This window comes from Burkholderia sp. Bp8998, assembly GCF_003854235.1.
In the GTDB taxonomy this organism is placed as follows: Bacteria; Pseudomonadota; Gammaproteobacteria; order Burkholderiales; family Burkholderiaceae; genus Burkholderia.
In genome coordinates, this window is sequence record NZ_QTQF01000011.1 from 1 (window position 1) to 57,386 (window position 57,386).

Annotated in this window: 51 protein-coding genes and 1 other RNA gene (1 of these 52 running past the window's edge); 13 read left to right on the forward strand and 39 right to left on the reverse strand. The window is 66.9% G+C overall.

Translation table 11 applies throughout. The features are described 5' to 3' along the window. Window positions 1-176: 176 nt before the first annotated feature. Window positions 177-2,051, reverse strand: coding sequence for a class I poly(R)-hydroxyalkanoic acid synthase (phaC, locus tag DIE06_RS13390; RefSeq protein WP_124661833.1), 1,875 nt, complete (start codon window positions 2,049-2,051; stop codon window positions 177-179). Window positions 2,052-2,072: 21 nt separating this feature from the next. On the opposite strand from phaC, the gene DIE06_RS38680 reads away from it, so the two are divergent. Further along, a complete protein-coding gene (locus tag DIE06_RS38680) occupies window positions 2,073-2,300 on the forward strand; it encodes a hypothetical protein (protein ID WP_124661834.1) in 228 nt (75 codons plus the stop codon). 118 nt (window positions 2,301-2,418) lie between these two features. Here the strand turns inward: DIE06_RS38680 and pgeF are convergent, their stop codons facing one another. Further along, the gene (pgeF, locus tag DIE06_RS13400) at window positions 2,419-3,258 is read right to left on the reverse strand and encodes a peptidoglycan editing factor PgeF (RefSeq protein WP_124661835.1); all 840 of its coding nucleotides are present in this window, start codon (window positions 3,256-3,258) and stop codon (window positions 2,419-2,421) included. 6 nt (window positions 3,259-3,264) lie between these two features. After that, on the reverse strand, window positions 3,265-4,473 hold the full coding sequence (locus DIE06_RS13405) for an RluA family pseudouridine synthase (protein WP_124661836.1): 1,209 nt from the start codon (window positions 4,471-4,473) through the stop codon (window positions 3,265-3,267). A 41-nt stretch (window positions 4,474-4,514) separates the two neighbouring features. Here DIE06_RS13405 and DIE06_RS13410 point away from each other — a divergent pair, with 41 nt between their 5' ends. Then, window positions 4,515-5,339 carry an outer membrane protein assembly factor BamD gene (locus tag DIE06_RS13410; protein ID WP_124498569.1) on the forward strand — a complete coding sequence of 275 codons (825 nt, stop codon included), beginning with the start codon at window positions 4,515-4,517 and terminating at the stop codon, window positions 5,337-5,339. A gap of 81 nt (window positions 5,340-5,420) precedes the next feature. On the opposite strand, the gene DIE06_RS13415 is transcribed toward DIE06_RS13410, so the two are convergent. From DIE06_RS13415 to DIE06_RS13425, 3 genes are all read right to left on the reverse strand, one after another. Continuing rightward, window positions 5,421-7,664, reverse strand: coding sequence for an ATP-dependent DNA helicase (locus DIE06_RS13415; RefSeq protein ID WP_124661837.1), 2,244 nt, complete (start codon window positions 7,662-7,664; stop codon window positions 5,421-5,423). 55 nt (window positions 7,665-7,719) lie between these two features. Further along, window positions 7,720-7,935 (reverse strand): YdcH family protein, encoded by a 216-nt coding sequence (locus tag DIE06_RS13420; protein ID WP_006755091.1) that lies wholly within the window; start codon window positions 7,933-7,935, stop codon window positions 7,720-7,722. Window positions 7,936-8,012: 77 nt separating this feature from the next. Further along, a complete protein-coding gene (locus tag DIE06_RS13425) occupies window positions 8,013-8,753 on the reverse strand; it encodes a hypothetical protein (protein ID WP_124661838.1) in 741 nt (246 codons plus the stop codon). Window positions 8,754-8,913: 160 nt separating this feature from the next. Here DIE06_RS13425 and DIE06_RS13430 point away from each other — a divergent pair, with 160 nt between their 5' ends. Then, complete coding sequence (locus DIE06_RS13430) at window positions 8,914-11,238, forward strand: Tex family protein (protein WP_124661839.1); 2,325 nt, start codon at window positions 8,914-8,916, stop codon at window positions 11,236-11,238. Window positions 11,239-11,354: 116 nt separating this feature from the next. Here the strand turns inward: DIE06_RS13430 and DIE06_RS13435 are convergent, their stop codons facing one another. From DIE06_RS13435 to ndk, 17 genes are all read right to left on the reverse strand, one after another. Beyond that, the gene (locus DIE06_RS13435) at window positions 11,355-13,268 is read right to left on the reverse strand and encodes a potassium transporter Kup (protein ID WP_124661840.1); all 1,914 of its coding nucleotides are present in this window, start codon (window positions 13,266-13,268) and stop codon (window positions 11,355-11,357) included. A 273-nt stretch (window positions 13,269-13,541) separates the two neighbouring features. Beyond that, window positions 13,542-14,138 (reverse strand): phosphoribosyltransferase, encoded by a 597-nt coding sequence (locus tag DIE06_RS13445; protein ID WP_124661841.1) that lies wholly within the window; start codon window positions 14,136-14,138, stop codon window positions 13,542-13,544. Window positions 14,139-14,146: 8 nt separating this feature from the next. After that, window positions 14,147-15,493 (reverse strand): adenylosuccinate synthase, encoded by a 1,347-nt coding sequence (locus DIE06_RS13450; protein WP_044848883.1) that lies wholly within the window; start codon window positions 15,491-15,493, stop codon window positions 14,147-14,149. Window positions 15,494-15,606: 113 nt separating this feature from the next. Then, window positions 15,607-16,755, reverse strand: coding sequence for an ATP phosphoribosyltransferase regulatory subunit (locus DIE06_RS13455; protein ID WP_124661842.1), 1,149 nt, complete (start codon window positions 16,753-16,755; stop codon window positions 15,607-15,609). A 113-nt stretch (window positions 16,756-16,868) separates the two neighbouring features. Further along, the gene (locus DIE06_RS13460) at window positions 16,869-17,060 is read right to left on the reverse strand and encodes a DUF2065 domain-containing protein (RefSeq protein ID WP_009687995.1); all 192 of its coding nucleotides are present in this window, start codon (window positions 17,058-17,060) and stop codon (window positions 16,869-16,871) included. 38 nt (window positions 17,061-17,098) lie between these two features. Further along, window positions 17,099-17,998, reverse strand: coding sequence for a protease modulator HflC (gene hflC / locus DIE06_RS13465; RefSeq protein ID WP_124661843.1), 900 nt, complete (start codon window positions 17,996-17,998; stop codon window positions 17,099-17,101). A gap of 15 nt (window positions 17,999-18,013) precedes the next feature. Then, window positions 18,014-19,363, reverse strand: coding sequence for an FtsH protease activity modulator HflK (gene hflK, locus DIE06_RS13470; RefSeq protein WP_124661844.1), 1,350 nt, complete (start codon window positions 19,361-19,363; stop codon window positions 18,014-18,016). Between the two features lie 47 nt (window positions 19,364-19,410). Further along, window positions 19,411-20,586: a GTPase HflX gene (gene hflX, locus DIE06_RS13475; protein WP_185733403.1), complete on the reverse strand. Its 1,176-nt coding sequence runs from the start codon at window positions 20,584-20,586 to the stop codon at window positions 19,411-19,413. A gap of 72 nt (window positions 20,587-20,658) precedes the next feature. Further along, a complete protein-coding gene (hfq, locus tag DIE06_RS13480; protein WP_006399927.1) occupies window positions 20,659-20,898 on the reverse strand; it encodes an RNA chaperone Hfq in 240 nt (79 codons plus the stop codon). 154 nt (window positions 20,899-21,052) lie between these two features. Then, entirely contained in the window at window positions 21,053-22,390 is a 1,338-nt protein-coding gene (der, locus tag DIE06_RS13485; protein ID WP_124661846.1) for a ribosome biogenesis GTPase Der, read from the reverse strand. A gap of 247 nt (window positions 22,391-22,637) precedes the next feature. Beyond that, window positions 22,638-23,783 carry an outer membrane protein assembly factor BamB gene (bamB, locus tag DIE06_RS13495; RefSeq protein ID WP_124614458.1) on the reverse strand — a complete coding sequence of 382 codons (1,146 nt, stop codon included), beginning with the start codon at window positions 23,781-23,783 and terminating at the stop codon, window positions 22,638-22,640. Window positions 23,784-23,823: 40 nt separating this feature from the next. Next, window positions 23,824-24,453 (reverse strand): tetratricopeptide repeat protein, encoded by a 630-nt coding sequence (locus DIE06_RS13500; RefSeq protein WP_124661847.1) that lies wholly within the window; start codon window positions 24,451-24,453, stop codon window positions 23,824-23,826. 55 nt (window positions 24,454-24,508) lie between these two features. After that, on the reverse strand, window positions 24,509-25,849 hold the full coding sequence (gene hisS / locus DIE06_RS13505; RefSeq protein ID WP_124661848.1) for a histidine--tRNA ligase: 1,341 nt from the start codon (window positions 25,847-25,849) through the stop codon (window positions 24,509-24,511). Window positions 25,850-25,870: 21 nt separating this feature from the next. Next, window positions 25,871-27,175 (reverse strand): flavodoxin-dependent (E)-4-hydroxy-3-methylbut-2-enyl-diphosphate synthase, encoded by a 1,305-nt coding sequence (ispG, locus tag DIE06_RS13510; protein ID WP_124661849.1) that lies wholly within the window; start codon window positions 27,173-27,175, stop codon window positions 25,871-25,873. Between the two features lie 106 nt (window positions 27,176-27,281). After that, window positions 27,282-28,307: a helix-turn-helix domain-containing protein gene (locus DIE06_RS13515; protein ID WP_124661850.1), complete on the reverse strand. Its 1,026-nt coding sequence runs from the start codon at window positions 28,305-28,307 to the stop codon at window positions 27,282-27,284. Window positions 28,308-28,497: 190 nt separating this feature from the next. Next, the gene (rlmN, locus tag DIE06_RS13520; RefSeq protein ID WP_044848980.1) at window positions 28,498-29,637 is read right to left on the reverse strand and encodes a 23S rRNA (adenine(2503)-C(2))-methyltransferase RlmN; all 1,140 of its coding nucleotides are present in this window, start codon (window positions 29,635-29,637) and stop codon (window positions 28,498-28,500) included. A 55-nt stretch (window positions 29,638-29,692) separates the two neighbouring features. After that, entirely contained in the window at window positions 29,693-30,118 is a 426-nt protein-coding gene (gene ndk / locus DIE06_RS13525) for a nucleoside-diphosphate kinase (protein ID WP_011352265.1), read from the reverse strand. 250 nt (window positions 30,119-30,368) lie between these two features. Here ndk and DIE06_RS13530 point away from each other — a divergent pair, with 250 nt between their 5' ends. After that, a complete protein-coding gene (locus DIE06_RS13530) occupies window positions 30,369-31,067 on the forward strand; it encodes a Bax inhibitor-1/YccA family protein (RefSeq protein WP_006761414.1) in 699 nt (232 codons plus the stop codon). A 63-nt stretch (window positions 31,068-31,130) separates the two neighbouring features. Here DIE06_RS13530 and rlmD read toward each other — a convergent pair whose 3' ends face one another. Then, on the reverse strand, window positions 31,131-32,528 hold the full coding sequence (gene rlmD, locus DIE06_RS13535) for a 23S rRNA (uracil(1939)-C(5))-methyltransferase RlmD (RefSeq protein WP_124661851.1): 1,398 nt from the start codon (window positions 32,526-32,528) through the stop codon (window positions 31,131-31,133). A gap of 240 nt (window positions 32,529-32,768) precedes the next feature. Here rlmD and DIE06_RS13540 point away from each other — a divergent pair, with 240 nt between their 5' ends. Continuing rightward, window positions 32,769-33,629, forward strand: a complete 861-nt coding sequence (locus DIE06_RS13540) for an endonuclease/exonuclease/phosphatase family protein (protein WP_124661852.1) — start codon at window positions 32,769-32,771, stop codon at window positions 33,627-33,629. Between the two features lie 27 nt (window positions 33,630-33,656). On the opposite strand, the gene DIE06_RS13545 is transcribed toward DIE06_RS13540, so the two are convergent. The 10 genes from DIE06_RS13545 to ffs form a co-directional block, all read right to left on the reverse strand. Beyond that, window positions 33,657-34,433 carry a 3'-5' exonuclease gene (locus DIE06_RS13545; protein ID WP_059449876.1) on the reverse strand — a complete coding sequence of 259 codons (777 nt, stop codon included), beginning with the start codon at window positions 34,431-34,433 and terminating at the stop codon, window positions 33,657-33,659. A gap of 3 nt (window positions 34,434-34,436) precedes the next feature. Beyond that, window positions 34,437-35,522 carry an RNA polymerase sigma factor RpoS gene (rpoS, locus tag DIE06_RS13550; RefSeq protein WP_124661853.1) on the reverse strand — a complete coding sequence of 362 codons (1,086 nt, stop codon included), beginning with the start codon at window positions 35,520-35,522 and terminating at the stop codon, window positions 34,437-34,439. 11 nt (window positions 35,523-35,533) lie between these two features. Next, on the reverse strand, window positions 35,534-36,415 hold the full coding sequence (locus tag DIE06_RS13555; RefSeq protein ID WP_124661854.1) for a peptidoglycan DD-metalloendopeptidase family protein: 882 nt from the start codon (window positions 36,413-36,415) through the stop codon (window positions 35,534-35,536). Window positions 36,416-36,420: 5 nt separating this feature from the next. Continuing rightward, window positions 36,421-37,350, reverse strand: coding sequence for a protein-L-isoaspartate(D-aspartate) O-methyltransferase (locus DIE06_RS13560; protein WP_124661855.1), 930 nt, complete (start codon window positions 37,348-37,350; stop codon window positions 36,421-36,423). Further along, window positions 37,347-38,108, reverse strand: a complete 762-nt coding sequence (surE, locus tag DIE06_RS13565) for a 5'/3'-nucleotidase SurE (protein WP_124661856.1) — start codon at window positions 38,106-38,108, stop codon at window positions 37,347-37,349. The genes DIE06_RS13560 and surE overlap by 4 nt, the downstream gene beginning before the upstream one ends. Before the next feature lie 222 nt (window positions 38,109-38,330). After that, a complete protein-coding gene (locus DIE06_RS13570; RefSeq protein WP_124661857.1) occupies window positions 38,331-39,536 on the reverse strand; it encodes a CaiB/BaiF CoA-transferase family protein in 1,206 nt (401 codons plus the stop codon). A gap of 48 nt (window positions 39,537-39,584) precedes the next feature. After that, entirely contained in the window at window positions 39,585-40,181 is a 597-nt protein-coding gene (gene recR / locus DIE06_RS13575) for a recombination mediator RecR (RefSeq protein ID WP_014896897.1), read from the reverse strand. A 63-nt stretch (window positions 40,182-40,244) separates the two neighbouring features. Next, the gene (locus tag DIE06_RS13580; RefSeq protein WP_006755698.1) at window positions 40,245-40,571 is read right to left on the reverse strand and encodes a YbaB/EbfC family nucleoid-associated protein; all 327 of its coding nucleotides are present in this window, start codon (window positions 40,569-40,571) and stop codon (window positions 40,245-40,247) included. A 94-nt stretch (window positions 40,572-40,665) separates the two neighbouring features. Further along, window positions 40,666-43,029, reverse strand: coding sequence for a DNA polymerase III subunit gamma/tau (locus DIE06_RS13585; protein WP_124661858.1), 2,364 nt, complete (start codon window positions 43,027-43,029; stop codon window positions 40,666-40,668). Between the two features lie 126 nt (window positions 43,030-43,155). Then, window positions 43,156-43,254: signal recognition particle sRNA small type (ffs, locus tag DIE06_RS13590), an RNA gene on the reverse strand. A gap of 403 nt (window positions 43,255-43,657) precedes the next feature. Here ffs and trxA point away from each other — a divergent pair. The 8 genes from trxA to DIE06_RS13635 all read left to right on the forward strand — a co-directional run bounded on the left by trxA (window position 43,658) and on the right by DIE06_RS13635 (window position 52,281). After that, entirely contained in the window at window positions 43,658-43,984 is a 327-nt protein-coding gene (gene trxA / locus DIE06_RS13595; protein ID WP_006402348.1) for a thioredoxin TrxA, read from the forward strand. 194 nt (window positions 43,985-44,178) lie between these two features. Next, the gene (gene rho / locus DIE06_RS13600) at window positions 44,179-45,441 is read left to right on the forward strand and encodes a transcription termination factor Rho (RefSeq protein WP_006478662.1); all 1,263 of its coding nucleotides are present in this window, start codon (window positions 44,179-44,181) and stop codon (window positions 45,439-45,441) included. Between the two features lie 132 nt (window positions 45,442-45,573). Continuing rightward, complete coding sequence (locus tag DIE06_RS13605; RefSeq protein WP_124661859.1) at window positions 45,574-46,074, forward strand: MerR family transcriptional regulator; 501 nt, start codon at window positions 45,574-45,576, stop codon at window positions 46,072-46,074. Beyond that, window positions 46,071-47,627: an MFS transporter gene (locus tag DIE06_RS13610; protein WP_124661860.1), complete on the forward strand. Its 1,557-nt coding sequence runs from the start codon at window positions 46,071-46,073 to the stop codon at window positions 47,625-47,627. The genes DIE06_RS13605 and DIE06_RS13610 overlap by 4 nt, the downstream gene beginning before the upstream one ends. Before the next feature lie 38 nt (window positions 47,628-47,665). Then, window positions 47,666-48,496 carry a zinc-dependent peptidase gene (locus DIE06_RS13615; protein ID WP_124661861.1) on the forward strand — a complete coding sequence of 277 codons (831 nt, stop codon included), beginning with the start codon at window positions 47,666-47,668 and terminating at the stop codon, window positions 48,494-48,496. Window positions 48,497-48,656: 160 nt separating this feature from the next. Beyond that, window positions 48,657-48,920, forward strand: coding sequence for a type B 50S ribosomal protein L31 (locus DIE06_RS13620; RefSeq protein WP_040144297.1), 264 nt, complete (start codon window positions 48,657-48,659; stop codon window positions 48,918-48,920). Between the two features lie 227 nt (window positions 48,921-49,147). Next, window positions 49,148-50,905, forward strand: a complete 1,758-nt coding sequence (locus DIE06_RS13630; RefSeq protein ID WP_124661862.1) for a glycosyltransferase family 39 protein — start codon at window positions 49,148-49,150, stop codon at window positions 50,903-50,905. A 2-nt stretch (window positions 50,906-50,907) separates the two neighbouring features. Then, complete coding sequence (locus DIE06_RS13635) at window positions 50,908-52,281, forward strand: MATE family efflux transporter (RefSeq protein ID WP_124661863.1); 1,374 nt, start codon at window positions 50,908-50,910, stop codon at window positions 52,279-52,281. On the opposite strand, the gene lipA is transcribed toward DIE06_RS13635, so the two are convergent. The 5 genes from lipA to DIE06_RS13660 form a co-directional block, all read right to left on the reverse strand. Beyond that, entirely contained in the window at window positions 52,278-53,243 is a 966-nt protein-coding gene (lipA, locus tag DIE06_RS13640) for a lipoyl synthase (protein WP_124661864.1), read from the reverse strand. The two genes, DIE06_RS13635 and lipA, sit on opposite strands and share 4 nt — an antisense overlap. 2 nt (window positions 53,244-53,245) lie before the next feature. Further along, on the reverse strand, window positions 53,246-54,361 hold the full coding sequence (locus tag DIE06_RS13645; RefSeq protein ID WP_124661865.1) for an acetoin dehydrogenase dihydrolipoyllysine-residue acetyltransferase subunit: 1,116 nt from the start codon (window positions 54,359-54,361) through the stop codon (window positions 53,246-53,248). 4 nt (window positions 54,362-54,365) lie between these two features. After that, window positions 54,366-55,370 (reverse strand): alpha-ketoacid dehydrogenase subunit beta, encoded by a 1,005-nt coding sequence (locus DIE06_RS13650; RefSeq protein WP_124661866.1) that lies wholly within the window; start codon window positions 55,368-55,370, stop codon window positions 54,366-54,368. Between the two features lie 61 nt (window positions 55,371-55,431). Beyond that, entirely contained in the window at window positions 55,432-56,415 is a 984-nt protein-coding gene (locus tag DIE06_RS13655) for a thiamine pyrophosphate-dependent dehydrogenase E1 component subunit alpha (protein WP_124661867.1), read from the reverse strand. A 99-nt stretch (window positions 56,416-56,514) separates the two neighbouring features. After that, window positions 56,515-57,386: the 3' portion of an ATP-NAD kinase family protein gene (locus tag DIE06_RS13660; protein ID WP_124661868.1), read on the reverse strand. 187 nt of this gene lie beyond the right edge of the window; only the last 872 of its 1,059 coding nucleotides appear in the window; the start codon falls outside the window, past its right edge; the stop codon is at window positions 56,515-56,517.

The window sequence follows — 57,386 nt, forward strand, 5'->3', positions numbered from 1 at the left end:
GCCGCGACCTTCGCGAGCGAGCCGCCGAATTTGCCGACCGCGGTCCGCGCGGCCGATACGATCACTACGTCCGTCATTTCCGTTTCCTCCGGGCCCGCACGACACGGCGCATCGCCACCGGCCCTGTTAAAAAAACTGCGGTGCATCGGACAGCGTGCGCCGCTGTCCGGTTTTCGTCAATCGCGCTGCAACACGTAGCGGCCCGGCGCCGGCTCGATCACCGGGAACTGCGCGGACCCGGCCTTGGCGGGCGGCGCCACCTTGCGGCCGCCGTACTGGTCGAGCCACTCGACCCAGGTCGTCCACCAGCTGCCCGGCTGCTCGGTCGCGCCGGCAAGCCAGTCGTCCGCGGATTCGGGCAGCTCGTTGTCGTTGATCCAGTAGCTGCGCTTCTTCTTCGCCGGCGGATTGATCACACCCGCGATGTGGCCCGACGCGCCGAGCACGAACTTCAGCGGGCCCGTCAGGATCGCCGTCGATGCGTAGGCCGTCTGCCACGGCACGATGTGATCCTCGCGCGACCCGTAGATGAAGGTCGGCACGTCGATGCGCGACAGGTCGACGGGCTCGCCGCACACCGTCAACGCGCCCGGCACGCGGAGCTTGTTCTCGAGATAGGTATTGCGCAGGTACCACGCGTACATCGGACCCGGCAGGCTCGTCGAGTCGCTGTTCCAGTACAGCAGGTCGAACGCGGCGGGCGTGCGGCCCTTCAGGTAGTTGTCGACGACGTAGTTCCACACGAGGTCGTTCGGCCGCAGGAACGAGAACGTGTTCGCGAACTCGACGCCGCGCATCAGCCCCGGCGCGGCGCCATTCTTGCCGCCGATGGTCTGCTCGCGCATCTGCACGTGCGCCTCGTCGACGAACACGTCGAGGATGCCGGTGTCGGTGAAGTCGAGCATCGCGGTCAGCAGCGTCATCGACGCGGCCGGATGTTCGCCGCGCGCGGCGAGCACCGACAGCGCGGTCGCGAGCATCGTGCCGCCGACGCAGAAGCCGAGCGTGTTGATCTGCTCGCGGCCGCTGACCTGCTGCACGGCGTCGATCGCCGCGAGCAGCCCTTCGTTCATGTAGTCGTCCCACGTCTTGTGCGCGACCGACGCATCGGCGTTGCGCCACGACACGAGGAACACCTGATGGCCGCTCGACAGCGCATGCGCGACGAGCGAATTCTCGGGCTGCAGGTCGAGGATGTAGAACTTGTTGATGCACGGCGGCACGATCAGCAGCGGCCGCTCGAACACCTTGTCGGTCTTCGGCGTGTACTGGATCAGCTGGATCAGGTCGTTCTCGTAGACGACCGCGCCTTCGGTACACCCGAGGTTCTTGCCGACCACGAATTGCGATTCGTCGGTCTGCGAAATCTTGCCGCGCTGCATGTCGCCGAGCAGGTTCATCATCCCCTGCCGCAGGCTTTCGCCCTGCGTCTCGAGGATCGATTTCTGCGCATCGGGATTGAGCGCGAGGAAGTTGCTCGGCGCGGCGGCGGCCGTCCATTGCTGGACGGAGAAACGGATGCGTTCGCGCGTCTTCGGATCGGTCTCGAGCGCGTCGGCCAGCTCCTGCAGGTAGCGCGCGTTCAGCAGATACCACGCAGCCGCGAACGCATGCGCGGGCGACGCCTTCCAGGCATCGGCGCTGAAGCGGCGGTCCTTCAGTTCAGGCGACTCGAGCTTCGTGGCGGCGGCCTGCTGCATCAGCGTCAGGCAGTCGCGGGCATAGTCGGCCTGCAGCTTCTGGAGCCGTTCGGGCGGGATCGCGGCAACCGGCAGCTTGAGCCCCGCGAACGGCGATGCCAGGCCGCCGAGGGCGCCCAGATCCGGCATCGACGGCATCTGGAACGGCACCGATGTCGGGAACTGGAATGCGGTGAACGGATTCGCGGTGGTCGCCGCCGTCGCGGCGCGTGCCGGATCGGCGAAACCGCGCCAGGCGTTCAGCCATGCCTCGAACATCTGCTGCATCGGCTGGGCAGCCTGGCCGAATCCAGTACTGCCCGCGGAAGTGCCCGCCTGAGCGGACGTCGACGAGTTTTTCGATGCTGTCATTACCTGCCTTACCGGTGATTCGTGAGCGTCTATCGTGAAATCCTGCTCGCGCGCGGCGTGCCGGTTGCGAGCCGGGCCGTCATGCTCTGGAGAGGCGTCTCCAGATTCTGCCGCAGTGCGGTATTTTTATCATTATCGTTTTCCCCATGTGAAGCATTGCGTCAAACCACTGAACATTTCTGCCCGGAGATAATCCGCGCGCAACAAGCGGGACAAGGCTTCCGGCGAAACATAAAACATTTTGATTGACTTGACTTCGGGATTATTCATTCGGTTGCCCATGCAACGTCGCATTGCCGCGCCAATATCGAGATAACCCGATTTTGCAGCGCAACAAGCCGCGCGCGCAAGCGCGCGCGGTCAGCCGTCAATCGGCCAGCCAGATCGCCGCCGCCATGCGGCCGGTCACGCGGTCGCGCCGGTACGAATAGAAGCGTGCGTGTTCGGTGACCGTGCACGCGGTCCCGCCGCTCACGTGCGCAACACCTGCACGCGCGAGGCGCAGGCGCGCGAGCGCATGGAGGTCGGCGAGGTACTTGCCGGGCGCGCCGTCGATTGCGACGAACGCTTGCCGCGTCTCATCATGCTCCGACTGCGGAGCCGTGTCGAGAAACGCCTCGCGCACGTCGGCGCCCACTTCAAATGCCTGCGGGCCAATCGCGGGCCCGAGGTACGCATGGAGCGCATCCGTCGCACCGCCGGCGAGTGCTGCAACGCGGGCCGCGGTCTGCTCGACGATGCCGGCCGCAAGCCCGCGCCAGCCTGCATGCGCCGCGCCCACCGCCCGGCCCTGCGCATCGCACAGCAGCACCGGCAGGCAATCCGCGACCATCACGACACAGACCGCCCCCGCGCGGTCGGTCACGCTCGCGTCGGCCTGCACGGCCGCCGCGGCACCCGGTGCGGCCTCGATCACTTCGTCCGCACGCACGACCTGCGCGCCGTGAACCTGTTCGAGCCATGCCGCACGCGACTGGCCCGCCAACGCGAGCAAGCGCGCGCGATTCGCCGCGACATGGGCCGGATCGTCACCGGTGTGCAGGCCGAGATTCATCCCGCCCGGCAACGCGGCACCGTCCTGCCAGCGCCCGTACGGGCCTTCGCTCACGCCGCCGTCACGCGTCGTGATCAGCGCGCGCACGCGCGGCGCCACCCGCCAGTCGGGCTGCACGCAGTCCTGCCACGTCAACGGCGCCAGGTTCGTCATCGGCACTCACTCCTCCTCATCGTCGTAATCCTCGTCGTGGTCCTGATAGTCGCCGGCGAAATCGTCATCGTCGTAGACACCGTCTTCATCGTCGAATTCCTCTTCGCCCTGCCCGAAGCCCAGCGCCGCGACGAGTGCGTTCATGTCGTCCGGCAACGGGCAGCGCCACTGCATCGTCTTGCCCGTGACCGGATGCACGAGGCCGAGCCGCCATGCGTGCAGCGCCTGCCGCGCGAACCCGTCCGGCAGCGGCGCGACCGAGCGCTTGCCACGCGCGCGCCCGTACACCGGATCGCCGAGCAGCGGATGCCCGACATGCGAGCAGTGCACGCGGATCTGATGCGTGCGGCCGGTTTCGAGGTCGCACTGGATCGCGGACACCGGCTGACGTTGCCACATGCATGTGTCAACCGTGCGGAAATGCGTGCGCGCGGGCTTGCCCGACGCGCCGGTGACGACGGCCATGCGCGTGCGCTCGCGCGGATCGCGGCCGATCGGCGCGTCGATCGTGCCGTCTTCGGGCATCATGCCCCACACGAGCGCGAAATAGCGGCGCTTCACCGTGCGCGCCTGCAGCTGGCGCACGAGGTCGGTCTGCGCGGCGAGTGTGCGCGCAACCACCATCAGGCCGGACGTCTCCTTGTCGAGCCGGTGCACGATACCCGCGCGCGGCAGGCCGGCTGCCGCGTCGCCATAGCGGTGCAGCAGGCCGTTGAGGATCGTGCCGCTCCAGTTGCCGGCAGCCGGGTGGACGACGAGGCCCGCCGGCTTGTTGATGACGACGAGCGCGTCGTCCTCATAGATGACGTCGAGCGGCACCGGCTCCGGCGTGAACGCCAGCTGCTCCGGCAGCAGGTCGGGCACGAGCTCGATCCTCGCGCCGAGCGGCACCGGCTGGCGGATCTTCGCCGGCGCGCCGTCGACCAGCACGCGTTGCGCCTCGATCCAGCTCTGCAGGCGGCTGCGGGAGAATTCGGGGAACAGTTGGGCAAGTGCCTTGTCGAGGCGTTCACCCGCGAGCGACAGCGGCACTTCGACGACGCGCGGCGTCTCGTCGGCCGCCACGGACGGCACGACAGGCGGCTGCATCGCGTCTGCAGCCAGATCATCATCGGGGGAATCCCCCGACGCAGCGTCGGCGGGCCGATCGCTTGGGCTATAATCTTCGCGATTTGACTTGCCCCGCGGGGCATTCTGCGAACTTGAACGGGTCATTTAGACTGGGTCACCGAGACTTGAAGCTAGGACATGCGAGCATGATGAATTCGACCAAACGTACGGCCAAAACCGTCGCCGCCCGAGCTGCGGTGGTAGCGGCCGCGGCCCTCATCGCCGGCTGCCACGGCTTGCCGCAGAAGCAGGACGAGACGGCTACCTGGTCGAACAACAAATTATACTCAGAGGCCCAGGACGCACTGTCCGGCGGCGACTGGGGCAAGTGCGCGAAATATTTCGAATCGCTGCAAGGCCGCGATCCGTTCGGCCATTTCGCGCAACAGGCGCAGATCAACGTCGCGTACTGCAACTGGAAGGACAACGAAGCGGCAGCCGCCGACCAGGCCGTCGACCGCTTCATCCAGCTGCATCCGGATCACCCGGATATCCCGTACGCGTACTACCTGAAGGGGATGATCCACTTCAACGACGATCTCGGCCTGTTTGGCCGCTTCTCCGGCCAGGACATGAGCGAGCGCGATCCGCAGGCACTGCGCGAATCGTACGACGCGTTCAAGGTCGTCGTCGACCGCTTTCCGAAGAGCAAGTACGCGCCCGACGCCGCCGCCCGGATGCGCTATATCGTCAACGCGCTCGCCTCGCACGAAGTGCACGCGGCCGACTACTACTATCGGCGCGGCGCCTATGTCGCGGCGATCAACCGTGCTCAGCTCGCGATCAAGGATTACAAGGGTGCGCCGGCGATCGAGGACGCGCTGCACATCATGATCCTGTCGTACGGCAAGCTGAACCAGCCGCAACTCGCGGAAGACACGAAGCGCGTGCTGGCCGGAACCTTCCCGGACAGCCCGTACATCACCGGCCACTCGCGCCCCGGCACGAAGAAGTCGTGGTGGCAGTTCTGAGCGACGCCCGCCACACAACAAAAAACCCGGCCATCGAGCCGGGTTTTTTGTTGGTGCCGCCCGTAGCAGGCGGCGGTTCGGTCACGCGCGTTTTTCCGCGCGATGTTCGTCGAAGAAGTCCTGCACGACCGCAATCTCGCGGGTGCGCTTGAACGGCGGCAGGCTCTGCCAGATCCGGCGACCGTAAGGCTTGTCGACGAGCCGCGTGTCGCAGATCATCAGCACGCCGCGATCGGTCTCCGCGCGAATCAGGCGACCCGCGCCCTGCTTCAGCGTGATCACGGCCTGCGGCAGCTGGTGAACCGCGAACGGGCTCAAGCCCTTTTTGGTCAGCGCGTCGAGCCGCGCGGCCAGCACCGGATCGTCGGGCGGCGCGAACGGCAGCTTGTCGATCACGACGAGCGACAGCGCGTCGCCGCGCACGTCCACGCCTTCCCAGAAGCTCTGGCTGCCGACGAGGATCGCATTGCCGTACGAACGGAAGCGATCGAGCAGCTCGGTACGGCTGGCATCGCCCTGCACCAGCAGCGGCATGTTCCAGCCGCGCGCCTCGATCACGTCGCGCAGCTTCGACGCGATCCGGTCAACCGCGCGCAGTGTCGTGCACAGCATGAAGACACCGCCACCCGACGCCTCGATCGCCGGCAACGCGGCGTCGAACACCGCATCGGTAAACGCCGGCGACGACGGCTGCGGCAAGTTGCGCGGCACGTACAGCAGGCCCTGCGTCTGATAGTCGAACGGGCTCGCGAGTGTCATCGAGCGCCGCGAGCTGAGACCCATCTGGGCCGCATAGTGCGTGAAGTCGCCGCGCACCGACAGCGTCGCCGACGTGAAGACCCATGCGCGCGGCACGCCGGCGCGCTGCTTCGCGAAAATCGGCGCGACCGACAGCGGCGTTTCGTGCAGCTGGACGGTATGCGCGAATACCTCGACCCAGCGCACCTTCTCGTTCGGGTCGTCGGCAGCCGCCTCGTCGCCGGCCGCGGCGGCATCGGCCTTCGCGGCCGCTTCCGCCGCACCGGGCTCGACCCAGCCCGCGAGCAGGTCCTGCAGCTCGCGCGCGCGCCGCAGGCACGCGCCGAGCGATTCCGCCCGCTCGGCCTGGCTCGCGAGCGCCGAGGCAAGCGCGTCGAGCGCCACTTCAAGCGCGTCGAGCGCGCCGAACATCGGGTGATCGTCACCCAGTTGCGCGAGCGACATGCGCACGATCTGGTCGTTCGCGAACGCGAGGCGCAGGTCGCGCGCCGCGCGCTCGAGATCACCGCCGAGCTTCACCCACTCGACCGCATCGCGCGCATGGCTCAGGCCTTCGGCAACCGTGTCGCGCGCGAGTTCGAGAATCTGCGTGGTCGACAGCGTCTCGCCGAAGAACAGCGTGGCCGTCTCCGGCAGCTGGTGCGCTTCGTCGAAGATCACCGTGTTCGCGTTCGGCAGCAGTTCGGCCATCCCGGTGTCGCGCAGCATGATGTCCGCGAAGAACAGGTGATGGTTGACGACGACGACGTCGGCCTGCTGTGCCTCCCGCCGCGCCTGCATCACGAAGCACTCCTTGTAATGCGGGCACTCCTGGCCGAGGCAGTTGTCGCGCGTCGACGTGACCATCGACCACACGGGCGCCGTCTCCGGCACGCTCGCGAGCTCGGCCTTGTCGCCGCTCTTCGTGATCTTCGCGAACCGGACGATTTCCTGCAGGTACGCGGTGTCCTGCCGCGACGGCAGGCGGCCGTTGTCGGCCGTGCGCTGCAGGTAGTAATGGCACAGGTAGTTCGAGCGGCCCTTGAGCATCGCGACCGTCACCGGCACCGCGAGCGCGTTGCGCACCGTCGGGATGTCGCGCTGGAACAGCTGGTCCTGCAGATGCTTCGTGCCGGTCGACACGATCACCTTGCCGCCCCACAGCATCGCGGGCACCAGGTACGCATAGGTCTTGCCGGTACCCGTGCCGGCCTCGACGATCAGCGTGTTGTCGGCGGCGTCGCCAGCGGTGTCGGCGGCTGTGCCGTCCGCGGCGGACTCGGGCGCCTGGTCGCCTTCGCCGAGGCGGCGCGCCGGCCGCTTGCGGGTCTCGAAGATTTCCGGCTCGGGCATCCGGCGCGCGGACGCCTCCATCGCGGACGCGACCGCGCGCGCCATCTCGATCTGCGACTGGCGCGGGTGATAGCCGTCGAGCGCGCGCGCGAGCAGTCCGCCCTCGCCGAAGATCGTATCGAGTTCGTCGACGCGCTTGCGGCTCAGCTCGAAGGTGCCTTCGGGCGCACGAACGCGCCCGGCGGACGACGTGTCACGCCGGGCATCGGGGTTGGCTTCAAGCGGTGAATTCAAGGCAAGCGTTCCTGTGTCCAGCGCCCGGGCGGCGCCGGCGCTTGCCAGGCCGCGCTCAGGCGCGCTTATCCGGTTCCAGCTGCGATTGCAGCAAAATGATTTTGTCCTTGGCCGCCAGCTTTTCCTTCTTCAGCCGGTGCAGCGTGATGTCGTCGATGTCGGAGTGTCCTTCCTTCAGCTCGATCTCCCGAGCAAGCTGCTGGTGCTGCTCCTGCAATGCTGCCAAACGGTTGTGCAATTCCTGCTGCTGTTCCGTGGGACGGTTTTGCATATGCGCCTCCTCATCGAAGCAGCGCGCCGGCTGGCGTGCCGGCACGCACGAGACTGACTCCGGATCAATCCAACACGTTACTGCCCCTGCTGTTGCTGCTGCTTGGCCTTGCCGGCCGCTTCCTGCTGACGCCGCTCGACATCGGCCTTGTGCTGGGCCGCTTCCTTCTGCTTCTGCTCGTAGCGCGCGGCGTTGTCCGCCCGCTCCTGCGCCTTCTGCGCGCCCTGCTGGCGCGCCTGGTCGAGCTTGCGCTGGAAGTCCGCCTGCTTCTGGTCGTATGCCTGCTTGTTCGCGGCGCGCTGCGGCCCTTCCGCGCCGCGCTGCGTCTGCTTCAGTGCATTCTGCTCCTGCTTGTCGCGGAACGCAGCCGCGTTCGCCGCATCGTTCGCCGCGCGCTGCGGCGCTTCCGCCGCATCCTGCGCCTGCTTCAATGCCTGCTGCTGGTCGCGCTGCTGCGCCCGCACCGCGCGCTGCTCGTCGTCGAGCGCGAGCTGCTCCTGACGGATGCTCGCCCGCTCCTCGCGCATCTGGTCGCGCGCGACACCGAGACAGTGATTGACGAAGAACTTGCTGTAACAATCGTGCTCCGCCACGGCATAACGATAATCGTTTTCCGCGGAACGTTGATTGAGCACTTTTTGACGGGCGTCAAAATCCTGCGTGGCGGAGGGCGCGGCGGCGGCGTCCGGCGCGGTTGCGCCCGATGCCTGTGCGTACGCGACGGTAGACCCCGCGGACAAAGCCGCGGCAAGCGCTGCGCCGAGCGCGACGAGAGAAATGCGGGAAGTTGGCAACGTCGTAGGAAAGCTGCGGGACATGTGTCAAATTCTATCACCCCCGGCTGGACGCTCCGCCATTTATGGCAAAATGCCCCGCTTCACTCACCCGCGGCATCTGGTCCGTCGGGCCCGTCTCGCAGCCCGACGCGCGCGGCCTGCCGGCCCGCGCCGCGATTTCAGCAGGCAGATCATCCACGACATGACGGAAACCGTAGCACTCAAGATCGTACAGCGCATCGCCACCGAACTGTCCGTCCAGCCGCGCCAGGTCGCGGCGGCAGTGCAACTCCTCGACGAAGGCTCGACCGTTCCGTTCATTGCCCGGTACCGCAAGGAAGTGACCGGCAACCTGGACGACACGCAGCTGCGCCAGCTCGAGGAACGCCTCCTGTATCTGCGCGAGCTCGAGGATCGCCGCGCGGCGATCCTGTCGAGCATCGACGAACAGGGCAAGCTGACCGACGAACTGCGCGCCGCGATCGACGCGGCCGACAGCAAGCAGGTGCTCGAAGACCTTTATCTGCCGTACAAGCCGAAGCGCCGCACGCGTGCGCAGATCGCCCGCGAAGCCGGCCTCGAGCCGCTCGCGCAGGCCCTGCTCGCGAATCCGCTGCTCGATCCCCAGACCGAAGCCGCCGCGTACGTCGATGCCGACAAGGGCGTCGCCGACGTGAAGGCCGCGCTCGACGGCGCGCGCGACATCCTGTCCGAACAGTTCGGCGAAACGGCCGAACTGCTCGGCAAGCTGCGTGACTACCTGCACAGCCAGGGCGTCGTGTCGTCGGCGGTCGTCGAAGGCAAGGAAAACGAGGAAGGCGAGAAATTCCGCGACTACTACGACTACGCGGAAACGATCCGGACCGTACCGTCGCACCGCGCGCTCGCGCTGTTCCGTGGCCGCAACGCCGCTGTGCTGACCGTCAAGCTCGGTCTCGGCGAGGAACTCGACGCGCAGGTGCCGCATCCCGGCGAAGCGATGATCGCGCGCCATTTCGGGATCGCGAACCAGAGCCGCCCGGCCGACAAGTGGCTGTCCGACGTGTGCCGCTGGTGCTGGCGCGTGAAGGTGCAGCCGCACATCGAGAACGAACTGCTCACGCAACTGCGTGAAACGGCGGAAGCCGAGGCGATCCGCGTGTTCGCCCGCAACCTGAAGGACCTGCTGCTGGCCGCGCCGGCCGGCCCGAAGGCCGTGATCGGTCTCGACCCCGGCCTGCGCACGGGCGTGAAGGTCGCCGTGGTCGACCGCACCGGCAAGCTGCTCGCGACCGATACGATCTACCCGCACGAGCCGCGCCGCGACTGGGACGGCTCGCTCGCCAAGCTCGCGCGGATCGCCGCGCAGACGCAGGCCGAGCTGATCAGTATCGGCAACGGCACCGCGTCCCGTGAAACCGACAAGCTCGCGAGCGAGCTGATCTCCAGGCACCCCGAACTGCGGCTGCAGAAGATCGTCGTGTCGGAGGCCGGCGCGTCGGTCTACTCGGCGTCCGAACTGGCCGCGAAGGAATTCCCGGAACTCGACGTGTCGCTGCGCGGCGCCGTGTCGATCGCCCGCCGCCTGCAGGACCCGCTCGCCGAGCTCGTGAAGATCGAGCCGAAGGCGATCGGCGTCGGCCAGTACCAGCACGACGTGAACCAGCGCGAACTCGCCCGCTCGCTCGACGCGGTGGTCGAGGATTGCGTGAACGCGGTCGGCGTCGACGCGAACACCGCGTCGGTCGCGCTGCTCGCGCGCGTGTCGGGCCTGAACGCCACGCTCGCACGCAACATCGTCGACTATCGCGACGCGAACGGTCCGTTCCCGTCGCGCGACCACCTGCGCAAGGTGCCGCGCCTCGGCGACAAGACCTTCGAACAGGCGGCCGGCTTCCTGCGCATCAACGGCGGCGAGAATCCGCTCGACCGCTCGTCGGTGCACCCGGAAGCCTATCCGGTCGTCGAGCGGATCCTCGCGAAGATCAGCAAGCGGATCGACGACGTGCTCGGCAGCCGCGACGCGCTGTCCGGGCTGTCGCCGACCGAATTCGTTGACGAACGTTTCGGCCTGCCGACGGTGCGCGACATCCTGTCCGAACTCGAAAAACCGGGTCGTGACCCGCGCCCCGAATTCAAGACCGCCACGTTCCGCGATGGCGTCGAGAAGGTGTCCGACCTGATGCCGGGCATGCTGCTCGAAGGGGTCGTGACGAACGTCGCGGCATTCGGCGCGTTCGTGGATGTCGGCGTGCACCAGGACGGCCTCGTCCACGTGTCCGCGATGTCGACGAAGTTCATCAAGGATCCGCACGAAGTCGTGAAGGCAGGCCAGGTCGTCAAGGTCAAGGTGCTCGACGTCGACGTGAAGCGCCAGCGCATTGCGCTGACGATGCGCCTCGACGACGAAGCGGCCGCGCCCGGCATGGCGCCGCGCGGCGGCCAGGATCGCGGCAATGCCGGCCGCGGTGCGGCCCGCCCGCAGCGTTCGCGCGAACCGGAACCGGCCGGCGCGATGGCCGCGGCGTTCGCGAAACTGAAGCGCTGAACACGCGAAGGCTGTCGATGGACGAAAAAAAGCCCGCCGAAAGGCGGGCTTTTTGTTTGCTTGGCGCATCGCAGCGCCGGACTTGCATGGGCCGCATGCGCGGCCCCGTGCTCCGGTCAGATCTCGATTTTGGTACCGAGTTCGACCACGCGGTTTGCCGGGATCGAGAAGAAGTCGGTCGGCTTCGCCGCATTCTGATGCATCCATGCAAACACGCGTTCGCGCCAGATCGACATGCCGGGCAGATGCGTCGGCACGACCGTTTCGCGCGCGAGGAAGAACGACGTGTCCATCAGCTCGAACGTCATGTCGTGCGTGCGGCCGAATTCCTCGAGCACGGCCTTCACATCCGGCGTCTCGTTGAAGCCGTACTCGGCCTTGACGATGTACAGGCCGCCGCCCGCTTCGCGCGAGCTCAGGCGCTTGTCGTCGCGCACGTACGGAATGTCGCGCGTGACGAACGTCAGGAAGATGGTTCGCTCGTGCAGCACCTTGTTGTGCTTCAGGTTGTGCAGCAGGCTGACGGGCACGAGCTTGTCGTTGCCGGTCAGGTAGATCGCGGTGCCCGACACGCGGTGCGGCGGGTGCGCGAGCAGCCCCTGCAGGAACGGCTCGAGCGGGATACCGTCGGCGGCCGTGCGCTCCTTGACGATGTGGCGCCCCTTGTACCAGGTCATCAGCAGGAAGAACAGCAGCGCACCGATGCCGAGCGGCAGCCAGCCGCCCTGCGCGACCTTCAGCAGGTTCGCGCCGAAAAAGCCCAGGTCGACCGCGAGGAACACCGCGATGATCGCGCCGACGAGCAGCCGGTTCCAGTTCCACACCTTCACCATCACGACGGCCGCGAGCACGGTCGTGATCACCATCGTCGCCGTCACCGCGATGCCGTACGCGGCCGCGAGGTTGTCGGAGCTCTTGAAACCGATCACGATGCAAAGGATCACGAACAGCAGCAGCCAGTTCACGACGGGCACGTAAATCTGGCCGATCGCCAGCTCGGACGTATGCAGCACCTTCATGCGTGGCACATAGCCGAGCTGGATCGCCTGCGACGTCAGCGAATACGCGCCCGAAATCACGGCCTGCGAAGCGATCACGGTCGCGACCGTCGACAGAACGACGAGCGGCAGCAACCCCCATTCGGGCGCCAGCAGGAAGAACGGGTTTTCTATCGCTTTCGGGTTCTGGATCAACAGCGCGCCCTGGCCGAAGTAGTTCAGCACAAGCGAAGGCATCACGAGCCCGTACGCGGCGAGGCGGATCGGCTTCGCGCCGAAGTGGCCCATGTCCGCGTAGAGCGCTTCCGCGCCGGTCAGCACCAGCACGACCGAACCGAGCACGACGTAGGCCTGCAGCAGGTGGTCGGCCATGAACGACGCTGCGTAATACGGGTTGATCGCCGCGATGATGCCCGGCACGCGCACGATGTGGTACACGCCGAGTGCCGCGATCACGACGAACCACACCACCATGATCGGCCCGAACAGCTTGCCGACCATCGCGGTGCCGTGGCGCTGGATCCAGAACAGCGCGATCAGAATCACGATCGTGATCGGCAGCACGAGATGGGACAGATGCGGCGTCGCGATCTCGAGGCCTTCGACCGCCGACATCACGGAAATCGCGGGCGTGATCACGGCATCGCCGTAGAACATGCACGCACCGAAGATCCCGAGCGCCATCAGCGCGCCTGCGACGCGGGTTTTCGAGTCGAGGGGCCGCAGCGACAGCGCCATCAGCGCGAGCACACCGCCCTCGCCGTTGTTGTCGGCCCGCATCACGAACAACAGATACTTGATACCGACCACCAGGACGATCGCCCAGAACAGGAGCGAGATCACGCCGAGAATCGAGCTTTCGGTCAGCGGAATGCCGTGGGCGGGGCTGAACGCCTCCTTCAGCGCGTAAAGCGGGCTCGTGCCGATGTCGCCGAATACGACGCCGATGGCCGCTATCGCAAGCGCCTGCATCGAATGTTGGTGCGTCGAATGCGCGTGGGCTGCGTCGGTCGCCTGGATCGTGTCGTTCATATGAAACGTAATAATCGGGTCCGGTTCGGACAAAACGAGCGCTATTCTACTCGCGCCACCCTGAAAAACCGTCCTGCCTTGTTGCCCTTAAGCCACGTGATCCACGCCGCGCATGCAATCATGCGCGAGCTGTGGCAGGGCTGCCATGATAGCCGGGGCCACGCCATCTGCCTACCGCCCGCGCCGATCGCCGTGCCCGCCGGGCCGGTCCGCCAATGAAAAACGGCGCCGCAAGCGGCGCCGTACAAGGCTTTCCTTCGATCGGCCGGCCGCTTACGCGCCCGAACCGTCGCGCTGCGCGCGACCGCGCTTGATCCATGCCTCGAGGTTGTGCGGACGTACCGTGTCCCACTCTTCGAACGGCTGATGAATCCACGGATTCGTCGGCAGATACTGCGTGTGATAGTCCGGCTTCACCGTCGAGCACCCCTTGTACCAGAGCACGGCCGAGCGCACGGCCGTGACCGCCGGATAGCGCTCCTTCAGGTGCTCCTGCACGCGCGCGAGCGTGACGCCCGAATCGACGAGATCGTCGACCAGCAGCACGTTGCCCGCGAGTTGGCCGCGCGTCATCGTGATGTACTGCGCGATGTCCAGCTCGCCCTGCTCGGTGCCGGCCGCTTCGCGGTACGAACTCGTCGCGAGGATCGCGAGCGGGACATCGTAGATGCGCGACAGCTGGTCGCCGACGCGCAGACCGCCACGGGCGAGGCACAGGATCTGGTCGAACTTCCAGCCCGATTCGTGCACCTGAAGCGCGAGCAGCTCGATCAGACGATGGTATTCGTCCCAGCCGACCCACAGGTTCTTGTCGTCGTTGCGCGGATCGGTCATCAAGTCTGCCGCCGTCATCGTGATTTGCTGCGTCATGCTGAAAATTACACCTTGAACGGATGGCGGAGCAGGATCGTTTCGTCGCGATCCGGACCCGTCGAAACCATGTCGACCGGCACGCCGGCCACTTCCTGGACACGGGTCAGGTAGGCCTGCGCATTCGCCGGCAGTGCGTCCCACGTCTTGATGCCGACGGTGCTTTCCTTCCAGCCGGCGAACGTTTCGTACACGGGTTCGCAACGTGCGACGTCGGCCGCGCCGCGCGGCAGGATGTCCACGTCCTTGCCGTCGATCTTGTAGCCGACGCACAGCTTGACTTCATCGAGGCCGTCGAGCACGTCGAGCTTCGTCATGCACAGGCCCGACACGCCGTTGATCTGGATCGAGCGGCGCAGCGCCGCTGCGTCGAGCCAGCCGGTGCGGCGCGGACGGCCGGTGACCGAGCCGAATTCCTTGCCGACGTTCGCCAGCGTGACGCCGACCTGATCCTGACGCTGCGGGTTGTCCGCGTCGTACAGCTCGCTCGGGAACGGGCCCGAGCCGACGCGCGTGCAGTACGCCTTCGTGATGCCGAGGATGTAGTTCAGCTTCTGCGGACCAACGCCGGCGCCGGCCGATGCCGCACCCGCGACGCAGTTGCTTGACGTGACGAACGGATAGGTGCCGTGGTCGATGTCGAGCAGCGTGCCTTGCGCGCCTTCGAACAGCAGGTTCTGGCCAGCGTTGTTCGCGTCGTACAGGCGGCGCGACACGTCGGCCACCATCGGCTTCAGGCGATCGGCATAGCCGAGCATCGTGTCGAGCGTGGCCTGGAAATCGACGGCCGCGCCACCCAGGTACTGGGTCAGCACGAAGTTGTGGAAATCGAGGTTTTCGCGCAGGCGGTCGGCGAAGGTCTTCGCGTCGAACAGGTCCTGCACGCGCAGCGCGCGGCGGCCGACCTTGTCTTCGTACGCGGGGCCGATGCCGCGGCCGGTCGTACCGATCTTGCCCGCGCCCTTGCGCGCTTCGCGCGCCTGGTCGATCGCGATGTGGTACGGCAGGATCAGCGTCGTGGCTTCGGAGATGAACAGGCGATCGCGCACGTTCACACCGGCCTCTTCCAGCTCGCCGATTTCCTTGAACAGTGCCTCGGGGGACAGAACGACGCCGTTGCCGATGTAGCAGGCGACGCCTTCACGCATGATGCCCGACGGAATGAGGCGCAAGATGGTTTTCTTGCCGCCGATGATGAGGGTGTGGCCGGCGTTGTGACCGCCCTGGAAACGCACGACGCCCTGAGCGTGGTCCGTCAGCCAGTCGACGATCTTGCCCTTGCCTTCATCACCCCATTGCGTTCCCACGACGACGACATTGCGCCCGGGAGTCACGTTCACTGCGCTGGCAGACATGTTGATTCGTTAGCTGGTTAAAAACGTATTCTACCTATGTTCGCGGGCGATTCCGAATTTTTCCGTTTCGCTTCAACGATATGCACGCCGAACGACGGCCCGCGAACGCCTGTTTAACGGGGCTCGACCACCCATGCGCCGTTACGCTCGACGAGCGAACGATCGCAGGCGAACTCGTCGAGCACGTGGTCGTGCCCCGGCAATGCCTGGATCACGACCTCGCCCGCATCGCGCAGCGTCGCGACGGCCGCGCTCAACGCGTCGTCCTGCGCCCACGGCGCGAGAATCGCGGTGCCACGCGCTTCGATCGGCGAAATCCGGGCGAGCTCGCGCAGGTCGAGCGAGAAGCCCGTCGCCGGGCGGGCCCGACCGTAGGCCTGGCCCACGTGATCGTAACGGCCGCCGCGCGCGATCGCGTTCGGCACGCCGTCGATGTACGCCGTAAACATCGCGCCGCTGTGATACGCGTAGCCGCGCAGGTCGGCGAGATCGATCGCCACCTCGACGCCCTTCGCCTGGGCCGCGAGCTGCGCGAGATCGTCGAGTGCACGCGTGATCTCGGGCAGCACCGGCAGGCGCGCACGCGCTTCGTCAAGCACGCTCGCGTCGCCGTACAGATGCGGCAGCGCACGCAGCGCCGCGCGCGTGTCCGCGCCGAGATCGTCGGTGAGTTCGTTCAGCAGCGGCACGTCCTTGCCCGACAGCGCGTCGTGCAGCGCCTCGCCGCGCGCGGCGGCCTGCGCGTCGCGTGCGAGCAGCGCCGCGAGCACGCCTGCATGACACAAGTCCAGACGGATGCGCGACAGCCCCGCGAGGTGCAGCGCGTCGACCATCAGCTGCTGGATCTCGAGATCGGCTTCCAGCCCGGCATGTCCATAGATTTCGGCGCCGATCTGGATCTGTTCGCGCGTCGCGTGCAGGCCGCGCGGACGCGTATGCATCACGTGGCCCGCATAGCAGAGACGCGTCACGCCCTGGCGATTCAGCAGATGCGCGTCGATGCGCGCGACCTGCGGCGTGATGTCCGCGCGCAGGCCGAGCGTGCGGCCCGACAGCTGGTCGACCAGCTTGAAGGTACGCAGGCGCAGGTCGGTGCCGCCGCTCGTCAGCAGCGACTCGAGGTATTCGAGCAGCGGTGGCATCACCATCTCGTAGCCGTACGAACGGAAGCGGTCGAGCAGCCTGCGGCGCAGCTCCTCGATCTTGCGCGCTTCCGACGGCAGTACGTCGGCGATATTCTCGGGAAGTAACCAGGTCGACATCGGTACGGTCCTACGACGGGAAACAGGGCGCGACTCGCGCGCCGCGAGATGAATCGGAAATCGGAATCGGGCGGAACGAACGGCGGGGTGCGCCGTCTGGATCAGGTCTCCGATCAGGTGGCGAGCAACAGCAGGACGAGCCCGAGCGCCATCACGATGAGCCCGCCGATCCGGATATGGTGCGGCGGCCGCTCCGCTATTCTACGAAACGTGTCGCGCCAGGCGACAGGAAACACGAAGGGGAACGCCCCCTCGATGATCAGCATCAGTGCTACCGCGAGCAACAACGAGCCAGCCAGATCCATGCGAGCGACGGCGCCGCTCGACGCGGCACCCCAAAAAGTCAGTGTTTGCGGGGAGCGGATGCCGCCGGTGCGGCACCGCCCGTCGGGCTGCGCATGAAACGGAAGAACTCGCTGTCGGGGTCGACGACGATGATGTCGTTGCGCTTGAAGGTATTCCGGTAGGCCTGCAGGCTCGCATAGAACTGATAGAACTGCGGATCGCGGCCGAACGCATCGGCGGCGATCGACGCGGCCTTCGCGTCGCCCTCGCCCTTGATCGTCTGCGCGGACTTGTACGCATTCGCGAGCACCGCCTGCTGTTCGCGTTCCGCGTCGGCCTTGATCTGCTCGACATCGGCGGCCCCATCCGCGCGCACCCGTGCGGCCTGGTCGTGCAGCGCGGCAATCATCCGCTGATAGACGGCATCCGTCTGCGCAGCCGGCAAGTCGACGCGCGTCAACTGCACGTCGACCACGTCGACGCCGAAGCCCGATGCCTTCGCGCGCACCGCGTCGCGTGCCGCATTGGCAATGTCGCGCTGCCCGCCGAGCGCGTCGTCGAGCGCGCGCTTGCCGAACGCGTCGCCGAGTGCGCTCTTCAGCGCGCCGGCCAGACGTTCGCTCGCCGCCGCCGGATCGCCGCCCGTCGCCGTGAAATACTTCATCGGATCGCCGATCCGGTACTTGACCGCATACGCGACGAGCAGGTCGTGCTTGTCTTCAGTCGCCAGTTGCAGCGGATCCGACGACTCGAGCGATTGCAGGCGCGTGTCGATCAGCGTCGCCGTCTGCAACGGCGGCGGCAGCTTGAAATGGATGCCGGGGCCCGCGAGTTCGGGTTGCGCGCCATCGCGACCCGACAGCACGGCCGTATGGCGCGGGTCGACGGTCAGGACGGTCGACGACGCCGCGAAGGCAACGATCACGATTGCGACGACGAGCGCAATGATTCGGTTCATGTTCTGCGCTCCCCGTTACTTCGTATCGTCTTCGCGCGAGCGGCTGCGGAACGCTTCGCGCGATCGCAGCACGTCGCTGCCCGGTGCGGGCGCCCCCGCGGCCGAAGCCGCACTCGCGGGTGCGCTCGCCGCGGCGGCGGCCGGGGCCGACGCCGTGTCGGGCGCGGATGCGCCGGCAGGCGCCGCGGCATTCGCGGCGTTTTGTCGCCCCTGTTCGACGAGCTTGTCGAGTGGCAGGTACACGACGCTGTTGCCACCCTTGTTGCCGACGAACACCTTCGTCGCGTTCGAATAGATTGCCTGCATCGTCTCGAGGTACATCCGCTCGCGGATCACCGCGGGCGCCTTCGAATACTGCGCATAGACCTGCTTGAACCGGTCCGCGTCGCCTTCTGCCTCCGTGACCACGCGATCGGCATACGCCTTCGCTTCGTCGGCGAGTTTCGCGGCATCACCCTGCGCCTTCGGCAGCAGGTCGTTCGCATAGGCCTGCGCGGCACGCTTCGCGGCCTCGCGGTCATCGCGCGCCTTCGCGACTTCGGCGTACGCGGCCTGCGTCTGCTCGGGCGCCGCGACGCTCTGCATCGTGACGGCCGTGACCTCGAGCCCGGACTGGTAGCGATCGAGATCGCGCTGGATCGCGGCGGACAGCTGCTCGCGCAGCGCGTCGCGGTCCTGGTTCAGCATGTCGGCCGCGCTGCGCGTGCCGACGATCGCACGCACCGCGGCCTGAGCGGCCTGCGACACGCTGCGCTCGGGATCGACGCTGCGGAACAGGTAATCGGTTGCCGAACGGATCCGGTACTGGACGACGAAACGCACGTCGACGATGTCGGCGTCGCGCGTCAGCATCGCCGCCTCCTTCACGTTCGCGAGACGCACGACGTTGTTGCGGCCGATCTCGATCGAACGGACCAGCGACGTGTCGACGATCTCGTGCGACGCGAACGGATACGGCGCGCGCCAGTGCACGCCCTGGCCGACCGTGCCGGACAGCTTGCCGAACTGCAGCACGATGCCCGTCTGACCCTCCGGCACGACAAACAGCCCGCTGCCCGCGTAGACCGCGACCAGCACGCCGATCACGATGCCAACGCCGACACGCGCGGCCCGGCCGTTGTCGGGCCGGAAGCCGTTGCCGCCCTTGCCGCCGAACAGGCCGCTCAGACGCCGGTTGAAATTGCGCCACATCTCGTCGAGATCGGGCGGACCGTCACCGTCGCCACCGGGCGGACGCTTCGATTCGTTCGCACGCGGACGGGATCCGTCGTTGCCCTTGCCTTCACCGCGTCCCCAGCGGGGATCGTTGATCGACAGCAAGGCGCGCATCCGCCGCCAGGTACTCCGCTCGTTGTATTCGTTCACCAGAGTTTGTTCACCAGATTAGACGCCGGCTAACCGGCCGGGACCGGTTAGCGCCCCTGTTCGGAAATCGTGTGGTCTTCGTGTGGTTCAGCGGGTGCGCCGTCGAGCACGCCGTTGGGTAACGTCGCGCCGGAAAGGTGTTCCGCGGAGGCGATCTCGGCGATGGCGGCACGCAACGCATCAAGACCCTGACCGGTGCGCGCGCTCAAAAAGACGCGCGAAATATTACCATACTCGTCCCGCTCGACCGCGTCGCCGCGGGCCGCCAGCTCGGGCACGGCGTCGATCTTGTTGAACACCAGCACCTGCCGGATCGTGTCCGCGCCGATCTCGTGCAGCACGCCGTTCACCTGCTCGATCTGTTCGAGCCGCACCGCGCTCGACGCGTCGACCACGTGCAGCAGCAGATCCGCATGGATCGTTTCCTCGAGGGTCGCGCGAAACGCGGCAACCAGCTGGTGAGGCAGTTCGCGAATGAACCCGACCGTATCGGACACGACGATCTGGCCGGCCTCGTCGCCGAGGTACACGCGCCGCGACGTCGTATCGAGCGTGGCGAACAGCTGGTCGGCCGCATAGGCCTGCGCTTTCGTCAGCGCATTGAACAGCGTCGACTTGCCCGCGTTCGTATAGCCGACGAGCGACACCGACATCGTGCCGCTGCGCGCGCGCTGGCGACGCTGCGTGCTGTGCTGCCGGCGCAGCCGGTCGAGCCGCGACTTCAGCATCTTGATGCGCTCGCCGATCAGCCGGCGGTCGGTTTCGAGCTGGGTTTCGCCGGGGCCGCGCAGGCCGATACCGCCCTTTTGCCGCTCCAGGTGGGTCCACGCGCGAATCAGTCGGGTCGACAGGTATTGCAGCTGCGCGAGCTCCACCTGCAGCTTGCCTTCATGGCTGCGGGCACGCTGCGCAAAGATATCGAGGATGAGGCTCGTGCGATCGACCACCCGCCTGTTGAGCGCCTGCTCCAGATTGCGTTGCTGGGCCGGTGCGAGTGCGTGGTTGAAGATGACGATTTCGACGTTGTGCGCGTCGCAGGCAAGCCGCAATTCTTCGGCTTTGCCGCTGCCGATGAACATCTTGGCATCGGGACTGGCGCGACGACCTGTGAGGGTGACGGCGGGACGAGCCCCCGCACTGGAGGCAAGAAGACTGAGTTCTTCGAGACTGGCTTCGAAATCGGTCTTGCCGAAATCGATGCCGACGAGCGCTGCGTTGATCAAATTATCGGGTGTCAAGATAAGGCGGCTGGCATCGGTCGCTCGCGGCGACCGGATGCCGGCCGCTGCGATGGGTTAGGACGAAGCTTCCGCGTCCGGGTGGAAATTCACCGGGCGCGCCGGCACGACCGTCGAGATGGCGTGCTTGTAGACCATCTGGGTCACCGTATTACGGAGCAACACGACGTACTGGTCGAACGATTCAATGTTCCCTTGCAGCTTGATGCCGTTGACGAGATAGATCGAAACGGGAACGTGCTCTTTGCGCAGTGCGTTCAAAAACGGGTCTTGTAACAATTGCCCTTTGTTGCTCATGGCGTACTCCATCTTTTTTTGCAGGTTGATCTGGATTGGCGACGAAGAAAAAGAGATCCGGCGCCAATCGCTACACTATAGCTGATTTTGCCTGCCCCGCCCGGCACTAGGCCATGCGGCCTATTCCTTGCCGGACGTGCGTGGCAGGCATGCTTCAGCCCTTGTCCGCGTACGGGTTGTTCGACGAACGGAACTCTATGCGCAATGGAGTCCCGGTCAGTGAGAAAGTTTCGCGGAATCGGTTTTCGAGGTAACGCTTGTACGTTTCCGTCACAGCGTCGAGCGCGTTGCCGTGGATGACGATCAGCGGCGGATTCTGGCCGCCCTGGTGCGCGTAGCGCAGCTTCGGACGCACCGGGCCGCGACGACGCGGCTGCTGGAACTCGACGGCCTCGATCAGCGCGCGCGTGAGCTTCGGCGTCGGCAGTTTCGCCATCGCCGCCGCGTACGCGTCGTCGACCGAGCGCATCAGTGCGCCGATGCCCGTCTTCTTCGCCGCCGAAATGTAGTGCGATTTCGCGAAGTCGAGGAATTTCAGCTTGCGGGTCAAATCCGCTTTCGCGCGATCGCGCGCGTGGTCGTCGAGACCATCCCACTTGTTGACGCCGATCACGAGCGCGCGGCCCTGTTCGACGACGAAACCCGCGATGTGCGCGTCCTGGTCGGAAATGTCCTGCTGCGCATCCAGCAGAAGAATGACGACGTTCGCGTCCGAGATCGACTGCAGCGTCTTCACGACCGAGAACTTCTCGATCGCCTCGAACACCTTGCCGCGGCGTCGCAGGCCCGCGGTGTCGATCAGCGTGTATTTCTTGCCGTTACGCTCGAAGTCGACGTAGATCGAGTCGCGCGTCGTGCCCGGCATGTCGAACGCGATCACGCGGTCCTCGCCGATCAGCGCGTTCACGAGCGTCGACTTGCCGACGTTCGGCCGGCCGACGATCGCGATCTTGATGCCGCGCGCCGGATCGTCCTCGTCCGCTTCCTCGGGCTGGCCCGCATACGCGACTTCCAGCGCCTCGTTGATCATGTCGGTCACGCCGTCGCCGTGCGCGGCCGAGATCGCGCGCGGATCGCCGAGCCCGAGCTCGTAGAAGTCCGTCGCGACCGCCGTGTATTTCATCCCCTCGGCCTTGTTGACCACCAGGAAGATCGGCCGGCCGGTCTTGCGCAGGTAGTCGGCGATCGACTTGTCCTGCGGCGCGAGCCCGTTACGGCCGTCGACGATGAACACGACGACGTCGGCTTCCTCGACGGCCTGCCGCGTCTGGCGTGCCATCTCGTGCAGGATGCCGTCCTTCGCGACGGGCTCGAAGCCGCCGGTATCGACGACCAGGTACGGCCGTGCGCCGACCCGCCCTTCGCCGTAATGGCGATCGCGCGTCAGGCCCGGCAAGTCGGCGACCAGCGCATCGCGCGAGCGCGTGAGCCGGTTGAACAGCGTGGATTTCCCCACATTGGGGCGCCCAACGAGGGCAATGACCGGTTTCATCTGTGTTTTCTACGGTGATGCGCAGCAGCGGGAGGCCCGCTGCTGCGGGCGGCTGCGCTGAATGAAAATATCACGAATTCGCGCCGCGCCGGATGCGCGCGCCGGGCGCGCGTTGCGCGCCGTCGTCTTTCGTCTCGAACTGCCTTTCAAATACCGAGCGGCCGGGGACACCGGCCGCCTTCGTGTCGCGCGACCGCGGCGCGCGGGACAGGCCCGCCACGCCGCGATTGCGCCTGTTGCGTGCGCGTCAGCGCGGACGGAACCCGTACAGGCCGCCGTCCTTCGTCTGCACGACGAGCGTATTGCCGGCCAGGACCGGCGCCGCGGTGATCGCGCTGCCGTCGGTCTTCATCCGGGCGATGAAGCTGCCGTCCTCGCGCGACAGGAAGTGCACGAAGCCGTTGTAGTCCCCCATCACGACCGCGTGGCCGAGCAAGTAGGGCACGCCGACGTCGCGGCTCTTCAGCTTGTCGTTGCGCCAAAGTTGGTTGCCGCTCGCCGCGTCGTAGGCCGTCACGACCGACCAGTCGTCGCCGCCGGCGACGACCGAATCGTCCTGCGCAAGACCGCTGCGGCTCGAGAACGCCTTTTCCCACAACGGACGGCCCGAGTTCGCATCGAAGCAGCCGAGCTGCCCCTGGAACGTGACCGCACACGCTTCGGCGCCCACGAGCGTCGGCGGACCGCTGACGTCGTTGATGCGCTCCACTTCGGTCACGCCCTTCGGGAACGACACCGGCGTCTGCCAGAACGGCTCGCCCGTCTGCAGGTTGATCGCGACGAGACCGCCGCCGGGGAAGCCCGCCAGCACGGCCGCATCGCCCGCGAACGTCATGCCGGCCGACACGCGCAGGTTCAGCGGCACCGCGCGGTTGCGGTAGTTCCACTTCTGCTCGCCCGTCTGCGCGTTGAACGCGATCACCTGGCCGTCGATCGTGCGCACGATGACGAGGCCGTTGCCGACCAGCGGCGGCGAGAAGATCTCGCCCTGCACGCTCGTCTTCCACAGCTGCTTGCCGTCGGGGCCGAGCACGAACACACCGCCCTTCAACGCGCCGACCGCGGTCAGGTTGCCGTCGCTGCCAACCCCGGCCGACAGGTCCGAACCGACCTTCGCGCGCCACAGCGTCTGGCCCGTCTTCGCGTCGATCTTCTCGACCGAACCGTTCTCGCCCGCCGCGTAGACGGCGTCGCCCACGGCCACCGGCGAGAACAGGTAGCGCCCGCCCTTGCCGACGCTCGCCTTCCAGACCTGTTGCACGTCCATGACGGGCTTGAACTCGGTGAGCGGTGTCGGCACGCGGCGCGCGTCCTTCGACGACGAGCAGGCCGCCAATGCCAGGACAGCCGCCGCGCAGGCGACGGGCACAGCGTAACGTTTCAGCAAATTCATCGGTTAGCGAAGCAGAGTTAAGAGGTTGAGGGGGCCGCGATCAGCCGCCGAGCGCATCAAGCTTGAACTGCACGAGCTGACGCGCGGACTGGTCGTCCTGCGGCAGGCCGTCGAGCGCGAGCTTGTATGCGGCGCGCGCATCGTCAGTCTTGCCTTGTGCCGCCAGCAGATCGCCACGGCGATCGGCCACGAGGCCCTTGAATGCATCGACCGGCGTGCCGGACAGCAGCGCGAGGCCCGCGTCGTATGCCTTCTCGTCGAGCAGCAGCGACGCGAGACGCAGCTTCGCGATCTGCTTGTACTCGTCGTCCTTGGCGTGATCGACGGCCCATTGCAGTTGCGCCTTCGCGCCGGCGGCGTCACCGGCCGCGTACAACGTCTTCGCGGCCGACAGCGCGGTCATCTGCGCATACGGCGTGCTGCCGAACTTGTCTTCCATGTCGGCGGCCGCACGGGCCATCGTCGCCTTGTCGTTCGCGGCGGCGGCCTTCTGCACCTGCTCGTACAACCCGGAAGCCTCGGCGGCCTGACGGCGCTGCCAGTAATTCCAGCCATTGAAACCGGCCGCGACGACCAGCGCCGCGAGCACGATCCACGTGGTGAGGTTTCCCCAGCGGGCCCACCACGCCTTGAGACTTTCAATCGATTCTTGTTCGTCGTGATAACTCATCGGCGAGCGATTCCTTCCTTGTCAGGCTTTTCTTGTCAAGCGAATGCCAGCGCGATCAGTCGTCGCCGTCTTCGGCGGATGCAACCATCGCATTGATTAGGAATTCGGTCAAGCTTTCGACCGGTACGGTCTGCTGAACGTTCTTTTCCCCGTCCTGGCCCGCACCGCGCAGCGCCTTCACGCCCACCGTGCCGTTCGCGACCTCTTCCTCGCCGAAGATCACCGCAAACGCGGCACCGCTCGCATCGGCCCGCTTCATCTGCGACTTGAAGCTTGCCGGCGCGCCGTCGGCGCTACAGTGGAAAATCACGTCGAGGCCCGTATCGCGCAGACGCTCGGCCGCGATGAACGCCTGTTCGCGCGCCGTCTCGCCCTGGTGCACCACGTACACGTCGACACCTTCCTGCTCGGGTGCGAGATCCTCTTCCTTCAGCAGCTCGAGAATGCGCTCGATGCCCATCGCCCAGCCGCATGCGGCCGTCGGCTTGCCGCCGAGCTGCTCGATCAGCGGATCGTAGCGGCCGCCGGCCGCGACCGTACCCTGCGCGCCGAGCTTGTCGGTCACCCATTCGAACACGGTCAGGTTGTAGTAGTCGAGGCCGCGCACGAGACGCGGGTTGATCTTGAACGGGATGTTGTTCGCGAGCAGCAGGCGCTGCAGCCCTTCGAAGTGGGCACGCGACTCGTCGCCGAGGAAGTCGATCAGCTTCGGTGCGTTCTGCGCGATTTCCTGCAGCGCGGGGTTCTTCGTGTCGAGCACGCGCAGCGGGTTTGTATACAGGCGACGCTTCGCATCCTCGTCCAGCACATCCGCGAACTGCTCGAGGTACTTGATCAGCTCGACGCGGTGCGCGGCACGCTCTTCAGCGAGGCCGAGCGAGTTGATCTCGAGCTTGATGCCGGTCAGGCCGAGGTCGTCCCACAGACGCTGGCACATCATGATGATCTCGGCATCCGCATCCGGGCCCGCGAAGCCGAGCGCCTCGACGCCGACCTGGTGGAACTGGCGGTAGCGGCCGCGCTGCGGACGCTCGTGACGGAACATCGGGCCGATGTACCACAGGCGCTTCGGGCCGTCGTACAGCATGTTGTGCTCGATCGACGCGCGCACGACGGCCGCGGTGTTCTCCGGGCGCATCGTCAGGTTCTCGCCGTTCAGCGCATCGGTGAAGCTGTACATCTCCTTCTCGACGATGTCCGTGACTTCACCGATGCCGCGCGTGAAGAGCTGCGTGTGTTCGACGATCGGCGTGCGGATGTTCTGGTAGCCGTACGCGCGCAGCAGCGATTTCACGGTAGCTTCGAAGAACTCCCAGAGGCCGGCATCCTGCGGGAGGATGTCGTTCATGCCCTTGACGCCGGTGAGCTTCTCGATCTTGCGTTTCTGTTCAGTCATCGTTCGTGTGTGTGGACGAATTTAGTTCAGGGCCTCGGTGCGGCCGTAATTGCGTGCGACGTAGTCGCTGACGATCTGCTGGAATTCCTCGGCGATCCGCTCGCCGCGCAGCGTCTTGACCTTCTCGCCGTCGATGAAGACGGGCGCGGCCGGGTTCTCGCCCGAACCCGGCAGGCTGATGCCGATGTTCGCGTGCTTCGACTCGCCCGGGCCGTTGACGATGCAGCCCATCACCGCGACGTTCATCTTCTCGACGCCCGGGTATTCCTTGCGCCAGACCGGCATCTGCTCGCGCAGGTAGGTCTGGATCTGCATCGCGAGTTCCTGGAACAGCGTGCTCGTCGTGCGGCCGCAGCCGGGGCACGCGATCACCATCGGTGCAAACGAGCGCAGGCCCATCGTCTGCAGGATTTCCTGGCCGACGATCACCTCGCCCGTGCGCGGCGCGCCCGGTTCCGGCGTCAGCGAAATGCGGATCGTGTCGCCGATCCCTTCCTGCAGCAGCACGCCGAGCGCGGCCGTCGACGCGACGATGCCCTTCGAACCCATGCCGGCCTCGGTCAGCCCGAGGTGCAGCGCGAAGCCGCAGCGGCGGCCGAGTTCACGGTACACGGCGATCAGGTCCTGCACGCCGCTGACCTTGCACGACAGCACGATGCGGTCGCGGCCGAGACCCAGTTCGACCGCGCGCTCGGCCGAGCCGATCGCCGACTGGATCAGCGCTTCGTACATCACGCTCTGCGCATCCCACGGCTGCGAACGCGCGCCGTTCTCGTCCATCATGCGCGCGAGCAGGTCCTGGTCGAGGCTGCCCCAGTTCACGCCGATCCGTACCGCCTTGTCGTACTTCGCCGCGGCTTCGATCATCAGCGCGAACTGCGTGTCGCGCTTCGCGCCCCGGCCGACGTTGCCCGGGTTGATCCGGTACTTCGACAGCGACTCCGCGCAACCGGGATAGTCGCGCAGCAGCAGGTGGCCGTTGTAGTGGAAATCGCCGACGAGCGGGACGGTCACGCCCATCCGGTCGAGCTGCTCGCGGATCGCCGGCACGGCGGCCGCGGCCTCCGGCGTGTTGACCGTGATGCGCACCAGTTCCGAGCCCGCGTTCGCGAGTTCCTTGATCTGGATCGCCGTGCCGATCGCGTCGGCCGTGTCGGTATTCGTCATCGACTGCACGCGCACCGGCGCATCGCCGCCGATCGTCACGAGCTGCCCGCCCCAACGAACATCCACCGCATGCGACACGCGACGCGGCTGATGCCCGCCGAACACCGGCTCGGTTGAACAAATCTGACTGCTGCGTGGGGATTGAGCTTCGGATTGCATCGATAGATCCATTTACGCGGAATGCGCCGCGAGGCGGCGCATGAATTGAAAAAGCGCCGTGCCCTCGCGGCCTGTCCAGGACAGGCCTGCGTCACGGCGCTTGACGTCAGGGCAGCGTGAACCGCGCCACGTTACCCCGCGCTGCCGAATATTTTGCCGGATCGACAGGTTTTCCGTCGAACGCGACCGCATCAAGGCCTGCCTTGTTGCCGATCGTGACCTTGAACGGCCCGTCGCCAGCGACCTGCTTCGTCTCGCCGGCCCGCACCAGCGCCGAGAACAGCTCCTTGCCGCTCTTGTCGCGCACGCTGAACCAGCAATCCTGCTTGACCTTCAGTTCGACCATCGACTGGCCTGCCGCCACCACGACGCTCGCAGGCTGGGCCGGCACGGCCGCGCTGCTCGCCGCCGCCGTCACGGCGAGCGGTTGCGACGCAGGCGCGGCGGCTGTCGGGGCAGAAGCCGGAGCCGGAGCCGGAGCCGCCGACGCAACGGCCTGCGGTGCCACGGCGGATGCCGCAACCTGCGCCGGGGCGTCACTACCGGCTGCCGTCGATGCGGCGCCCGCAGCGGCCCCTTCGACGGAAGACGCCGCCGGCGCGCTGGCCGCCGACGCATGTTCGGTGTTGCCGCCCTTGAAGCGCGCGAGCCAGCTCGACGAATCGCCGCCAGTGTGCCACATGAGTACCGCGATCACCGCGACGACGACGATCGCCGTCCCCCACAGCCACGGATGATGACCCGACGTTCCACCGAGCGGAATCGACACGCGGCCGCGCGGCAGATCCGTCCCCGACGACGCGGGCATCGACAGATCGACTTCCGGTACGCCGCGCTCGCGGCGCAATGCCTGCGCGAACGGCTCCGGATCGACGCCGAGCATCTTCGCGTAGCTGCGCACGACGCCGAGCGCGAATGTCACGCCGGGCAAATGACTGATGTCGCCTGCCTCGAGCGCACGCAGCTTCTGCGGAGCGACCTTGAGCCGCGCCGACACGTCGTCGACCGTCCAGCCCTTCGCTTCCCGGAGCTGCGCCAGCCGGCTGCCGACGGCTGCCAGCGTTTCAAGCCCCGCCGGTGCCGGCTTCGCGGCATTCGTCTCTGCGCCGTTTGTCGGCTGCGGCTCACTCATCCTTGTCCTCGCGTCGATTCTTCTTCACTGGGGCGCCGCCGGCTCTTGCCGGCCGGCACCCGCAACTGTCCATACCATGCGCGGCGCCGAGGCGCCGCGACCGATCGCTATTCGCGTGTTGTACCGCCAAAAAGTTCGGGCATCCGCTGCCAGGCAGCCCCGACTGGGCGTCCCCAACTAGGCGTCCCCGTCAAATCGCCCGAACTTCAATGATTTTTGCTGCTGCGCCCGTTCGCTCCGCCAGGCGCGTGCGGTCCTTCACGGCGCCGGCCAGTTGGCCACACGCGGCGTCGATGTCGTCGCCGCGCGTCTTGCGCACGGTCGTGACGACACCCGCGTCGATGAGGACCTGTGCAAAACGCTTGATCTGCTCCGGCTTCGAGCGGATGAGGCCCGATTCCGGAAACGGATTGAACGGGATCAGATTGAACTTGCAGGGCACGTCACGCGTGACGGCCAGCAGTTCGCGCGCATGCGCTTCGGTGTCGTTGACGCCGTCGAGCATGCAGTATTCGAAAGTAATGAAGTCGCGCGGCGCGACTTTCAGATAGCGCTGGCACGCGGCCATCAGCTCGCGAAGCGGATGCTTCTTGTTGAGCGGCACCAACTCGTCGCGCAGCGCATCGTTCGGCGCGTGCAGCGAAACGGCGAGCGCGACCGGCAGTTCGGCGCCGAGGCGGTCCATCATCGGCACCACGCCCGACGTCGACAGCGTGACGCGGCGGCGCGACAGTCCGTACGCGTTGTCGTCGAGCATCAGCCGCATCGCGGGCACGACCGCGCTGTAGTTCAGCAGCGGCTCGCCCATGCCCATCATCACCACGTTGGTGACGACCCGTTCGGCCTTGCCGTTCGGACCGGGCGCGCGACCGAGCGACGCACGCAGCGCAAATTCGGCCATCCGGAGCTGGCCAATGATTTCGGCTGTCGACAGGTTGCGGGAGAAGCCCTGCTTGCCCGTCGAGCAGAAGCGGCAATTCACCGCACACCCGGCCTGCGACGACACGCACAGCGTGCCGCGCGTCTCCTCCGGGATGAACACGGTTTCGACCGCATTGCCGTTTCCGACGTCGATCAGCCACTTGCGTGTACCGTCGGTGGAAACGTGATCGCTGACGATATCGGGCATCACGATCGACGCGCGGCCCTTGAGCTTTTCCCTCAGGGACTTCGCGAGATCGGTCATGCCGTCGAAATCGCCGGCGTTGTATTGGTGGATCCAGCGCTGCAACTGCTTGGCGCGGAACGGCTTCTCGCCGAGGCTGCCGCAGTACGCGACAAGACCCTCGGCATCGAAGTCGAGAAGATTGACGGAAGTTTCGCTCGTCATGATGTGCTGCCTTGCCGCGTGCGCTGAATCCTGCCTACTTGTTGCCAGCCAGGGCTTAGCGCGAGTAGACGTTCATTTCCGGGAAGAAGAACGCGACTTCGACCGCAGCCGTTTCGGCAGCGTCCGAGCCGTGCACGGCGTTCGCGTCGATGCTGTCGGCGAAGTCGGCGCGGATCGTGCCCTTTTCCGCCTTCTTCGGATCCGTCGCGCCCATCAGGTCGCGGTTCTTCAGGATCGCGCCTTCGCCTTCCAGAACCTGGATCATCACCGGGCCCGAGATCATGAAGTCGACGAGGTCCTTGAAGAACGGACGTGCCGCGTGAACTGCGTAGAACTTCTCTGCGTCCGCACGCGACAGGTGTGCCATGCGCGATGCGACGATCTTCAGGCCGGCGCCTTCGAAACGGCTGTAGATCTGGCCGATCACGTTCTTTGCCACCGCATCCGGCTTGATGATCGACAGGGTGCGCTCGATTGCCATAAAAACTCCAAGAAATTAAGAAGTTACAGGTTCAAATGAATCCGCTATTGTAGCACGATCCCGTGTATCATTGCGATTGAACCCTTACACGAGCGAAAGGTTCCGAATCCATATGTTTTTGCGCCGCCCGGCCATTGAAACCTCGCGGCACGGAACGTATCTTAGCCATAGCTGCTCCGGTTTGCTGCGCCGCACATCGCGCGCGCCGAACCGGCCCCGGACGCCCACGCGTTCAATGTTAGGAGAAACCATGAACGACTATCCGTACAATTTCGGCCGCGGCGGCTCCGTCAGCACCGCGGAGGTTCGCAATCGCGTGCTGCGGAACACGTACTGGCTGCTCGCGCTGTCGATGGTGCCAACGGTGCTGGGGGCATGGGTCGGCGTCGCGACGGGCTTCTCGCTGTTCGCGGCCACGAGCCCGATGATGAGCCTGCTTGCGTTCTTCGCGATCGCGTTTGGCTTCATGTTCGCGATCGAGCGGACGAAAAACAGCGCGGCCGGCGTGTTCGTGCTGCTCGGCTTCACGTTCTTCATGGGCCTGATGCTGTCGCGCCTGCTGAGCTTCATCCTCGGCTTCTCGAACGGCCCGTCGCTGATCATGCTCGCGTTCGGCGGCACCGGCATCATCTTCGCCGCGATGGCGACGATCGCCACCGTCAGCAAGCGCGATTTCTCGGGGCTCGGCAAATGGCTGTTCATGGGCGTGATCGTGATCCTGCTCGCCTCGGTCGCGAACATCTTCCTGCAACTGCCGGCGCTGATGCTCACGGTGTCCGTGCTCGCGATCGCGATCTTCTCGGCCTACATGCTGTTCGACGTCCAGCGCGTCGTGAACGGCGGCGAGACGAACTACATCTCGGCCACGCTCGCGATCTACCTCGACTTGTACAACGTGTTCACGAACCTGCTCGCGCTGCTCGGCATCTTCGGCGGCAACCGCAACTGACGTTCGCGGCACAGCATGAAAAAACCGGCCCGAGGGCCGGTTTTTTTACGTCCGCCGCCCGGCTCAGTCGCGCTCGAACAGTGCGATCGATTCGACGTGCGACGTATTCGGGAACATGTTCACGACCCCGGCGCCCTTCAGCCGGTAGCCGGCCTCGTGCACGAGCAGGCCTGCGTCGCGCGCGAGCGTCGACGGGTTGCAGGACACGTAGACGATGCGCTTCGGCAGCGGACCTTCGCCGCTCTGCGCGATTTCGGCCAGCGCCTTCGACACCGCGAGCGCGCCTTCGCGCGGCGGGTCGATCAGGAACTTGTCGAACGCGCCGAGCGCACGAAGGTCGTCGCCCGTCACCTCGAACAGGTTCCGGCACGCGAACGTCGTGTGGCCATCGACGCCGTTCTCGCGCGCATTCGCCAGCGCGCGGGTCGTCAGCGTTTCGCTGCCTTCGATGCCCATCACCTCGCGCGACAGCCGCGCGAGCGGCAGCGTGAAGTTGCCGATCCCGCAGAACAGGTCGAGCACGCGATCGTCGCGCGACGGCGCGAGCAGGCGCAGCGCACGGCCCACCAGCACGCGGTTGATCTGGTGGTTGACCTGCGTGAAGTCGGTCGGCTTGAACGGCATGCGGATGCCGAACTCCGGCAGCGTGTAGTCGAGCGGCACGTCGAGCGGATAGAACGGCGCGACCGTGTCCGGGCCCTTCGGCTGCAGCCAGAACTGCACCTTGTGCTCGTCCGCGAACGCGCGCAGCAACGCCTCGTCGTCCGCATTGATCGGCTCCAGCACGCGTAACACCAGCGCCGTGACTTGCGAACCGACCGCGAGTTCGATCTGCGGCATCCGGTCACGGATCGACAGCCCCTCGACCAGCCGGCGCAACGGCACGAGCATCGCCGACACGTGCGGCGGCAGCACTTCGCAGCTCGTCATGTCCGCGACATAGCTGCTCTTCTTTTCGTGGAACCCGACCAGCACGCCCCCCTTCTTCGCGACGTTGCGCACGGTCAGGCGCGCACGGTAGCGGTAGCCCCACGACGGGCCGTGGATCGGCGCGAACATCGTCTCGGCGCGCAGCTTCGACAGATGCCACAGGTTGTCCTCGAGCACGCGCTGCTTGATCGCCACCTGCGCACGCATGTCGAGGTGCTGCATCGAGCAGCCGCCGCAGGTGCCGAAGAATTTGCACTTCGGCTGCGTGCGCAGCACGCTCGGGCGCAGAATGTCGACAACGGTCGCCTGCTCGTAGCTCGGCTTGCGACGGTAGCTCGAATAGGTCACGCGCTCGCCGGGCAGCGCGCCCTCGACGAAGATGACCTTGCCCGGCGTGCCGTCCTCGGTCGCCGTGCGGCCGACACCGCGCGCTTCCATGTCGAGCGATTCGATCTCGAGAACCGGGGCAGGCCCGGGCGCGACGGGCGCATTTTTCGATTTGCGCGCAGAAGTGGGGACGGCTTCGGACACCAGCTTTTCCTGACAAAACGTTGAAGAAGGCGAGATTGTAGACGACGAAAGCCCGCATCGCCCGCTTTCATGGCGCAAGCGTCGATACTGACGCATCTACCGCGCCGCGTCATGCAGGAACGGCCGGCAGGCGCGCGCTCCGGCCGCCCGCCGCCGGCCTGGATGCGCGACGTCTCGCCAGGCCAGCGGGTGGCACAAGCTCTGCTCGCAGGAGACCCAAGAGACTCGGGAGGCTCGACCATGCGACTGATCGACTGGAACATCCAATGGGGTCGGGACGCGGACGGCGTCGTCGACCTCTCGCGCACCATCGCCGTCGCCCGCCGGCTCGGCGACTTCGACGTGCTGTGCCTGCAGGAAGTCACGCGCGGCTTCGGCGCACTGCCCGGCCAGCCGGGCCCCGACCAGTTCGCCGAACTGGCGGCCTTGCTGCCCGGCTATACGATCGTCGACGCGATCGGCGCCGACCTGCCGGCGCTCGAACCCGGCGCGCCGCGCCGCAAGTTCGGCAATGCGATCGCGACCCGGCTGCCGGTCGGGCGCGTACTGCGCCAGTTGCTGCCGTGGCCGGCCGACGCCAGCGCACCGTCGATGCCGCGCGTCGCGCTCGACGTCGAGCTGGTGACGCCGTCGGGCTCGTTGCGGGTCCTCACGACGCACCTCGAATACTATTCGGCGCGCCAGCGACTCGCGCAGGTCGATGCGTTGCGCGACCGGCACCGCGAGGCCTGCGCGCACGCGGACCAGCCCGCGCCGGCGGAGAATGCCGCGGGGCCGTTCAGCGCGACCGGCCAGCCGCGCGACGCGATCGTCTGCGGCGATTTCAACAGCGCGTTCGGCAGCGATGCGTACCGGCGCATGCTGGAGCCGATCGCCGACGCACCGCCGTTCGCCGATGCGTGGGTCGCCCGACACCCGGGCCACACGCCGCCGCCGACCGCCGGCGTCTACGACACGGTCCAATGGTCGGAAGGACCGCTCGCATGCGATTTCGTGTTCGTGACCGATACGCTGCTGCCGCACGTCACACGCTGCGAGATCGACGGCGATGTACGCGCGTCGGATCACCAGCCGGTCGTGCTCGAACTCGATTGCAATTGATCACGGCCGCGACGCGGGCCGCCCGCGTCACACGTCGAATCCGGCCAGGTATTCGGCCCAATGCGATGCGGGCTCCTGCGCGAGCGCGTTCTTCACGAGCAGGATCTCGTCCGCATATTCGCTCGGCGTCAGGCCGCCGCGCATCAGCTGGAACCGGCAATACAGCAGGTAGGTATTGACGACGTCGGTTTCGCAATAGTTGCGGATTTCCTCGATCCTGCCGTCCTGAAACGCCGGCCACACCTGGCTGCCGTCCATCCCGAGCTTGCCCGGAAAGCCGCACAGCTTCGCGAGCGCGTCGAGCGGCGCATTCGCGCGCGCCTGATACATCGCGAGCACGTCCATCAGATCGGTATGCCGCGAGTGATAGCGCGAGATGTAGTTGTTCCACTTGAAGTCGCGATCGTCCTCACCCAGATCCCAGTAGCGGGTCGCGGGGATCCCGTGCACGAGCGCACGGTAATGGAGCACCGGCAGATCGAAGCCGCCGCCGTTCCACGACACGAGCTGCGGCGTGTACTTCTCGATCACGCGATAGAACGACTGGACCAGCGTCGCCTCGTTGTCCTGGGGCGTGCCCAGCGAGCGGACGCGGAACCCGTTGTTGTCGCGGAACACGCAGGAGATCGCCGCGATACGCTGCAGGTGATGCGGCAGGAAATCGCTGCCGGTCTTCTCGCGGCGCGCGGCAAACGCATGTTCGGCCACCGCGGCATCGTCGAGCGTCGCAGGCAGGTCTTCCAGACGGCGAATGCCGTCGACATCGGGAATGGTCTCGATGTCAAAAACGAGAATCGGTGTCATCGGTTACAGAACGGCGTCCTTGCGCACGCCGTTGGAGGCGAAGAACCGCTTGAGGCGCACCAGCGCTTCCTGCTGGATCTGCCGCACGCGCTCGCGCGTGAGCCCCATCTCGTCGGCCAGCTCCTCGAGCGTGGCCGGTTCGATGTGGTTCAGGCCGAAGCGGCGCTCGATCACGTGCCGATGCTTGTCGGACAGCCGCGACAGCCATGCGCGCGTGAGCGTCTCGAGCTCGCGATGCTGCACCTCGGCGTCGGGCGACTGACTCTGATCGTCGGGCAGCAGGTCGAGCAGGCTGCTCGCGGGATCGAGATCGAGCGGCGCGTCGAGCGACGCCGTGTGCTCGTTGAGCGCGAGGATGTCGGTGACTTCCTCGGCGGTCTTGCCGGTGAGATAGGCGATGTCGTCGATACTGGCTTCGCGGCGCTCGGCCGCTTCGCCCGTCGACATCGAATTCTTTTCGAGGTGGCGCTTCGCGCGCAGCACCTGGTTCAGTTCGCGGATCACGTGCACGGGCAGGCGGACGGTGCGAGCCTGGTTCATGATCGCCCGTTCGATGCTCTGCCGGATCCACCACGTCGCGTAGGTCGAGAAGCGAAAGCCGCGCGTCGGGTCGAACTTTTCGATCGCGTGCATCAGGCCGAGATTGCCTTCCTCGATCAGGTCGAGCAGCGGCACGCCGCGGTTCAGGTAACCCTTCGCGATGCTGACGACGAGACGCAGGTTCCGCTCGATCATCACCTGCCGTGCCTCGAATTCGCCGGCCTTCGCGAGACGGGAATAGCGCTGCTCCTCCTCGACGGTCAGGAGCGGCTTCACGCTGATGCGGTTCAGATAATGCTGGATCGTGTCGGCCGTGAGTTCGGCCTGCAGCATTGCGCGGAAATCGTCGACGTCGGGCGCGGCTTCCGTCCGGCCTTCGCGCTCTTCGTCGCCGTCCGCTTCGGCGTCGCTTGCCTCGAGATCACGTTCGTTTTCCGCGACGTCGTCCTCGTCGTCCTTCGAAGCGCCAGCTCGCTCCACCGATGCTTGCGTGGCACGACTGATCTTCTCAGACTCGGCTTGCGGCTCGTGGCGCTTCGATTTCGGCATGGTCGTCTCGGTTATTGAGGCGGCAAATACTTCAGCGGATCGACAGGTTTACCCTGACGGCGAACCTCGAAATGCAGCATCACGCGGTCAGCATCGCTGTTACCCATCTCGGCGATCTTCTGCCCCTTCGTCACCGCGTCCCCCTCTTTTACCATCAAAGCGCGATTGTGTGCATACGCCGTGAGGTAAGTCGCATCGTGTTTGATGATAATGAGGTTGCCATAGCCGCGCAGGCCGTTGCCCGAGTAGACGACGCGGCCGTCGGCCGCCGCCTTCACGGCTTCGCCGGACGTGCCGCCGATATTGACGCCCTTGTTCTTCGCGTCGTCGAAACCGTTCAGCACCGGGCCGCGCACGGGCCACGCAAACGTGACGGGGCCGCTCGGCGCTGCTGCCGTATCGCTCGATGCGGCGGCAGCCGGCGGCGTGATCGCCGACGACGAGCCCGCGGCCGGCGTCGCCGGACCGCTGCTGAGCGGCGCGGTCGCAACGGCGGCACCGGTGATCGGCGCGGCAGCCGGCGAGCCGGCAACCGCGGCACCGCCCGGCGGCGCGACACGCAGCAGTTGGTCGACTTCGATCTGGTTCGGGTTCGCCAGGTTGTTCCACGTGGCGATGTCGCGATAGTTCTGCCCGTTCTCGAGCGCGATCCGGTACAGCGTATCGCCCGGTTTCACACGGTAGAAGCCGGGCGGCGGCGGGCCGAGCGGCACCGCCGGCTGCGCGGCGGCGGTCGTGCCGAGCGATCCGGAGCGGTCGACGACGGGCGCGTTGTCGAGCCGCGTCGCACAGGCGGCCAGTAGCGTGGAGAACGCAGCCACACAGATCGCGCGCTGGGCGAACGTGAGCGGTTCCCTGGTTCGGTTGTCTTGCATCGCGCGCAACATACTCATCGGTTTCAAATCACTCCGGATTTTAAAGGGACAAAGAAAACGCGATCAAGCCGCGACTCCCGCCATTGCGCGTGCGCGACGCGCTCGACGAGCGTGAGCACCTGGGGCTGCCCGCTCTGCGCGCCGACCGGCGCGACGAGCCGCCCGCCGATCGCGAGTTGCTCGAGCAGCGCCTGCGGCACGTCGAGCCCCGCCGCCGCGATCACGATCGCGTCGAACGGGCCCGCGGACGGCAGGCCGACACGTCCGTCGCCGTAATGCAGACGGATGTTCGGCACGCGTAGCGGCCGCAGGTTCAGCTTCGCGCGCTCGTAGAGCGGCTTGATGCGTTCAATCGAATACACGTCGCGCGCCACGTGACTCAGCACCGCGGCCTGGTAGCCGCAACCGGTGCCGATCTCGAGCACGCGCTCGAGCGTGCGGCCGGCCATCGCGAGCTCGATCATGCGCGCGACGACCGACGGCTTTGAAATCGTTTGCTGATGGCCGATCGGCAACGCGGAATCTTCATAGGCCTGCGTCGCGAGCCCCGGATCCACGAACATGTGGCGCGGCACCGCGGCCATCGCATCCAGCACGCGCGCATCGGTCACGCCGTTCGCGCGCAGGCGTTCGACCATGCGCTCGCGCACACGTTCCGAGGTCAGCGCGAACGCACCGGCCGGCGCGACGCTTGGCGCAGCCGGCTTCGGCATCGCGGGCTTCAGCACGGTCGGCTTCGGTGCGGTCGCCGGCTTCGCGGCGGTCGTGCCGGGCACCGTGCGGGCGACGCCCGTCTTCACCGCCACCGGCTTCAGCACGGCGGCAGGCTTGTCGACGGCCTTCGGCACCGCGCTCGCCGCATGGCGTTCGCCGGCCCGGCCGTCCGATTTGCGTGGCGCTCGCTTGAGATCTTCGAGCGCGAGCGGGAACCGCTTCGCGCGCTCGCCGCTCATGAAGCCCGCCCTCCTGCGCGCGCCCATTCGCGCGTGGCAGGCAGCATTTGCGTATGCGTGAGATCGAGCTGCAGCGGCGTAATCGATACGAAACCGTTTGCGACGGCGTGGAAATCGGTGCCTTCGCTCGCGTCCAGCGCCGCACCCGCGGCACCGATCCAGTAAACCGGCTCGCCGCGCGGGTCGGTCTGGCGAATCACCGGCTGGGACGGGTGACGCTTGCCGAGGCGCGTGACCTGCCAGCCTTTCAGTTCGTCGTACGGCAGATTCGGAATATTGACGTTCAGCAGCGGCTGACCGGGCAGCGGATGCGCGAGATAGTGCTCGACGATTTCCGCGGCGACGCGCGCCGCGTCCGCCAGATGCGCCCAGCCCTTGTCGGCCAGCGAGAACGCGATGGCCGGCACGCCGAACATGATGCCTTCGGTGGCGGCCGCAACTGTCCCTGAATAGAGCGTGTCTTCGCCCATGTTCTGGCCGTTGTTGATCCCCGACACGACGAGGTCGGGTCGCGCGTCGGCCATCCCCGTCAACGCGACGTGCACCGAATCGGTCGGCGTGCCGTTCACGTAGAAGAAACCCGTATTCGCCGCGCGCTGCACCGACAGCGGCCGCGACAGCGTGAGGGAATTCGATGCGCCGCTGCAGTTCTGCTCGGGCGCGATCACGGTGAGGTCGGCCAGCGGCTGCAGCGCGTCGCTGAGCGCGGCGAGACCGGGGGCGAGATAGCCGTCGTCGTTGCTGAGTAGGATTCGCATCCGGCGATTGTAACCGAGGAAAGATGGCGCGAGAGCGACAGTCCGGCAGCGGCGGACGGGCCCGCGCACACGACGCATGCACGGTGCGCCGCCGCCCTGCGCGGCCGCATTCTGCGCGTACGGGAAAACGCCGGGCCACCCGACGTTTTCCGCCCCGAAGGCGTTCTCCTTGCGGGATGCCGCTCACGGAAGCCTGGCGCAACGCGCCCGGCCTCCGCGCGCTCAGATCGCGCCGGCCTCGCGCAGCGCGGCGATCGCCTGCGCGTCGTAGCCGAGGCCGTGCAGCACCTCGTCCGTATGCTCGCCGAGTTCGGGCCCGAGCCAGCGCGTTTCGCCCGGCGTGCCGGACAGCTTCGGCGTGATGTTCGGCAGCGGGATGTCGGTGCCGTCGGCCAGTTTGAAACGCTGGATCATCTGCCGCGCGACGAACTGCGGATCGGTGAACATGTCGGCGGCGCTATAGATGCGCCCGGCCGGCACGTCGGCCGCGTTGAGCACGGCGAGCGCCTCGTCGATCGTGCGCGGCGCGAGCCACGCGGCGATCGCATCGTCGATCTCCTGCGTGCGCGGCACGCGTCCGTCGTTCCGTGCAAGCGCGGGATCGTCGGCGAGGTCGTCGCGCTCGATCGCCTTCATCAGCCGCTTGAAGATCGGGTCGCTGTTGCCGCCGATCACGATGCTGCCGTCGCGGCACGCGTAGGTGTTCGACGGCACGATGCCCGGCAGCGACGCGCCGGTGCGCTCGCGCACCATCCCGTACACGCCGTACTCGGGCACCACGCTTTCCATCATGTTGAACACCGCTTCATACAGCGCAACGTCGACCACCTGCCCCGCGCCGCCGTTCACCTTGCGGTGGTGGAGCGCCATCAGCGCGCCGATCACGCCGTGCAGCGCGGCGATCGAGTCGCCGATCGAGATGCCGATGCGCGGCGGCGGCAGATCCGGATAGCCGGTGATGTGGCGCAATCCGCCCATCGATTCGGCAATCGCGCCGAAGCCCGGCCGGTCGCGATACGGGCCCGTCTGCCCGTAGCCGGACAGGCGCACCATCACGAGACCGGGGTTGTCGGCCGACAGCACGTCGTAGCCGAGCCCGAGCTTCTCGAGCAGGCCCGGCCGAAAGTTTTCGATCACGATGTCGGCCTCGCGCGCGAGCTGCCGCGCGATCGTCTTGCCGGCATCGGATTTCAGGTTGAGGGTGACCGATTTCTTGTTGCGTGCCTGGACCGACCACCACAGCGACGTGCCGCCCTGCTCCGGATGCAGCTTGCGCCACTTGCGCAACGGGTCGCCGCCGTTCGGATCCTCGATCTTGATCACTTCCGCGCCGAATTCGGCAAAGAGGCGCGACGCGAACGGCCCCGCGATCAGCGTCCCGAATTCGAGCACTTTGACGCCCGCGAGCGGGCCCTGGCTGGTGCTCATGTGTCTCCCTTGCATGAGGAACGGCGCCGCCGGGCGGCAGCGCCCGGCTTACATCGTGCGGCGGTCGAGCATCGCGCGGGCGATGGTGCCCGCGTCGACGTATTCGAGCTCGCCGCCCACCGGCACGCCGCGCGCGAGCCGCGTGACCGCGAGCCCGCGTGCCTTCAGCGTCTGGCCGAGGTAGTGTGCTGTGGCTTCGCCCTCGTTCGTGAAGTTGGTCGCGAGCACGACCTCCTTGACGATCCCGTCGGACGCGCGCCGCACGAGCCGGTCGAAATGGATTTCCTTCGGGCCGATCCCGTCGAGCGGGCTCAGCCGCCCCATCAGCACGAAATACAGCCCGCGGTACGTCATCGTCTGCTCGAGCATGATCTGGTCGGCCGGCGTCTCGACGACGCACAGCAGCGTCGGATCGCGCTCCTCGTCGCTGCACACCTCGCAGATCTGCGCTTCCGTGAACGTATTGCACTTCTCGCAGTGCTGCAGGTGCTCGGTCGCGAACAGCAGCGACCGGCCGAGCCGCTCCGCGCCCTCCCGATCATGCTGCATCAGGTGGTACGCCATGCGTTGCGCGGATTTCGGCCCGACGCCGGGCAATACGCGCAACGCTTCGACGAGCGCGGACAGGGCGGACGGCTGTTTCATACGGCGGCTGAAGGCTGAAGGCTGAAGGCTGAACAGGCTGAGCGGGCTGAACGGACGCTGCGCTCAGAACGGCAGCTTGAAGCCCGGGGGCAGCGGCAGGCCCGACGTCATGCCGCTCATCTTTTCCTGCGACGTCGCTTCGGCCTTGCGCACGGCATCGTTGAACGCGGCCGCGACCAGATCCTCGAGCATGTCCTTGTCGTCCGCGAGCAGGCTCGGGTCGATCGCCACGCGACGGACTTCGTTGCGGCAGGTCATCGTCACCTTGACGAGGCCGGCACCCGACTGCCCTTCGACTTCGATCTGCGCAAGCTGCTCCTGCATCTTCTTCATGTTTTCCTGCATTTGCTGCGCTTGCTTCATCAGTCCGGCGAGGTTGCCTTTCAACATGGGAATACTCCTTCTTGATCGTGTGGAAACCGGCACGCGGCGCGTGCCGGTCAATATGCGCGGGCGTGATTGCGCCTGTCGCGGTGCGATTCGTTCAATGCAGCGTCGGCGTGCCATCCTGCGCCGAATCGGCGAGCGGCCGTACCGAGCCTTCGACGATACGCGCGCCGAAGTCGCGTACGAGCTGCTGGACGAACGGATCGCCATGGATGTCCTGCTCGGCCTCGCGCTGGCGTGCCGCGCGCGCGGCCGCATCGAGCGCCGCCGCGGTGCGCCGCGCGGGCCCGACCTCGACCGCCACCTCGACAGGCTTGCCGAGCGCGTCGGCCAGCGCGGCCTTCAGCTTCGCGACCTGTGCGGCGTCCGCATACTGCGGCACCGGTACGGACAGTTTCAACGTCGTCGCGTCGACCGCCGTCAGCTCGCTGTTGAACGCGAGTTGATACGCGACGCCCTTCAGCGGCAACCGCGCAGCCAGCGCCGGCCACTCGCCGTCGAAGCCGACCGGGTCGAGCACGATCGCGGGCGGCAGCGGCCGCATGTCGACCGGCGCGGACGGACGGGCCTCCGCCGGCTTCGGCGCAATGCGCACGTCGTCGGGGCCGCTGTCGAACACGGGGACGAAGCCGTCGTCGGCCGCGCCGCCGAACATCTCGTCTGCGCTGAGCGGCACGTATTCGTCCGGCGGGATGTCTTCCCACGGCGGCGGGGCCTGGCGCGTGTCGGCTGCCTGCGGCGCGCGGGCTGCCGAGCGCGGCGTCGGCACCTGCACGGCGGGACGCGATGCCGCCGGTTTCTCGACGGCCGGCTGGGCCGCCGCCGGCTTCGGCGCGGCGCCCGCCCGCGAGCGGTCGGACGACACGCGCATGCCGGCATTGCGCAGCACGTCGAGTGCGGCAGCGGCACCACCGCGAGCCGACGGGCGCGCGGCAGGCTCGGCCGGCGCAGCACGCGGCGCCGGTTCGGCAGGCAGCTCAGGTTCGTCGTTGCGCTTGGCGGCAGCAGGCGGTTCAGGTTCGTTGCGGACAGCCGGTGGCGCATCGCTCGCCGGTGCCGCTTGAGGTGCCGGGTACGCTTCCGGCTGTTCGGCCACCGATGCTTCGGCCGCAGCGGCTGCCGGCGTCGAAACAGGCTTCACGGCGGGCGAAGTCACCGCATCGGCGGACTGGGCCGGCGACGGACGCGCAGCGGGTACAGCGGGTACAACCGGTGCGGCCGCTTGCGGGCGCGCTGCCTCCGCGGCTGCCGGTGCCAGCGCCGATGGCCTAGATGCCGCAACCGACGCAGCAGCAGCAGCAGCGGCCGCACGCGGTGCAGGTGCTGGCACGGCACGCGGCACGGCCGGCTGACCGCCCGGCGCACTGCCGGCGCCGGCGGCCGGCTCGAACGCGAGCATCCGCAGCAACGTCATCGTGAAGCCGGCGTATTCGTCCGGCGCAAGGCCGAGCTCCGCACGTCCGACCGTTGCGATCTGATAGAACAGCTGAACCTGCTCAGGGCTCAGTGTCTCCGCAAAGCGGCGCAGGTCGGCCGCTTCCGGCCATTCGTCGAGTACCGAGCCCGGCGCGAACTGGGCCCAGGCGATCCGGTGCAGCAGGCTCGCGAGATCCTGCAGCGCGGTGGAAAAGGACAGGCTGCGCAGCGACATCTCGTCGGCGATCGCGAGGATCTCCGGGCCGTTGCCGGCCGCGAGCGCATCGAGCAGGCGCACCATGTAGGTCTGGTCGAGCGCGCCGAGCATGCCCGACACGGCCGATTCGGTCACTTCGTTCGCCGAATAGGCGATCGCCTGGTCGGTCAGCGACAGCGCATCGCGCATGCTGCCCTGCGCGGCGCGCGCGAGCAGACGCAGCGCCTGCTGCTCGAACGAGATCTGCTCTTCGCCGAGGATCCGCTCGAGATGCGACACGATGTGCCCGGCCGGCATCTGCTTCAGGTTGAACTGCAGGCAGCGCGACAGCACGGTGACGGGAATCTTCTGCGGATCGGTCGTCGCGAGGATGAACTTGACGTGCGGCGGCGGCTCCTCGAGCGTCTTCAGCATCGCGTTGAACGCGTGGTTCGTCAGCATGTGCACTTCGTCGATCATGTAGACCTTGAAGCGCGCATCGACGGGCGCGTACACCGCGCGCTCGAGCAGCGCGGCCATCTCGTCGACGCCGCGGTTGCTCGCCGCATCCATCTCGACGTAGTCGACGAAACGGCCTTCGTCGATCTCGCGGCACGCGCGGCACACGCCGCACGGCTGCGACGTGACGCCGGTTTCACAGTTGAGCGCCTTCGCGAAGATCCGCGACAGCGTCGTCTTGCCGACGCCGCGGGTTCCGGTGAACAGATAGGCGTGATGGAGACGCCCGCCGTCGAGCGCGTGCGTGAGCGCCCTGACGACGTGCTCCTGGCCGACGAGCGAAGCGAAATCCTTCGGACGCCACTTGCGTGCGAGAACTTGATAGGTCATCGGGAAATTGTATCAGTAACGCTGCGTCGCGCCGACAGGCGAACCGGTGCGGAAACGGGCAAAGCGCAGGCAATACGGAGAGTGACGCAGAAATAAAAAACGCCCGGCGAACGGGGCGAGAGGAAAGGTGACGAGCCCGACCCTCGGCACTGGCGAAAAACGATTGTGGCTGCTTCGTTCCCGACCTGACCAGGTTCACCGCCCCACCATGCGAGGAGGCCCGTCACGGCATATTCTATCACCGCTTCCGGCCGAATGCGACCGTTTGTTCGCAACAATGCGAATGTTCGAGCAAACCGGCGCGCGTGCGGGCAGGCCAATCCGGCGCCAACACGCGGATTCATGCCGCGACTCTTGTATTTTGCGAGCCGGCCTCCACCTTCCGAACACAACGGTCGAACGGCGCGCCGTACCCCTACTTGCATAGCGGCTACTATCGCCGCCCGCAGCAGATAGCAATTTAGGCTAATATGACGCCCGAACGACCCGCGAGCCGCGCCATGCAGCGCTTACGCCCCTCCTTCCGGAGAGCGGAGTGACCTGCCGCAGCGGCCGGCAGCCGACAGGCCGCCGGAGCGCCGCAACGCGCCAAGCAGGCAGTCCCCGAACCGTAAGAGGTATTGACCCAATGAGCGAACAGATCAAACACATCAGCGACGCATCGTTCGAACAGGACGTCGTCAAATCCGACAAGCCCGTGCTCGTCGACTTCTGGGCCGAATGGTGCGGCCCCTGCAAGATGATCGCCCCGATCCTCGACGAAGTCGCGAAGGACTATGGCGACAAGCTGCAGATCGCGAAGATCAACGTCGACGACAACCAGGCGACGCCGGCCAAGTTCGGCGTGCGCGGCATCCCGACGCTGATCCTGTTCAAGAACGGCGCGGCCGCCGCACAGAAGGTCGGTGCGCTGTCGAAGTCGCAGCTCACCGCATTCCTGGACAGCCACCTGTAATACCGGCCGTTCCGCGGACGTGTTGTCAACCGACAACACGTCCGCCGTCAAGCCGCCGTTCGGCCGCTCAGGCGCGAATCGGCGTATGCTAGAATCAAAAAACGTCTACAAGACGCATTAAGTCTCAGAGCGCTTCCGCTCGCCCTCCTCCCTTATTTCTTTTCGTCGCTTCTCCTCCCTGGCGGGTTCTCCGTATGCATTTATCCGAGCTCAAGTCTCTGCACGTGTCCGAACTGATCGAAATGGCCAATGGCCTGGAGATCGAAAACGCGAACCGCCTGCGCAAGCAGGAGTTGATGTTCGCCATTCTCAAAAAGCGCGCCAAGACGGGAGAGACGATCTTCGGCGACGGCACGCTCGAAGTGCTGCCGGACGGCTTCGGCTTCCTGCGCTCGCCGGAAATGTCGTACCTCGCGAGCACCGACGACATCTATATCAGCCCGTCGCAGATCCGCCGCTTCAACCTGCATACCGGCGACACCATCGAAGGTGAAGTCCGCACGCCAAAGGACGGCGAGCGCTACTTCGCGCTGGTGAAGGTCGACAAAGTCAACGGGCAGCCGCCCGAGGCCTCGAAACACAAGATCATGTTCGAGAACCTCACGCCGCTGCACCCGAACAAGCCGCTGTCGCTCGAGCGCGAAATGCGCGGCGAAGAGAACGTCACGGGCCGCATCATCGACATGATCGCGCCGATCGGCAAGGGCCAGCGCGGCCTGCTCGTCGCGTCGCCGAAGTCGGGCAAGACCGTGATGCTCCAGCACATCGCACACGCGATCAAGCAGAACCATCCGGACGTCATCCTGTTCGTGCTGCTGATCGACGAGCGCCCTGAAGAAGTGACCGAAATGCAGCGCTCGGTCGCCGGCGAAGTGATCGCGTCGACGTTCGACGAACCGGCCACGCGTCACGTCCAGGTCGCCGAAATGGTGATCGAGAAGGCCAAGCGCCTCGTCGAAATGAAGCACGACGTCGTGATCCTGCTCGACTCGATCACGCGTCTCGCACGCGCGTACAACACCGTGATCCCGGCGTCGGGCAAGGTGCTGACGGGCGGTGTCGACGCGAACGCGCTGCAGCGTCCGAAGCGCTTCTTCGGCGCGGCGCGCAACATCGAGGAAGGCGGCTCGCTGACGATCATCGGCACCGCGCTGATCGAAACCGGCAGCCGCATGGACGACGTGATCTACGAAGAGTTCAAGGGCACCGGCAACATGGAAGTGCACCTCGAGCGCCGTCTCGCGGAAAAGCGCGTCTATCCGTCGATCAACCTGAACAAGTCGGGCACGCGCCGCGAAGAAATGCTGATCAAGCCCGAGATCCTTCAAAAGATCTGGGTGCTGCGCAAGTTCATCCACGACATGGACGAAGTCGAGGCCATGGAATTCCTGCTCGACAAGATCCGCCAGACGAAGAGCAATTCCGAGTTCTTCGACCTGATGCGCCGCGGCGGCTGATCGCCCTCGCCCCGCACCGAACGGCCGCCCGCGCATTTCGCCCGGCGGCCGTTTTTCCGTCCCGACCTGAACGTGAACGTACAGGTTGATCTATAATCGCGTCATCGTCCCGACCGAAGCCCCGCCATTCCGATGCCAAACGACGCCTCCTCCTCGCCGCTGACCGTGAGCGACGCCGCGTCGCGGCTCGGCGTCACGCCGCGCACGCTGAAGTATTACGAAGAGCGCGGGCTCGTCACGCCGTCGCGCAGTGGCGGCCGCTATCGTCTTTACGACGAAGCCGATCTCGAACGCTTCGCCCGCATCCTGCGGCTGCGCGCGCTCGGCTTTTCGCTGCACGGCATCACCGAGATGCTCAAGCGCCCACTGGAAGAAACGGGAGACGGCCGGCGCCGCTATTCGGACGCGTCATTGCGCGACATCCGCTCGGGGCTCGCCGAGCAGATCGACACGCTCAACCAGCGAATCGCGGCCGTCCAGCGCGAGTTGAAGGAAGCCGTCGCACTGCGCAAGGAACTGCAGCACGACATCGACTACATCGAACGGCGCCTCGCCGGCGAAAACCCCGACTCGCTGATCGCCCGGCGGCAGGCCGAAGCCGGCACGCGGCGCACGCGCAAGGACCGGGAATGAACGTCGCGCCGGGTCGCCCGCCACTGTGGAGCCGCGCGAACCTGCGTGCGGACCTGTTCCCGTGGGCGCTCGCGCTCGTCACCGGCATCGACTACTTCGACAACGCGGCCTTCTCGTTCTTCGCGAGCTACATCGCGGGCGGCATCAACGCGTCGCCCGACGAGCTCGTGTGGTCGTCCAGCGCGTATGCGGTCACCGCCGTACTCGGCATCCTGCAGCAGCAATGGTGGGTCGACCGGCTCGGGCATCGCCGCTACGTCGCCGGCTGCATGCTGATGTTCTCGTTCGGCGCGATCGCGGCCGCGCTCGCCGACACGTCGCTCGAACTCGCGTTCGCGCGCGGCTTCCAGGGCTACTTCATCGGCCCGATGATGGGAGCCTGCCGGATCCTGATCCAGGTCAGCTTCAAGCCGCAGGAGCGGCCGCCCGCCACGCGCGCATTCCTGATCATGATCCTGCTCGGCAGCGCGCTCGCACCGATCGTCGGCGGGCTGCTCGTCGCTCACTCGACGTGGCGTGCACTGTTCGCGTGCACCGCGCCCGCGGGCATCGCGTTCGCGATCCTCGCGCTCCTCACGCTGCCCGATTCGGGCAGGACGCCCGACGACGAACGCGGCTCCGGCCATTTCTGGCCGTACGTCGTGTTCGCGCTCGCGCAAGGCGCGCTGCAGATCGTGCTGCAGCAGGTGCATTACCAGCTCTACAGCGGCTCGCCGATGCTGATCCTGCTGACGATCGCGGGCCTCGGCGCGCTCGCGTGGTTCGCCTATCACCAGTGGCACCATCCGACGCCGCTCGTGCGGCTGCATGCGTTTCGCGAGCGCACGTTCCAGGTCGGGCTGCTGCTGTACATGTTCTATTACTACGAGTCGACCGGCTTCAGCTACCTGACCTCCCGCTTGCTCGAAGGCGGGCTCGGCTATCCGGTCGAGAACGCCGGGCGCCTGGTCGGCACGATGTCGCTGATCTCGGCCACCGCGCTATTCGCCTACCTGCGCCATGCGAAGCGCGTCACGCACAAGAAATGGTTCGTCGTGCCGGGATTCGCGATCGCGATCGTCGCCGCGCTGTGGATGACGCGGATGACACCGCAGGTCGGCGAGGCCGCGCTGATCGTCCCGCTGCTGCTGCGCGGGCTGTTGCTGCTGTTCATCGTGCTGCCGGTCGCGAACCTGACGTTCCGCATCTTCGCGATCGACGAATACACGCACGGCTACCGGCTGAAGAACATCGTGCGGCAACTGACGATCTCGTTCGCGACGTCGTCGGTGATCATCGTCGAGCAGCACCGGCTGGCCGTCCACCAGACGCGGCTCGTCGAGCGCGCGAACGTGTTCGATCCGCTGTTCCAGCAGACCGTCGACGCCCTCACGCGCACCTACGCGGCCGCCGGCCATGCCTTGAACGAGGCGCACGCCCTCGCGATCGCATCGATCGCGCGGATGGTCGCGCAACAGGCGTCGTTCCTCGCGTCGCTCGACGGTTTCTATTTCCTCGCGGGCGTCGCGCTCGTCGGCGGCCTCTTCGCGGCATGGCAAAAAGAGATCGATTGAGTTAAAAGACAGGCTTTGGATCTTCCTGCGCTGCTTCCATGCTCTCGAAACTGACCCGCTGGTTCGACGACCGACGCCGCGACCGCGCACTGCGCAGCCACCCGATTCCCGATGCGCTGTGGCAGAACACCGTCGCGCGCCTGCCGTTCCTCGATGCGCTGACGCCGGGCGACCTGGGCCGGCTGCGCGAGCTGACGAGCCTGTTCATCGCGAAGAAATCGTTTTCGACCGCGCACGGGCTCGAACTGACCGACGAGATGATCGTCGCGATCGCCGCCCAGGCGTGCCTGCCCGTGCTGAACCTCGATTTATCGCTGTACGACGGCTGGGTCGGCGTCGTCGTGTATCCGGGCGAATTCGTGATCCGCAAGACGGTGCAGGACGAGGACGGCGTCGTCCATGAAGTCGAGCAGGATGCGAGCGGCGAAGCGTGGGAAGGCGGACCGGTAATCCTGTCGTGGGAGGACGCGCAGATGACGGACGGGCGCGACGCGTACAACGTCGTGATCCACGAGTTCGCGCACAAGATCGACATGGTCAACGGCGAGGCCGACGGGTATCCGCCCCTCTTTCGCCGCTGGCACGCGCCGCACCTGGACGCGCAGGCGTGGGCCGACGTGTTCGAGCACGCGTACGACCAGTTCTGCGCACGGGTCGATGCGGTGCCGGATCGCGCGTGGGCGCGCTTCGAGCGCGACTCGCTGATCGATCCGTATGCGGCCGATCATCCGTCGGAATTCTTTGCGGTGTGCAGCGAGGCGCTGTTCGTGCGACCCCGTGCGTTCGAGTCCGAATTTCCGGAGCTCTACCGGCTGCTCGCCCGCTATTACCGGCAGGATCCGGCCCGCACGGGCGCCCTCGACGCGTGATGAAAATTATTCGTCAACCGTCTGATTTTCTGGCATAATCCCCGTTTTTCGACCTTAGGCAAGTGGCTCGCGCCGGGCTTGACGTCGGCTGAATCGCGCAAATTCGTGCGGTCCGGCACGGCAAGCGGCGGGTTGGCTACCGCTCTCACCAAGGAACATCATGAAACCTGGCATTCACCCGGACTACCGCGAAGTCGTCTTCCAAGACATGTCGAACGGCTTCAAGTTCATCACGCGCTCGACGATCCAGACGCGTGAAACCATCGAACACGAAGGCAAGACCTACCCGCTCGCCAAGATCGAAGTGTCGTCGGAATCGCACTCGTTCTACACGGGTCAGCAAAAGATCATGGACACGGCAGGCCGTGTCGAGAAGTTCAAGAACAAGTTCGGCGCACGCGCCAGCGGCAAAGTCGCGAAGTAAGCTTCGCACCGATCCGGTGGCTGCAACGCACCGGTACCGCACGAAAGGGCAGCCCAGGCTGCCCTTTTTTGTCTCCGCTCGCCGGGAAAACACCATGCGCCGACCGGCGCCCCGGGCAATCGTCTGACGCGCAACGGCCGGCGCGTCTACAATGCCGGATGCTCGAATCCGGCGCCGTCGGCGCATGACAGCACCGGCCGCCCGCCCATAACAAATCGCTCATCTGCATGAAGCCTGTCGTTCGACTCACCGCCTCCGCCACGCGCGCGCTGCCGCGCTGGCTGCTGCTCACGCTCTGCCTCGTCTACGCGGCGTTCGGCCTGTTTGGCCGCGACCCGTGGAAGAACGAGGACGCGGCGGGCTTCGGCGTGATGTGGACGATGGCCACCGGCGGCTGGCACGACTGGCTGCTGCCGAATCTCGTCGGCAAGTTCATCACGACCGACGGGCCGCTCGGCTACTGGCTCGGCGCGCTGTCGATCCGCGCGCTGGCGCCGTGGGTCGATGCGAGCAACGCGTCGCGCTTCGACACGGGCGTGCTGTTCTGCGTCGCATGCGCGTTCGTCTGGTACGCCGCCTATCTGCTCGGCCGGCGCGCCGAGGTCCAGCCATTCAAGTACGCATTCGGCGGCGAGCCGGAACCGCGCGACTACGGCCGCACGCTCGCCGACGGCGCACTGCTGATCCTCGTCGCGTGCTTCGGGCTCGCGGAGCGCGGCCACGAAACGACGCCGCAGCTCGCGCAGTTCGCGTGGATCGCGATGCTCGTGTACGGCATCGTGCGCGGCATCGACAAGCCGATGCAAGGTGCGCTGTGGTGGGGCGTTGCGGTCGGCCTCGTCGCCCTGTCCGGCAATCCGGTGCTCGTCGTCGCGCTGCTCACCGGCACGGCCGCGCTGTGGCTCGTCACGCCGGAGATGCGCAACCTGCGCCTGCCGCTGGTCGGCCTGCCGCTCGCGGCCGCGATCTTCGCGCTGTGGCCGCTCGCCGCTTTCAATGCGGCGCCCGACGACGCCGCGTGGTTCTTCAACCAGTGGATCCACGGCAGCCTGATGCGCTTCTCGGGCCCGCCGACCGCGGTGCTCGCCTACGCGGCGAAGAATCTGCCGCTGTTCACGTGGCCCGCGTGGCCGCTCGCGATCTGGGCCTGGTGGAGCTGGGCCGGCATGCGTCGCCGCGCGCACATCGCGATTCCGCTGTCGGTCGTGGTGCCGCTTGTCGCGCTCGTGATCCTGCAGAGCCAGCAGTCGAACCGCATGTACATGCTGCTGCTGCCGCCGCTCGCGGTACTCGCCACCTTCGCGCTGCCGACCCTCAAGCGCGGCGCGATCAATGCGTTCGACTGGTTCGCGGTGCTCAGCTTCACGATCCTCGGCACCTTCGTGTGGCTCGTGTGGCTTGCGTCGCTCACGGGCTTCCCGCATCCGCTCGCGCGCAACCTCGCGCGCCTCGTGCCGGGCTACGAACCGCACTTCAAGATCCTGTCGTTCATCTGCGCGGTGATCGTCACCGTGTGCTGGTGCCTGCTCGCGCGCTGGCGCGTCTCACGTCAGCCGAAGGTGCTGTGGCGCAGCGTCGTGCTGTCGGGCGCCGGCACCACGCTGATGTGGGTGCTGCTGATGACGCTGTGGCTGCCGATCGTCAACTACGGTCGGACCTACAGCGACGTCGCGCAACAGATCGCGTCGCATCTGCCGAAAGACTATGCGTGCATCTCGCCCGTGCGGCTCGGCGATGCGCAGATCGCGACCTTCGCGTACTTCGGCGACATGCACTTCGAATTCTCGGGCGACTGTGACGTGATCCTGCGCCAGGACCGCGCGGACTTCGGTGAACCGAGCGCGATGTCGCAATACGTATGGCGTCTCGTGTGGGAAGGCCGCCGCGTGGCCGACCGCGACGAGCGCTTCCGCCTGTACGAGCGCATCGAGCGGCCGACGACGCCCGTCAAGCGCCGCGGCCCGCGCCACCGGACGGTCGATTGACGATGTTCGCCGACATCCGCCGGATCGTCGGTCTCGCGTGGCCGGTGCTCGTCGGCCAGCTCGCGATCATCGCGTTTGGCGTGATCGATACGGCGATGGTCGGCCGCTACTCGGCCGTCGACCTGGCCGCACTCGGGCTCGGCTCGTCGATCTACGTATCGGTCTACATCGGGATGACGGGCATCCTGTCCGCGCTGCAGCCGATCACCGGGCAGCTGTACGGCGCGCGGCGCTACGCCGAGATCGGCGAGGAAGTCCGCCAGGCGCTGTGGCTCGCGCTGATGCTTGCGGTGCCCGGCTTCCTGCTGCTGCATTTTCCCGAACCGCTGCTGCACATCGCCCACGCGCCGCCCGCGCTGCACGACCGCACGGTCGATTACCTGCGGATCCTGTCGTACGGCCTGCCGGCGAGCCTCGTGTTCCGGATCTACAACGCGCTGACCAACGCGGCCGGCAAGCCGCGGCTCGCGATGATCCTGCAGATCGGCGCGCTGCTGCTCAAGTTTCCGCTCAACGTGTGGTTCATCTTCGGCGGGTTCGGCGTACCGGCCCTCGGCGGCCCCGGTTGCGGACTCGCCAGCACGCTGATCAACTGGGCGCTCGCGCTGATCGGCTTCACGCTGCTCGCGAAGCTCGACGTGTTCTCGCCGCTTTCGATCTTCTCGCGCTTCTGCTGGCCCGTATGGGCGCGCCAGAAGGCGATCCTGAAGCTCGGCGTGCCGATGGGCCTGTCGTACCTGATCGAGGTCACGTCGTACACGTGCATGGCGCTCTTCATCGCGCAGTTCGGCACGACGACACTCGCCGGCCACCAGATCGCCGGCAACATCGGCGCGGTGCTGTACATGACGCCGCTGTCGATCGGTGTCGCAGCGTCGACGCTCGTCGCGCGCGCACTCGGTGCCGGCCGCCCGGACGAGGCGCGCCTGCTCGGCCGGCACAGCGTGATGCTCGCGTGCGGGATCGCGGCCGCTTACGGCGTGCTCGTGTTTGCGCTGCGCCCGCTGATCGTCAGCGGCTACACGCCGAACCCGGCCGTGGCCGCCGCCGCGCTGCCGCTGGTCGCGATCGTCACCTGCTACCACTTCTTCGACGCGCTGCAGATCACGTCCGCATTCGTGTTGCGCGCGTACAAGGTCGCGGTCGTGCCGACCGTGATCTATGCGGTCGCGCTGTGGGGCGTCGGGCTCGGCGGCGGCTACGTGCTCGGCTTCGACGTCGGTGGCATCGCACCCGCCTGGCTGACCGGCGCGCGCGGCTTCTGGTTCGCGAACACGATCAGCCTGATGCTCGCGGGCGCGGGCCTCGCGCTCTACCTGCGACACGTCGGCCGCGCGCAGCTGTCCGTCAGCGCGGACACGCGGCCCGCGGTCTAAGCATCCTCCAGCACGTCGGCCGCGTGATACGACGACCGCACGAGCGGCCCGGCAACGACTTCCCTGAAACCGAGCGCCAGCCCCTCGTCGCGCCACGCGGCGAACGCATCGGGGCTCACGTAGCGCCGCACCGGCAGATGGTGCGCGGACGGCGCGAGGTACTGGCCGAGCGTCAGCACATCGACCTCGTGCGCGCGCAAGTCGCGCAGCGTGTCCCGCACCTCGTCGTCGCGCTCGCCGAGCCCGAGCATCAAGCCCGATTTCGTCACGAGCGTCGGCCGCGCGGCCTTCGCCTGCGCGAGCAGTTCGAGCGAGCCGCGATAGTCGGCGCCCGGCCGTGCCGCCCGATACAGCGACGGCACCGTCTCGATGTTGTGATTGAACACGTCCGGCCATGCCGACGACAACGCATCGAGCGCACGCGCGACGCGGCCGCGGAAATCGGGCGTCAGCACCTCGACGCCGATGCCCGGCACGCTCGCGCGCACCGCCTCGATGCAGGCGGCAAAATGTGCGGCGCCGCCGTCGCGCAGGTCGTCGCGATCGACCGACGTGATCACGACGTAGCGTAGTCCGAGCGCCGCGACCGCGTCTGCGAGCCGCGCGGGCTCGTCGGAATCGAGCGGCTCGGGGCGGCCGTGCGCGACGTCGCAGAACGGGCAGCGCCGCGTGCACAGCCCGCCCATGATCATGAAGGTCGCGGTGCGCTGCGCGAAGCATTCGCCGATGTTCGGGCACATGGCCTCCTCGCAGACGGAATGCAGCCGGTGATCGCGCAGCACGGCCGCCATGTCGGCGACCGCCCCGCTCATCATCGGCCGCGCCCGCAGCCACGGCGGCTTCGGCAGCGCCCCGCCGGCGGCGGGCTCGACGCGCACCGGAATGCGCGCGAGCTTGTCGCGGCTTCGCGCGCCCGGCTGGCCGAGCGCGGTGAGGCTGGGTCGTTCGAGCGCGGCGGCCATCGTCAGTCTCCGAGAAACGCGATGATCAGGCGGTTGACGTCGGCAGCCGCCTCCATCTGCACCATGTGGCCGCTGCCGGCGATCACCTCGGCCCGCACGCCTTCCGGCAAGCCCTGCGCATGCTGCGCCGGAATCACCTGGTCGCGCTCGCCCCAGATCACGAGCGTGCGCGGCGCGAGCGACCCGACGCGGTCGCGGAACACGCGCCGCTGGGTCGCGCCGTCGAACGCGGCGTTCGCGATCTTCTCCAGCGCGGCCTGCACGCCTTCGAGCCGCTTGTACTTGACGAGGTCCTCGACCAGTTGCCGCGTGACGAGCGCGTCGTCCGCGAACAGCGCGCCGAGGTGCGGCTTCAGCGTATTGCGGCTGTTGCCGGCCACGAAACCGTCGATATAGCCGCGGTTGATGTCGGCGCCGAGCCCGGCGCTCGCGATCAGCGTCAGCGATGCCACGCGCTCAGGTGCACGCTCGGCCGCCGCCATCGCGACCGCGCCGCCCATCGAATGGCCGATCAGGTGCGCGCGGTCGATGTGCTGCGCATCGAGCAGCGCGAGCACCGCGTCGGCCAGTTCGTCGAGGCTGCCGGTGTCGACCGCCTTGCCCGACTCGCCGTGCCCGGGCAAGTCAAGCGCCCACACGGGCCGGTGCGCGGCGAGTTCCGCATGGTTGAACAGCCAGTTGTTGAGGTCGCCGCCGAAGCCGTGGATCAGCACGGCAGGCGTGCCCGAACCGTCGCCGAGCTTCAGGAACCGGATCGTGCGTCCATCGATCTGCGCCTTCTCGGGCTGCGGGCCCGTCGCGTCGTCGGCGGTCGCGCTCGGTACGAAATCGCGCTGGAATTCGGCGATCGCCGCGTCGATGTCGGCATCGCTCGCCTCGGCCGCGGCCACCACGCCGAGCAGCGCACCGACCGGCAGCGTCTCGCCCTCCTGTGCGACCTGCCGGCGCAGCGTGCCGTCGAACGCGCACTCGACACCCGACGAAATCTTGTCGGTCTCGACGTCGAGCACTTCGTCGCCCTTCGTCACGCGCTCGCCGATCGCCTTCAGCCAGCCGTTGACCTGCCCCTGCTCCATCGACAGCCCCCACTTGGGCATCGTGATCATGTGAATCGACATCGTGTCAGCTCCTCGTCTTCAGTACCGCCTGCGCGATTGCATCGGCGGACGGGATGTACAGGTCTTCCAGCACGCCGGCGAACGGCGCGGGCGTGTGCGGCGCGGTCACGAGCTCGATCGGTGCCTTCAGCGAATGGAACGCTCGCCGGGCGACCAGTGCGGCGATATCGGTCGCGATCGAGCAGCGCGGGTTCGCTTCATCGACCACCACCACGCGCCCGGTGCGCTCGGCGCTCTCGAGGATGGTTTCCTCGTCGAGCGGCGACGTCGTGCGCAGGTCGATCACGTCGACCTGGACGCCGTCCTTCGCGAGCTTCGCGGCCGCGTCGGTCGCGAGATGCACCATCCGGCCATACGTGACGATCGTCGCGTCGTCGCCTTCGCGCACGACGTTCGCCTCGCCGAACGGAATCGCATAGGACTCCTCTGGCACGTCGCCTTCGCGCGTGTAGAGCAGCTTGTGTTCGAGGAAGATCACCGGGTCGTTGTCGCGGATCGCCTGGATCAGCAGCCCCTTCGCGTCGTAAGGCGTCGACGGGCACACGACCTTCAGCCCCGGAATGTGCGTAAACAGCGACGTGAGCATCTGCGAATGCTGCGCGGCCGCGCGCAGGCCGGCGCCATACATCGCGCGGATCACGACCGGCGTCACCGCCTTGCCCCCGAACATGTAGCGGAATTTCGCGGCCTGGTTGAAGATCTGGTCGAAGCACACGCCCATGAAATCAATGAACATCAGCTCCGCGACGGGCCGCATCCCGCACGCGGCCGCGCCGACCGCCGCGCCGATGTAGCCGCCTTCCGACAGCGGCGTGTCGAGCACGCGGCCCGGAAACTTGTGGTACAGCCCCTTCGTCACGCCGAGTACGCCGCCCCATGCGTCGTCCTCGCCCGGCGCGCCCGCGCCACCTGCGTTGTCCTCGCCCATCACGATCACGCTGTCGTCGCGCGCCATTTCCTGCGCGAGCGCCTCGTTGATCGCCTGCGAATAAGTGATTTTCCTTGCCATGTCTGTCTCCTGGAATATTCGGTTCGCCGTGCCGGCTGCCAGCGGGTGAATCAGGCCGCGCTCACGGGTACGACACGTACACGTCGGTCAGCAGGTCGGCCGCGTCGGGCAGCGGCGCGGCTTTCGCCTGCGCGACCGCATCGTCGATCAGCGCCTTCACCTGTGCATCGACCGCGCGCAGGTCGTCGGTCGTCAGCGCTTCGGCACGCACGACGCGCGTTTCGAAATGCTTCAGGCAGTCCTTCTCGTCGCGCAGCTTCTGCACTTCACCCGGCGCGCGGTAGGTCTGCGCATCGCCTTCGAAGTGGCCGAAGTAGCGCGTGAACTTCACCTCGACGAGCGTCGGGCCACCACCGTTGCGCGCGCGTGCGACGGCTTCGCCGAGCGCCTCGTGTACCGCGAAGAAGTCGAAGCCGTCGACGATCACGCCCGGCATCCCGAAGCCGTTCGCGCGATCGGCGATGTTGTCGGTCGCGACCGACCAGCTCGACGACGTCGCTTCCGCATAGCCGTTGTTCTCGGCCACGAAGATCGCCGGCAGCCGCCATACCGACGCGAGGTTCATCGATTCGAAGATCACGCCCTGGTTCGACGCGCCGTCGCCGAAGAAGCACACGCCGACGCCGCCCGTCTTCTTGTGCTTGGCCGCGAGCGCCGCGCCGCACACGAGCGGGCCGCCCGCGCCGACGATCCCGTTCGCGCCGAGCATCCCCATCGACAGGTCGGCGATGTGCATCGAGCCGCCCTTGCCGTGGCAGACGCCCGTCTTCTTGCCATAGATCTCGGCCATCATCCCGTGCACGTCGACGCCTTTCGCGATGCAGTGGCCGTGCCCGCGATGCGTGGTGGCAACGTAATCTTCAAGTCCGAGGTGCAGCATCGTGCCGACCGCGGAGGCCTCCTCGCCCGCGTACAGGTGAACGAAGCCGGGGATTTCCCCGGTCGCGAACTCGACGTGCAGGCGCTCCTCGAATTCGCGGATCGTGCGCATCAGCCGATACGCGTCCAGCAGCTTGTCCCTGCTGAGCTGTGTCGAAACGGTCATGTGTGTCTCCTGGATAGGTCTGACTGCGAATGCCGCCGCGGCAACGCCCCGGCGACGGATTGCACGGCTTGCGGCCGTCGGTAAAACGTGAAGCTGCCGTCAGCCGCGCCACGCGCCGGCGTCGCGCAACAACTGCCGCGACGACGCGTAACGCAGCGTGCGACCGACGTCGACCGTCAGCGGCCCGCGCCAGTCGAGCGCGATCTCGTAGCGGTCGCCACGCGCGACCTCGATCTCGCGCTCGCCGTCGAATGCGAGCGTGCCGTGCTCGAACGGGATCGTCTGCCACGCACCCGGTTCGAGCCGCTCGCAGCTGCGCATCACGACGCGATCGACGCGCCCGGGTGCGATCGGGGCGACGAGCGGCGTGCCGGCCGTCTTGCCGTCGGCGGCGAAGCGCATCGCGAGCCCGTGCGGCGCGCTGCGCTCGAGCGGCGCCCACGCGCCGCCGAGCGCGGACAGGCCGATGCCGTCCGGTTCCGCGAAGGTCAGGTAGAGCGTGTCGATGTCGTCGGGACCCGAGATCGCGCGCGCGCCGATGAAGCGCTGGCGGGCCGCGCACACGTCGACGAGCGCGATCTCCTCGCGCCCCGCGTTCACGCCGGCCGCGCAGCGCACGACGAGCCGCTTGTTACGCGTGAACGCAACCTCCGCCGGCACGGCGCCGGTCGCGGCGAGTCCTGCCGCGACGCCCGCGACGGTCGCCTCGCGATGTTCGGGAAACGCGTTGTTGGTGCCGGTGGACAGCGCGACGAGCGGGGTCGCGCCGCAATGCGCGGCGACCGCGCGGTGAGTGCCGTCGCCGCCGAGCACGACGATCAGCGCGACTTCCATCCGGTGCATGTATGCGGCACCGGCCTGCGTGTCGGCGACGGTGTCCGAGATCGGCAGGTCGACGAATTCGACGTCGGGCCAGCGCTCGTGGGGGGCGACCGCGCGATGTGTATCGAGCGCGCGCATCAGCAGCGTCG

Coding starts and splice junctions, on each gene's coding strand:
- DIE06_RS13615 (WP_124661861.1), top strand. CDS start 47,666: ATGCTCTCGAAACTGACCCGCTGGTTCGACGACCGACGCCGCGACCGC.
- DIE06_RS13460 (WP_009687995.1), bottom strand. CDS start 17,060: ATGGATCTGGCTGGCTCGTTGTTGCTCGCGGTAGCACTGATGCTGATC.
- rlmN (WP_044848980.1), bottom strand. CDS start 29,637: ATGACGAGCGAAACTTCCGTCAATCTTCTCGACTTCGATGCCGAGGGT.
- rpoS (WP_124661853.1), bottom strand. CDS start 35,522: ATGCCGAAATCGAAGCGCCACGAGCCGCAAGCCGAGTCTGAGAAGATC.
- trxA (WP_006402348.1), top strand. CDS start 43,658: ATGAGCGAACAGATCAAACACATCAGCGACGCATCGTTCGAACAGGAC.
- DIE06_RS13435 (WP_124661840.1), bottom strand. CDS start 13,268: ATGAACGACACGATCCAGGCGACCGACGCAGCCCACGCGCATTCGACG.
- DIE06_RS13585 (WP_124661858.1), bottom strand. CDS start 43,029: ATGACCTATCAAGTTCTCGCACGCAAGTGGCGTCCGAAGGATTTCGCT.
- hfq (WP_006399927.1), bottom strand. CDS start 20,898: ATGAGCAACAAAGGGCAATTGTTACAAGACCCGTTTTTGAACGCACTG.
- DIE06_RS13420 (WP_006755091.1), bottom strand. CDS start 7,935: ATGCAAAACCGTCCCACGGAACAGCAGCAGGAATTGCACAACCGTTTG.
- DIE06_RS13630 (WP_124661862.1), top strand. CDS start 49,148: ATGAAGCCTGTCGTTCGACTCACCGCCTCCGCCACGCGCGCGCTGCCG.
- DIE06_RS13610 (WP_124661860.1), top strand. CDS start 46,071: ATGAACGTCGCGCCGGGTCGCCCGCCACTGTGGAGCCGCGCGAACCTG.
- DIE06_RS13605 (WP_124661859.1), top strand. CDS start 45,574: ATGCCAAACGACGCCTCCTCCTCGCCGCTGACCGTGAGCGACGCCGCG.
- ndk (WP_011352265.1), bottom strand. CDS start 30,118: ATGGCAATCGAGCGCACCCTGTCGATCATCAAGCCGGATGCGGTGGCA.
- DIE06_RS13645 (WP_124661865.1), bottom strand. CDS start 54,361: ATGTCGATTCACATGATCACGATGCCCAAGTGGGGGCTGTCGATGGAG.
- DIE06_RS13650 (WP_124661866.1), bottom strand. CDS start 55,370: ATGGCAAGGAAAATCACTTATTCGCAGGCGATCAACGAGGCGCTCGCG.
- DIE06_RS13655 (WP_124661867.1), bottom strand. CDS start 56,415: ATGACCGTTTCGACACAGCTCAGCAGGGACAAGCTGCTGGACGCGTAT.
- DIE06_RS13570 (WP_124661857.1), bottom strand. CDS start 39,536: ATGAGCACCAGCCAGGGCCCGCTCGCGGGCGTCAAAGTGCTCGAATTC.
- DIE06_RS13555 (WP_124661854.1), bottom strand. CDS start 36,415: ATGAGTATGTTGCGCGCGATGCAAGACAACCGAACCAGGGAACCGCTC.
- DIE06_RS13425 (WP_124661838.1), bottom strand. CDS start 8,753: ATGTCCCGCAGCTTTCCTACGACGTTGCCAACTTCCCGCATTTCTCTC.
- hflC (WP_124661843.1), bottom strand. CDS start 17,998: ATGAACCGAATCATTGCGCTCGTCGTCGCAATCGTGATCGTTGCCTTC.
- DIE06_RS13430 (WP_124661839.1), top strand. CDS start 8,914: ATGACGGAAACCGTAGCACTCAAGATCGTACAGCGCATCGCCACCGAA.
- rho (WP_006478662.1), top strand. CDS start 44,179: ATGCATTTATCCGAGCTCAAGTCTCTGCACGTGTCCGAACTGATCGAA.
- pgeF (WP_124661835.1), bottom strand. CDS start 3,258: ATGACGAACCTGGCGCCGTTGACGTGGCAGGACTGCGTGCAGCCCGAC.
- der (WP_124661846.1), bottom strand. CDS start 22,390: ATGAAACCGGTCATTGCCCTCGTTGGGCGCCCCAATGTGGGGAAATCC.
- ispG (WP_124661849.1), bottom strand. CDS start 27,175: ATGCAATCCGAAGCTCAATCCCCACGCAGCAGTCAGATTTGTTCAACC.
- lipA (WP_124661864.1), bottom strand. CDS start 53,243: ATGGCCGCCGCGCTCGAACGACCCAGCCTCACCGCGCTCGGCCAGCCG.
- DIE06_RS13560 (WP_124661855.1), bottom strand. CDS start 37,350: ATGAGCGGCGAGCGCGCGAAGCGGTTCCCGCTCGCGCTCGAAGATCTC.
- DIE06_RS13515 (WP_124661850.1), bottom strand. CDS start 28,307: ATGAGTGAGCCGCAGCCGACAAACGGCGCAGAGACGAATGCCGCGAAG.
- surE (WP_124661856.1), bottom strand. CDS start 38,108: ATGCGAATCCTACTCAGCAACGACGACGGCTATCTCGCCCCCGGTCTC.
- DIE06_RS13455 (WP_124661842.1), bottom strand. CDS start 16,755: ATGTCGACCTGGTTACTTCCCGAGAATATCGCCGACGTACTGCCGTCG.
- DIE06_RS13635 (WP_124661863.1), top strand. CDS start 50,908: ATGTTCGCCGACATCCGCCGGATCGTCGGTCTCGCGTGGCCGGTGCTC.
- DIE06_RS13410 (WP_124498569.1), top strand. CDS start 4,515: ATGATGAATTCGACCAAACGTACGGCCAAAACCGTCGCCGCCCGAGCT.
- DIE06_RS13450 (WP_044848883.1), bottom strand. CDS start 15,493: ATGTCTGCCAGCGCAGTGAACGTGACTCCCGGGCGCAATGTCGTCGTC.
- DIE06_RS13405 (WP_124661836.1), bottom strand. CDS start 4,473: ATGACCCGTTCAAGTTCGCAGAATGCCCCGCGGGGCAAGTCAAATCGC.
- DIE06_RS13540 (WP_124661852.1), top strand. CDS start 32,769: ATGCGACTGATCGACTGGAACATCCAATGGGGTCGGGACGCGGACGGC.
- hisS (WP_124661848.1), bottom strand. CDS start 25,849: ATGACTGAACAGAAACGCAAGATCGAGAAGCTCACCGGCGTCAAGGGC.
- phaC (WP_124661833.1), bottom strand. CDS start 2,051: ATGACAGCATCGAAAAACTCGTCGACGTCCGCTCAGGCGGGCACTTCC.
- DIE06_RS13445 (WP_124661841.1), bottom strand. CDS start 14,138: ATGACGCAGCAAATCACGATGACGGCGGCAGACTTGATGACCGATCCG.
- DIE06_RS13545 (WP_059449876.1), bottom strand. CDS start 34,433: ATGACACCGATTCTCGTTTTTGACATCGAGACCATTCCCGATGTCGAC.
- DIE06_RS13500 (WP_124661847.1), bottom strand. CDS start 24,453: ATGAGTTATCACGACGAACAAGAATCGATTGAAAGTCTCAAGGCGTGG.
- DIE06_RS13530 (WP_006761414.1), top strand. CDS start 30,369: ATGAACGACTATCCGTACAATTTCGGCCGCGGCGGCTCCGTCAGCACC.
- recR (WP_014896897.1), bottom strand. CDS start 40,181: ATGAAACAGCCGTCCGCCCTGTCCGCGCTCGTCGAAGCGTTGCGCGTA.
- bamB (WP_124614458.1), bottom strand. CDS start 23,783: ATGAATTTGCTGAAACGTTACGCTGTGCCCGTCGCCTGCGCGGCGGCT.
- DIE06_RS13620 (WP_040144297.1), top strand. CDS start 48,657: ATGAAACCTGGCATTCACCCGGACTACCGCGAAGTCGTCTTCCAAGAC.
- DIE06_RS13580 (WP_006755698.1), bottom strand. CDS start 40,571: ATGTTGAAAGGCAACCTCGCCGGACTGATGAAGCAAGCGCAGCAAATG.